The organism is Nocardia sp. NPDC058114, from assembly GCF_042884695.1.
In the GTDB taxonomy this organism is placed as follows: Bacteria; Actinomycetota; Actinomycetes; order Mycobacteriales; family Mycobacteriaceae; genus Nocardia.
Window position 1 is genome coordinate 1 of record NZ_JBHVTK010000018.1, and the last position, 57,671, is coordinate 57,671.

A 57,671-nucleotide genomic window follows, 5' to 3' on the forward strand; every position below is an offset into this window, starting at 1 on the left:
GGACTCGTGCCTTCGGCACTTTGTCCCGCCCCGTTTTTCGGGTGGCCGGGCCGCTACGCCCGCTGCGCGGGCGAGGGCCTCCTCGAGGTCGGCCCGTGGGGGTTGGGTTGTGCGGGTCGGGCTCGTACGGGGTGGACCCGTGCGAGGTCGGCCCGTATGGGGTTCGGTTGTGTTGGTGCTGGGTTCGTAGTGCGGTTTTCCCGAACTGGGTGTGAAGTCGGGCAATTCTCAGCGGGCCGCGAGTGATTCGCCGATGTAGTGCATTTCGTCGGGGGTGGTCACCATCGACACCGTCGCGCTGCCGGTGCTGGTTCGGACCGTGATCCGGTTCGGGGCGTACGGGTCCTGGATGAGGGTCACGTCGGGTGGCAGCGCGTCCGGATCACGTTCGGTGGTGCGGATTTCGACGAAGGTCGCACCGCCCAGGTGGGTGGTCGGCGCGATGCCGTCGAACACCAGGACGGTGGTGGTCGGATACGGCGCCGCGGGGACGGGTGGCGGGCCGGGGGGCGCCTGTGGGGTCGCGCCCGCGGCGCGTGGCGCGATCGACAGCAGCTGGGGGGTAGCCAGATTGGCGACCATCGACTGCCACGCCTGCGGGCGCGTGGTGTGCACGACGGCGTGCGCGCCGAGCGCGGTGGCCCGCAGGACCACCTGCTGAGCCAGGTCCAGGTTCCCGATCACGTCGACGTGGCGTGTGCCCGCGCCGATCAGCGGGACGGCGATGCCCTGGCCGCGTTCGTCGGCGCCGATCAGCTGGCCGCAGCCGGTCGTCGGCACGGCGATGTCGGTGAGTGCGGTGAGGGTGCCTCGGTAGCCGTCGCGGCCACCGAGGGCGTCGGCGGCGCCGATGGGCAAGGTGTCGAGCAGGATTCGCCGCTGGCTGCCGGGGAGCTCGCGCAGACCGGCGATCGGCGCCTTGTCGTAGGGCTCCACCGAATCGAAGCGGACCACGGCGTTGAGCACGACGGTCCCCGCCTTGTCGTCCGCCCGGCCGATCCGGCCCGCGCCGGGGTGCAGGCGCAGCGTGACTGTGGTCGACAACGTGGGCAGCGACCAGATCTCGGCCAGTCCGTTGGTGCCGATCATCGGTGCGGTGAGCTGGTAGTGGGTGAGGTGCCTGCCGTACTCGGATTCCAGGCCGTGCGCCGACTCGGTCAGCCGCAGCGGGTCGAAGCCGTAGGACAGTTCGCGCAGCGCGCTGTTCATCTCGGTCGCGGTGAGCACCGCGGCGTCGATGCCCTGGGTGGCCAGCCGATTCGCGACCCGGCGGGTGGCGATGATCATGGTGCGCAGCGCACCGGTCGCACCGCCGCCGCGCTTGTCCACCGCGGTCGCGTTGGCCACGGGGTCCAGGCGCAGCACGAGCCAGCAGGTGCGGTGCGCGATGGCGGGCAGCGGGCCGAGAATCCGGTTGTACAGCTGTGCGGCCGCGCCGGTGCCCGCGGTGCGCGCGCCGGTGGAGATCACATCGATGCTCACCAGGCCCACATCGAATTGCTCGAGGCAGCGCGCCACTTCGGTGAGCGGCAGCAGCTGGTCGGCACTGAGCGAGCCGCGACGCAGGAGAGTGAGGGTGTCCGGCGGCGGGTCGATCCGCAGCATGGTGAGCAGCAGGTCGCCGTCCCAGCGCACCCCGCAACCGCCGCCCTCCGGCAGCGGTACGTCGAACGCGGGCGCCCGATCGAGGGTGTCTGCGCGGCCGCGCAGGCGACGGGCCAACCAGTCGCCGATGCGGACCGCCGGGGGCCGTCGCCGGATCGGCACGAGCCCGATCAACAGCACGACCGCGGCGCCGCCGATCGCGCCGTAGACCGAATCCGTCGTCGCCAGCACGATCCAGGCCACGATCGCCGCGAGTATCGCGGTCGGCACACACGCACGCAGCGGGTACATCCGGAACAACCAGAATTCCGGGTCACGCAGGGTGTCGTAGACGTGTGCGCTGCCGGTTTGCCCGGCGTTCATACTGTTGTTCAAAGCCGTTGTCCCCGCTTGGCGTACGTCGAATCATGGTGAAGGACAAGTTCCGGATTTACGGTACCGTGTCCGACGAGATGGTGATCAACTCAGCAATGGAGTCCCTGTGCCGGCACAGCTGACAACCAAAGCCCAGGTCAACGGTTATCGCTTTCTGCTACGCAGGCTCGATCATGCCCTGGTCCGCCGTGACGTGCGCATGTTGCACGATCCGATGAAGTCGCAGAGCCGGTCGCTGATGGTCGGCGCGGTCCTCGGTCTGATCATCGTGGCAGGGGCGGCCATCCTCGGCTTTCTGAAACCACAGGGCGCGATCGGCGACGCGCTGATCGTCACCGGGAAGCAGAGCGGCGCCATGTATGTGGTCGTCGAGGCGAAAGAGGGCGAGAAGACCCTCCACCCGGTGCTCAATCTGGCCTCGGCCCGGCTCATCGCCGGCGACGCGCAAGCCCCGAAATCGGTGAAGGACGACAAGCTCGGTTCGATGCCACGTGGTCCGCTGCTCGGCATTCCCGGCGCCCCGGCGGCCATGCCGGGTTCCAAACAGGGGTCGAGCTCGAATTGGACGCTGTGCGAGACCACCCCGCTCTCGGCCGCGGGGAGCGCGTCCGGCGCGGGCGGCGGCCTCACCACCGCCATCGTCGGCAAGCTCGAGACCGGCGACCGGATCGGCGCGGTCGGCGCCGACGACGCCATGCTGATGCGCCACAGCGACAAGACCTTCCTCCTGTACAAGGGCGCGAGGGCCGAGGTCGACCCGACCAACTCGGTGCTCGCCAGGACGCTCGGGCTGACCGGTCAGCAGGTCCGTCCGATCGGTAGCGCGGTGCTCGGCGCGACCACCCAGGCCCCGCCGCTCGCCGTGCCGACCATCGAGCGCGCGGGCGAACCCGGCCCCGGCAAACTGTCGAATGTGCCGATCGGCGGGATCATCTCGGTGACCGGCGTGGAGGCCGCGGGCAAGGAGACGATGTACGTGGTGCTCGCCGACGGCGTGCAGCGCGTCTCGGAGTTCACCGCCGACCTGCTGCGCAACGCCGATTCGCGGGGTATGCGCGAGATCGCCGAGCTGGCGCCGGATGTACTCGACCGGATGCCGATGCTGCACACCTTGCCGATCGACGCCTTTCCCGAACACAAGCCCCGGATCCTGTCCGCCGAGGACGCCCCCGTGGCGTGCGTGAACTGGGCCAAGGACCCCGGTGAGGCGACCGCGCAGGGCAAGTCGGTGGACGGGCCGACCGAACGCGCCACGGTGACGTTGCTCGCCGGAACGAAACTGCCGCTGGCCGGATCGGCCAAGCCGGTGACTCTCGCGACCGCCGACGGTTCGGGCAACCGAATGGATGCCGTGTACCTGGCGCCGAGCACCGGCGAATTCGTGCAGGTCACCGGCGTGGAGCCGGGGAGCTTGCGGCGTGAATCGCTGTTCTATGTGGCCGACAACGGGATTCGCTACGGCATCCCCGACGCCGCGACCGCCGCGGTACTCGGCCTCGGGGACAAGCCGAAGCTCGCGCCGTGGTCGATCATCGGCCAGCTCGTCCCCGGCCCGACGCTGTCCGCGAAAGACGCACTGACCAGCTACGATTCGTTACCCTCGGCCAGTAAGTAGCCGAAAAGAGCGGGGCCTGGCGCGCATTCGCACCGGGCCCCTTCGGCGTTCAGCCCAGGTTCGGGATCTGTCCGATATTGAGGGTGGCGACGATCCCGGCGAGCGCGGTCCGCATGTCCGGCTCCTCGATGCGCATCAGCACGTCGTCGTCGACCTCGGCCAGGTCGAGCCCGTCGGTATTGGCCAGCCGGAACTCGCGTTCCTCTTCCGCCGACTCGATCACATTGCGGATGAAGCGACCGTTGCCTGCCAGGTCCACACCGCGGCGCGGTTGCCCGCTCTGGTCGGTGCTCTCCAGGTTGTACAGGTAGTCGCAGGTCTCGATCAGGGTGGCCAGCGACTCCGGCGAGAGTTGGGAATCCCGGCTGCCGGCCACGATTTCGCCGATCTGCCCGAGTTCGGCGGCCGTGTAGGAGGGGAACTGCAGACGCTTGGCGAAACGCGAGGCCAAGCCGTCGTTGGCGGCGAGCAACCGGTCGATCTCGCCGTCGTACCCGGCGATGATCACCACGAGCCGATCGCGGTCGTTCTCCATGCGCGCCAGCAGCGTGTCCACGGCCTCGCGACCGAACGCGTCACCGCCCGAAAGTCCGGTCTGGATCAGCGTGTAGGCCTCGTCGATGAACAGCACGCCGTCCATCGCGCTGTCGATCAGCTTCTCGGACTTGATCGCCGTGCCGCCGAGGTTCTGGCTCACGAAGTCGACACGCTTGGCCTCGACCACCTTGTCGGTCTTCAACAGCCCGACACCGCAATAGATCTTGGCGACCACTCGCGCGATCGTGGTCTTACCGGTACCGGGCGGGCCGGTGAAGGCCAGGTGCTGGCCACGGGACTGACTCGACAGGCCCTTGCCCGCACGGATCTTGGCCAGCTGCGCCGAGGACTGCAGCTTGGCCACCTGGTTCTTCACCGAGGCCAGTCCGACCTGCTTGTCGAGCTGTGCGCGGGCCTCGGCGAGCACGGTCTTCGCCCGGTCCTCCGCGGCGGCTTCGTTCATCGAGGCCAGCGTCGGCGCCGAGCCGGAATCCCACTTGTCGGTGCGCGCGTCGATCACCTCGCGGCTGGTGACCACGATCCGGAAGGTGCGGTCGCGCATGGCGGTCGTGTTGGCGGCGAAATCGGGCAGTTGCGAGTAGACCTGCTCGAACAGCTTCTGGGCCTCGGCCTCGTTGCCCGATTCCCGCAGGCACAGGCCACGGTTGTACATGGCGGTGAACTTGGCCGACGGAATCGGGCCCGCCTCGGCCTGTTCCATCCGCCGGATCGCCTCGCCGAACAATCCCAGCTGCGCGCACGCGGTGCCCACCATCACATTCGCACCGGTGGCCAGATAGGGGTCTTTCCAGCTTTCCGAGCCGGCCAGCACGGTCATCACGTCCGACCAGCGCTGCGTGTTGTAGTGCAGGATGCCGCGGATGTAGGAGCTGATCCGATCGTCGATCTGCTTGTCGGGGTCGTCGGCGCGACCGCCGCGCAACCTCGCCAGTTCGTCGAGCACCTGCTCGGCTTGGTCGTAGTCGGTGTCGGCGATCAGCTGCGATGCCCAGGCCAGCCAGATCTCGGTGAGCCCGGCCAGCGGGTAGTCGATGTAGAGCCCGGGCAGGAACCGGCCGGCCATGGCGCGCGGGGCGAGGCCGATCCTGCGCTGCTCGCGACCGAGTGAATCAAGGCTGGTCCGGTGCAGATTGAACAGCACCTCCTTGGTCACCTCGCCGGCGGCCGCGCGGCCCAGCCACGCGTCGCACATCGACGAATCCCATTCCGTCGCGCGCTGGAAGGCCAGCTTCGCGTACTCCTCGTCGCGCGCGGACTCCTGACCGTCGATGGACAGACCGAGCGAGAGGACGCCCGCGTCGAAGGCGCGCTGAGCCTGGCGAATGTCTGGCATGTGGTGTCGGACCCCGAAATCTTCCTCTGATGGACAGCTGGTGTTCAATCCGGCGGTAGGACTTCGATCGCGCCGGTTTGCCCTGTCCGTTAGATTAGGTAACGCTGCCGTGTGGTCGCAACGGAAGTAGTCAGCTACGACTGAGAGTTCATCACTGGTGTCGACGTTGTTAGGCAATGAGCCCGAACTATGCCGAGTTTCAGTGATCGGGGGTGATACGCAGCTCGACATAGGTCTGCCCGCCACGGTGCCGATCGCCGGATTCATCGGTGATCTGGTGGCGCTGATCCGTTCGCGGGATCCGCGCCTGCCCGACGGCGACGAGGACTCCGCTCCGATCCGCGCCCAGCACTGGACGCTGGCGCGACTGGGGCAGGACCCCCTCGCGCCGAGCCGCACGCTCACCGAGGCCGAGGTCTACGACGGTGAGCTGCTGGTGCTGAGCCCGGTGACCCGCAGGGAGTCGCCCGCGCTGTTCGACGACGTCATCGACGCCGTATCCCGGCTCACCGCAGGCGAGTTCCGCGGTTGGTCCGGATCGGCGGCCCGCTGGGCCGGGCTTGTACTGGCGACTGTTTCGATCATCGCCGCGCTCGCGCTGCTGATCGTCTCGCGCACCCACACCGATCCGCTCGCCCCGGCGTTCGCGCTGCTCGGCACCGGGATCGCCGCGTCGGCGGCGGCCGGAATCGCCGCGCGGAAATTCACGGATTCGATTACCGCGAACTGGCTTTCGCTGGACGCGCTGCTGCTGTTGTTCGGCGGTGGTGCGCTGGTGGTGCCGGGCGTGCTCGGTGCGGGCAGCCTGTTGCTCGGCAGCGTGATGCTCCTGGTCGCCGCGGTGATCGGGTATCGGGTCACCGGAATCGGAGCCGGATTGTTCGCCGCCGCGATCACGCTCAGCGTGTTCGGCGCGGTGTCGGGTGTGATCTACCTGATCTGGCATCCGGGGCTGGCCAAGCTGTTCGCCGGTGTGCTCGTGGCGGCGGTGATGCTGCTGTCGTCGGTGCCACGGCTGGCCGCGGTGACGGCACGGCTGCCTATTCCGCCGGTGCCCACGGCGGGCGGGGCGATCGATCCCGCCGATCACGAACAGCGCCCCACCATCGAGGGCGTCGGCGCGGTCGGCGCGATCGCGCTGCCTTCGGCGGCCGGGCTCGGCGAACGTGCCCGGGTCGCGAATCAGATCCAGACCGGCCTCGTCGTCGCCTGCGCGCTCGCCGCGCTGATCGGTGCCGTGGGCGCGGCCGACCCGTTCGGCTCGTTCCACTCCGGCGGCGTCGCGCTCGCGGCGGTCGCGGGGATCGTGCTGTGTCTGCGCGGTCGCTCCTACGCGGACCTGGTGCAGGCCGCCACGCTGATCATCGCGGGCGCGCTCACTCTGTTCGCGTTGCTCACGGGCCTCGGCCTCGGCCACGAATCGCTCGAATTCGTCGCGGTGGCACTGCTGTTGGCGACCGCGGGCGCTGTGATCGGGTTCGGCGTCATCGGACCCCATGTCGAAGTGACACCGGTGACGCGGCGGATGATCGAGATCTTCGAGTACCTGTTGATCATCACGATGATCCCGCTCGCGCTGTGGGTGATGGATGTGTACTCGACCGCCCGCAACATATGACCGGCGCAGCCATGCGGCGCGCGCTGCTGCGGCTCACCTGTGCGGCGACCGTGCTCGGTACGGTCGCCGGATTCCCGGCGCCCGCGGGCGCCATCGCTCCGCCGCGCATCGATCCGGGCGCGCTCGACGCCGCGCTGGCGCTGAGTGGTAGGCCGGCTCCACTCGAGGCGACCGAACAGCGCGAACTGTGTGCCGAACCGGTGCTGCGCGGCAACGCCCCGGTCGAACCGCCGATGTCGCAGCAGGTCCTCGATCTGCCCTCGGCCTGGCAGTTCAGCCGGGGGGCCGGGCAGAAGGTGGCCGTGATCGATACCGGCGTCAACCGGCATCCGCGCCTGCCCGCGCTGCAAGCGGGCGGCGACTACGTGAGCGATACCGACGGCACCGTCGACTGCGACGGCCACGGCACACTGGTGGCGGGCATCATCGCCGCCCGGCCCTCACCCGACGACGCGTTCGTCGGGGTCGCCCCGGACGCGGAGATCCTGGCCATCCGCCAGCTCAGCCTCGCCTACGACCGCAAGGACCGGGCGGGTTCGGTCAAGGAGGACGGTGCGCTGCGCAGCGACGGCTACGGCAGTGTGCTCACCCTCGCCGGTGCGGTCGTGCGCGCGGTGGACATGGGGGCCACCGTGATCAACATCTCCGAAGTGGCTTGCACCGCAGCCGGTTCCAATACCGCCGACGGCGCGCTCGGCGCCGCCGTGAAGTACGCCTACGACCGCAACGTGGTGGTCGTGGCGGCGGCGGGCAATGTGGAGCAGGGCGGGCCGTGCCAGAACCAGAACGAGGGGTCCGGCTGGAGTTCGGTGACCACTGTCCCGTCCCCGGCGTGGTTCACCCCGTACGTGCTGTCGGTCGGTTCGGTCGACGCCGACGGCCAGCCCTCGGCGCTGTCGCTGCGCGGGCCGTGGGTCGGGGCCGCCGCGATCGGCCGCAACATCGTGTCGCTGGACAGCAAGCCCGGTGGCACCGGGCTGGTCGACGGCGTGCAGACGATGGAGGGTGTACAGCCGGTCGACGGAACCAGTTTCGCCGCACCGTATGTCGCGGGGTTGGCCGCGCTGATCCGGTCGCGCTTTCCGGACTTGTCCGCGCAGCAGGTGATCGAACGGATCACCCGCACCGCGCACGCACCGGGGCGCGGCCGTGACGACGCCATCGGCGCCGGTCTGATCGACCCGCTCGCGGCGCTCACCGCACCGTTGTCCGCCGAGCCGCCCAGCAGGGGCGCCGACATCGGCCATCCGATCGCCGAACCCTACGTGGCGCCGGAACCGGATTCCCGCCCGCGCCAGGTCGCGATCGCCGGATCGCTGTTGCTGTTGGCCGCCTTGGGAATCGGCGCCGCGTTCGGGTTCCCGTTCCGCCGCCGCGGTGTTGACCTCAATCAGGAATTCGAGGAGTAGAGGGTTCGATGGCAACCGAAGGTTTCGTCCGTCGCCCCCGGATCGCGCCGCCGCGCGCACCGGGTGGTGAAGTAGCGCTCACCCCGCCGCCGGAGATCCAGCGCGCCATCCCGTCGCCGCTGATGATGAAGCTGATGCCCGTCATCATGGTGGTGGCGGTGGTCGGCATGATCGCGATGATGGTCACGATGGGCCGCAATCTGCTGGCCAATCCGATGATGATGATGTTCCCGATGATGATGCTCATGTCGATGGTCGGCATGATGGCGGGCATGCGCGGCGGTGGTCCCAAGCGCGCCGTCGAGCTCAACGAGGAACGCAAGGACTACTTCCGGTATCTCGACCAGGTGCGCAAGGACGTGCGCACCACCGGCACCAAACAGCTCGAGACGCTCGGCTGGAGTCATCCCGAACCCGCCGATCTGCCCTCGCTGATCGGTAGCAGGCGGATGTGGGAGCGCCGCCCCAACGACCCCGACTTCGGGCATGTGCGGGTCGGCGTCGGCAGCCACCGCCTCGCCACCAAGCTGGCCAGGCCCGAAACCGGCCCGCTCGAAGACCTCGAACCAGTGTCCACGGTGGCGCTGCGCCGTTTCGTCCGCACGCATTCGGTGGTGCACGAACTGCCGACCGCGGTCTCGCTGCGGGCCTTCCCCGCCATCAATATCGGTGGCGACCTCGACGAGGGCCGCGAGCTGGTGCGGGCCATGCTGATGGAACTGACCACCTTCCACGGGCCGGACAATCTCGTCGTCGCCATCGTCTGCGCCGATCCCGATACGCACTGGGCCTGGGCGAAATGGCTTCCGCACGTGCAGCATCCGTCGGTGCGCGACGGACTGGGCTCGGCGCGGATGATGTACACCTCGCTGGGCGAGCTCGAATCGGCGTTGCAGACCGAGCTGATGGAACGCGGCCGGTTCATGCGCAATCCGCAGCCCACCCAGGGCCGGTTGCACCTGGTGGTGGTGATCGATGACGGCTACATCAGCGGCAACGAGCGCACCATCAGCGAATCCGGCCTCGACTCGGTGACCGTGCTCGACCTGACCGCGCCGGAGAACGGACTCGCGGCGCGCCGCGGCCTGCAACTGGTCGTCGCCGACGGCGCGGTGTCGGCGCGCAGTGCCGCCGGGGTGGAACGGTTCGCCACGGCCGACGAGGTCAGCTCGGCCGAGGCGGCGGCCTTCGCGCGCTCACTCGCCCGCTACCGGCTCGCGACGGCCGCGCAGATCGTCAGCCTGGGGGAGGGCACCACCAGCGACCCCGGCCTGATGGCCCTGCTGCGCATTCCCGACGCCGCCCAGATCGACCCGGCCAGGGTGTGGCGACCGCGAACCGCGCGGGAACGCCTGCGGGTGCCGATCGGCATCACCCCGGACGGCACGCCGGTCGAGATCGACATCAAGGAGTCGGCCGAGAACGGCATGGGCCCGCACGGCCTGTGCATCGGCGCCACCGGCTCGGGCAAGTCGGAGTTCCTTCGTACGCTGGTACTTTCGCTGGTCACCACGCATTCGCCGGATGCCCTCAACCTCGTGCTCGTCGACTTCAAGGGTGGCGCGACGTTCCTCGGCCTCGACTCGCTGCCGCACGTCGCGGCCGTGATCACCAATCTCGAGGACGAGCTCTCGCTGGTCGACCGCATGAAGGACGCGCTCGCCGGTGAGATGAACCGCCGCCAGGAACTGCTGCGCTCGGCGGGCAACTACGCCAACGTCACCGACTACGAGAAGGCAAGGGCGGCAGGCGTTCCGCTCGATCCGCTACCCGCGCTGTTCGTGGTGGTCGACGAGTTCTCCGAATTGCTCTCGCAGAAACCGGATTTCGCCGAACTGTTCGTGATGATCGGCCGTCTCGGTCGCTCGCTGCACGTGCATCTGCTGCTGGCCTCGCAGCGCCTGGAGGAGAACAAGCTGCGCGGCCTGGAATCGCACCTGTCCTACCGGATCGGTCTGCGCACCTTCTCGGCCAACGAATCGCGCGCGGTACTCGGCATCACCGACGCCTACCACCTGCCCAGCGTGCCCGGCGCGGGCTACCTGAAAAGCGATGCCTCCGAACCGCTTCGGTTCAACGCCAGTTACGTCTCGGGTTCCTATGTCGCGCCGGTCGGCACGGTCATCGACGACGACGGCGCGCCGGTCGGCGGGCAACGGCCCGTGGTGTTCACCGCGGCCCCCGTCGAAGCCGCCGAGCTCGAGCCGGAACACGACGAGACCGACCCGATCCTGCGCGGCCGGCCGGAACTCCCACCACCGCCCCCGCCCGGTGGTCAGAGCGCCGAGGAGGGTATCCCGGATTCGTTGCTCGACGTGGTGGTCAAGCGGCTGACCGGGCACGGCAGGCCCGCCCACGAAGTGTGGCTGCCACCGCTGGAGGAATCGCCGACCGCCGACATGTTGCTGCCCGACCCCGACTGGCGATCGCCGGTGAACCGGCACGGTCAGCTGTGGATGCCGATCGGTGTCATCGACAAGCCCTACGAGCAGCGCCGCGACGTGCTCACCATCAATCTCGCGGGCGCACAGGGCAATGTCGCGGTGGTCGGTGGCCCGCAGTCGGGCAAGTCGACCACCTTGCGCACGATCATCCTGGCCGCGGCCGCCACGCACACGCCCGAGCAGGTGCAGTTCTACTGCCTCGACTTCGGTGGCGGCAGCATGGCCGGTCTGGTCGGGATCCCGCACGTCGGTTCGGTTGCCGGTCGTCTCGACGGCGATCGGGTCCGGCGCACCATCGCCGAGCTCACCACCCTCATGCGGCAGCGCGAGGAACGATTCGCCGAGCTCGGCATCGAATCCATGGCCGAGTTCCGCCGGCGCAAGTTCTCCGCGCTCGAGGCGCGACAGATCAACGGGACCACCGCCGCACCGGGCGACCTGCTCGCCGCCGACCAGTTCGGTGACGTGTTCCTGGTGATCGACGGCTGGGGCGCCATCCGCGAGGAATTCGACATCCTCGAACCGCTGATCAATGCCATTGCCACCCAGGGTCTTTCCTTCGGCGTCCACCTGATGATCGGCGCCTCGCGCTGGGCCGAGATCCGGCCGGTGGTCAAGGACCAGGTCGGTACCAGGCTGGAGCTGCGCCTGGGCGACCCCGGTGACTCGGAGATGAATCGCCGCACCGCGCACCAGGTTCCGGTCGGCAGGCCGGGCCGGGGTCTCACCCGCGAACAGTTGCACATGCTGATCGCGTTGCCCCGCCTGGATTCGGACTCCGATCCGTCCACGGTCGCCGACGGTGTCACCAGGGCGCGCGAAGAGCTCATCGCGCTGTATCCGGGCCGCCGTGCCCCGCAGGTGCGCATGCTGCCGCTGAGCTTCCCGCGCGACGAGGTCGTCGCCACCGCCAAGGGACAGGGCGTGAAGCTCGACCGCAGCAAGGTCGTCGTCGGTCTCGGCGAGTCCGAATTGCAGCCGCTGGTACTGGATTTCGGTCTCGAACCGCACTTCATGGCCTTCGCGGACGTGGAATGCGGCAAGACCACGCTGCTGCGCAACATCGTGATGAGCATCGCCGAACAGTCCGACGCGTCCGAGGCGCGGGTCATCCTGATCGACTACCGGCGCACCATGCTCGGTGTGCTCGAGGGCGATCAGCTGGCCGGATACTCGACCTCGTCACAGACCTGTGGGCCGATGATCGCCGAGGTCGCGGGATACCTGGCCAAGCGAATTCCCGGTTCCGACATCACCCAGCAGCAACTGCGCGAACGCAGCTGGTGGTCGGGCCCGGAGATCTATGTCGTCGTCGACGACTACGACATGGTGGTCACCGGATCGGTCAACCCCTTCGCCCCGCTGCTCGAATACCTGCCGCAGGCACGCGATATCGGCCTGCACCTGGTCGTCACCCGGCGCATCGGTGGCGCGTCGCGGGCGCTGTACGACCCGGTGCTCGGCGCGATGAAGAACCTGTCGGTGCAGACGCTGATCATGAGCGGTTCCCGGGACGAGGGAAAGCTGATCGGCGATGTCCGCCCGAGCAAGATGCCGCCCGGCCGAGGCACGCTGGTCTCCCGCAGCCAGGGCATCGAACTCGTGCACATCGCCGACCTGCCACCGCTGTAACCCCGCACTCAGCCGGGGAAGCGATCCATCAGCGGCAGTGCCGGGACGGAACGCCGGTGCGCCGGGCGGCGGACCGGTGAACCGCACCAGCTGTCGGTGCGGCGTTCGAACAGCGCGCAGGACGGGCCCCTCGCCAGTGGGTCGGCGATGCGGGCCAGGGTGAAGCCGGCGCGGCGGTAGTAGTCGTGGAGGTGGCGGTTGGCGGTCCAGGCATCGAGGCGGACCCAGTCCCGGTGCTTCTGGTCGGCCAGCCGGGCGGCGTGGGCGAGCATCCGGTGCCCCACCTGCAGACCCGCGAACCGCAGGTCGACGATCATGAAGTGCACGATCACCGACTCGGCCAGCTCCCACGTCGACCACAGGCCGGGATCGGCTCGCTGGTTGACCGTGATCGTCCCGGCGGGCTCACTGTCGACCTCCGCGATCCACGTCTCACCGCGATCCAGCGCCCGCCCGACCGCCCCGGCGAAGATCTCGATCGGTCGACCGCGTCCCGCCACCGTCCACTGATCCGACCCGCGTGCCGTCAGCCACGACGTGCGCTGCACGCGCAGGCGGCAGATCAGCGGCAGGTCGCCCAGGGTGGCCGGGCGCAGGCGCACCGCCGTCATGGCAGCGCGACGGCCAACCCGGGTGCGATGCCCAATGTGCGGGCGATGACGTCGGTGCCCGTGTTGTCGCCGAGCTGATAGGCCAGCTGGTTGCGGCCAGCCAGGGAACGGTGGCGGGTGGCGCGCGTGACGCGTTCGTGGTTGGCGCCGATGCGCAGATGGTCGAGCAGGACGGTGCCGGTGGCGACGCCGAGCACTGCCGCTTCTTCGGCGGTGGCGGCGCGCGCCAGCACGGTGTCGCGGTGGGCGGTCTCGCCGTAGCCGCGATCGGCCAGACGGCGGGTGGTGCCCTCGGGGATGTCGTGTGGCGAGTCGATGCCCGCGGCTTCGGCGAGGTCGCGGGGGTAGAAACTCACCTCCCACGACCACGGTTCGTTGTCCAGGTACTGCACCACCGTGCGCGCGAGCACCCAGGAATCGGCGGCGACACCGAGCCAGCGCGCGACTTCGGTGTTCGCGGGTTCCATCCTGGTGCTGAATTGCTTGGACGGTTCCCGGTTGGCCGCGCGCGCGATCTCCTCGAAGATGTCGTGTGCCGACCTGGGCCGATCGCGCCGGATGTGGTCGGTGACCACCGACTCCAGGACCTCCTGGTTGCGCACGATGGTGCCGCGGGAAGTTGCTGTGTAGACGAGATTTTCGGCGACGAGCACCTGAATCGCGTTGCGCGAGGTGGTGATCGAGACCTGCATCTGATCGGCGAGCTCGGAGTGGCTGGGTAACCGGTCGCCCGGTTTCCATGTGCCCGCGTGGATCTCCTCACGGAGGAGGTTCGCGATCCGGAGATAGGTCGGACCGTCCGCCATCATGCTCCTCGGTAGGTCGTGCAGGTAACGAAGTGTACTCGTATCGGTTACCTACGGCCGAGTAATGCTTGACAGAAAGCTTGCGAGGTTTATTGTAATGAACGTCCTGATCCGGTGCTCTGCGGCGATGACGGCGAGGCAACGTGGCTGGTTCGGAGAGTTCTACAGTTGTAATGGCTTTCCCCGACACAGTGCGGAGTGTCGATACCGCCGGGCTCCCGGCAGCTACCGGTCTGTTACCCCTCTCCGACATTCTCGTCCGGGCGTGTCGCGGACATCGGGTGGTCGGGGGACCGCTGCTGTGGTTCGCGCGTGATCTGGCCGTGCTGCACGAGAAACGGATCGTCGGGCGCGGGGGGCGAGTCGACACCGACCCGGTGGTCCTGCGCGAAATCGACTGCCGGCGTAGTGAACTGGTGCTGGCGATCGACGACTGGGTTTTGCGGGCCATCCCGCAGCACCGCCTCGGCGCCACGCTGCACACGGAGACCGTCGGCTCGGTCATCGACCGCATGGCCGAGGCTTCCGTGCGAGCGCACCACGCACTGATGACGCTGGCGGCCAACGACGAAATGCTGCACTGCGCGTGGCACCACCTGGCCGAACTGGCCGACGCCTACGACGATCTGGTGCGTGACGTACTGGCCGGGCGCAGGCGGCTGCCCGAGTGGTGAGCTGGCACCTCGACCGCACACCACGCCCCGCGGGGCGTGGTGTGCGGTGCGTGTCAGCCGAGTCGGTGGTGGTGGACGCCGAACTCGTCGGCCACCGTCGCCGCCAGTTCCACGTACGCGCGCTTGGTGGTCTTGTGCAAGCGGTGCAGGTCGATCTCGGCGCCCTCGGAGAGGTGCTCGTCGAACGGGATGATGTGAACGGCGCGGCAGCGGGACAGGAAGTACTCGCGCAGCTGCTGGACACCGACGTTCGGTGAGCCCTCGCGCGGGAGGTTGATCACGACCACCGCGTTGCGGACCAGATGGTCGTGGCCGTGCAGGGACAGCCAGTCCAGGGTCGCGGCGGCGCTGCGGGCGCCGTCGATGGCGGCCGAGGAGATGAGCACGAGCGAATGGGCGAGGTCGAGGACGCCGCTCATCGCCGAGTGCATCAGACCGGTGCCGCAGTCGGTGAGGATGATGTTGTAGAAGCGCTGCAGGATGCGGGCCACGGCCCGGTATTCCTCGTCGTTGAACGCCTCCGACGCAGCCGGATCACGCTCGCTGGCAAGGACTTCCAGGCGACTCGAGCCCTGGGAGGTGTGCCTGCGGACATCGGAGTAGCGCTGGATCGCCGGGTCGAGCAGCAGGTCGCGCACGGTCGAGCGGGTCTGGATGGCGACGCGCTGCGACAGGGTGCCGAAGTCGGGGTTGGCGTCGACGGCGATCACTCGGTCGCCGCGGATCGAGGCGAAGATCGAGCCGAGACCGGTGGTGGTGGTGGTCTTGCCGACGCCGCCCTTCAGCGAGAGGACCGCGATGCGGTAGTCGCCGCGCACAGGCTGGCGGATACGGGCCACGAGTTCCTGCAGACGCAGCTCCTCGGCGGACATCCCCGGGTTGATCGCACCGCCGGACACGTGATGCACGGCCTTGCGCCAACCACTGCCGGGAGCCTTCTTGGCGCGCTTGACCGGGACGTCGTCGAGCGAGGGCTGGTAGCCCTGTGGCTGTGCGCCCCAACCCGGTTGGCCGTAGGGCTGCTGGTGGCCCTGCTGGTAGTTGCCCGGCTGCTGGTACTGCTGCGGCGCGTTCGGCTGCTGGTACTGCTGTGCCGGTGTGCCGTCGGGCTGGTACTGCGGGCCGGGCCCGTTGGGCTGGTTGTACTGCTGCGCGGGCGTGCCGTCGGGCTGGTACTGCTGACCGAGGCCTTGCGGCTGCTGGTACTGCTGTGCCGACGTGCCGTCGGGCTGGTACTGCGGAACGGGCGTGCCGTCGGACTGGTACTGCGGGGCCGGACCGTTCGGCGGGAACTGTTGCTGCGCCCCCTGATTCGGCTGCTGATAGTGCGGAGCGGGGGAGCCGTCCGGCCGATACTGCTGCACGGGGGCGCCGTCGGGCTGCTGCGCGGGTGCGGCATCGGGCCGATACTGCGGTGCCGCGCCGTCGGGCCGCTGGGCGACGCCGTCGGGACCGTACGTGGGCAGACCGTCGGGCTGCTGGTGCTGGGCCGGGGTGCCGTCGGGGCGGGGATACGGCGACGCGGTGTCGGCCGCCTGCACGAATTCACCCGAGCGATACCCGGTCTGCGCGGCGCGTGCTTGTTCCGCGGGGTTCGTGCCACCCTGCCGATTCGCCTGCCCGTGCTCACCCGGCGCACTGCCTTGTAGCCGTGGATCATCGGACCGGTACACCTCGGTCCGCCCATCCGGCGCATGCGTCGGCGCGACCGGTGTCGGGTCACCGGGGACCGAGTTGTACTGCGTCGCGGGGTAAGCCGACGGCGGCACGCGCTCGCCCGATGCGTACGGCGACCGCTGCTCGGTAGCCGGCGGCTGTTGCGGAGCTACGGACTCGGCGGAGCTGTACGGCGACCCGTGTTGTGACGCGACCGCGTCCTCGTCGGGCGCGGACCGCCCGTCGGCCGAGTGGCGCGCACCGGTTGTCGGCGATTCGGTGGCCTCCGCAGCGGTTGTCGCTGGGGATGGTTCGGCCACCTCGGCCGCTGCGCGACGAGGCGGTGTGGCCTGCTCGGCTTCCTGGAACGACGACGGCGGGCGTGGTTCCACATCGGCGGACTGCGCGACCTCGCTGGGCGCGGGTGTCGACGGTGTTTCTGTGGCGTGTTGTTCGACCGCGTCCCGTGCGGTGACCGGCGATGGCGCATGGTCTGCCTGCCCGACCGCCTGGTCGGCGCCGATCGGCTGCGGTTCGGCGGCGACCAGGCTGGGTTCGGCGGTGGTCGGCTGCGGTTCGGCGGTGGTCGGCCGGGGTTCGGTGGTGGTGGTCGGCTGCGGCGGGACGGTCAGGCGCGGTGGGGCCTGGGTCGGACGCGCGGGCGGGTCCGGCAGCGGAGGGGGCGGGGGAAGGTCGGGGCGCTGCTGGTTCGGGCCGAGCGGGGTGAAGCCGGTCGACGGTGGCGCGGGCGTCCGGGTCGGGAGCGCGTTCGCGGCGTGGTCCACGGCCTCGCTGGTCGGCGCGGGTATTGCCGGGCCCGTGTGTGTGGGCACGCTGGTGGGCGACGGCGGGAGCGGAGGGGGTGTGCCGGTGGATGTCGGCGCGTGATCTGCCGGTGGCTGACTTGCCGACCACGGAGCCGCTGTCGACGCCTGACCGCCTGCCCACGGCGCCGGATCCGCGGCCGAGGGCCCCGGAATCGACGACGGACCGTTGGTGTCCGATCGCGGTGCCGGATCCGCCGATGACAACGGCGCGTTGACCGGGGGAGTCAGCGGGTTCGGGGCGGCCTGCCACCCGGCGTTCGGCTGTGGCCACCCGGCGTTCGGCTGTGCGGGCGCGGCCTGCTGGTATTGCGACGCGTCGCGGCCGGTCTGGGGTGCGGGCTGCTCGTAGGTGGGCTGCGGACGCGGTTGCTCGTCGCGGCGGGGCTGCTGGTGGGACGGGCCGGGGATCAGCGGGTCGGCGGGCTGCTGCGGGGTGGACCAGCCGGAACCGGAATGGTGGGTCGGCTCGGCGGGGCGGCGCTGGTCGACAGCCTCGCCCGGACGCGGGGTGGCTGCCTCTTCCTCGGATTCGCGATCCTTGCGGCGGCGCCTGCCCTTTTCCTTGCGCGGCGCGTCGTCACCGCGCCCGCCCATGAAGCGGCGGCGTTTGGGTGCGTCGTCGATCTCGTCGTCCTGGGGCAGGTTCTCGACCGGAGCCTCGTAACCGACCTGTGTGACGTCGCTCTCCGACAGCCACGGCGGCAGCATGGGGAGGCTGTCGTTGTTGCGGCTCACCGGCACGCCTCGCTCACCAGGGTCCCCCGATCTGATCGACCCACTTCTCCGACGCCGGTGAGTTTACGCGACAACCCCCACGGCGTGGTGGCCGCCCGGTGGCTAGACACCGTGCTCAGGGCGGCGCGCGCGCAGGCCTCCCGATTGTGCGGCACGGTGCCCGGTCAGGGTGTACGGTTCGGGGCACTTTTGCCTCTGGCCGCCCGGCCCGGTAAGCTTGAGCGGCGGTGCACCTATGCGCCGACTGTTCGCATGCATGTCGACGGGCTCTTGGTCGACGCTACACACGCGGACGGCCATCAAACTCAGGTTGAGCGTAACCGGGATCGCGGAGGATATGGCGAAGAAAGACGGGGCCATCGAGGTCGAGGGTCGAGTTGTCGAGCCGCTGCCCAATGCGATGTTCCGGATCGAGCTCGAGAACGGTCACAAGGTTCTCGCGCACATCAGCGGAAAGATGCGGCAGCACTACATTCGTATCCTTCCGGAAGACCGCGTGGTCGTCGAGCTGTCGCCGTACGACCTCTCACGCGGCCGGATTGTCTACCGCTACAAGTGATGCCTGACGGCGTCGCGAGCCTCACCGGCGCGCGGCGTCGCACAGCGTCCCGGCAACGGGACGCACACCAGACTTCCCCGGTCCTCTGGCTGGGGAAAAACTGTGTTCACACCACCTGTGTGGACCAATACAAGATTGGACTGACGTGAAGGTTAATCCGAGCGTCAAGAAGATCTGCGAGAAGTGCAAGGTGATCCGCCGTCATGGTCGGGTCATGGTGATCTGCGACAACCTGCGCCACAAGCAGCGTCAGGGCTGATACAGCCTCACCACCGGGCACCGATCGTCTGATCGGACTGACCGAAAGAAGCACTCCCAGTTCCAGCACGCACGCACTTGTGCGCGCCATCCACCGGCACGGAGGCCGGTGCCCCCACCTTTGTGAAGACGGGGGGACGGACGGGGAGCAGACCTCCGCAACCATTAAGGAACCTGCCACATGGCACGTCTGATGGGCGTTGATCTCCCGCGCGAAAAGCGCATGGAGATCGCGCTGACCTACATTTTCGGAATCGGGCGCACCCGCGCCACCCAGATCCTGGCCGAGACGGGCGTCAGCCCCGACCTGCGCTCCAAGGACCTGAACGACGACGACCTGGCGAAGCTCCGCGAGTACATCGAGGCTTCGGACTACAAGGTCGAAGGTGACCTGCGCCGCGAGGTTCAGGCCGATATTCGTCGCAAGATCGAGATCGGCTGCTACCAGGGCATCCGCCACCGTCGTGGCCTGCCCGTTCGTGGTCAGCGCACCAAGACCAACGCGCGTACGCGCAAGGGTCCGAAGAAGACCGTCGCCGGCAAGAAGAAGTAGGGATAGCGTATGCCTCCGAAGAGCCGGGCCGCTGGCCCGAAGAAGACTCAGAAGTCGCGTCGCCGGGATAAGAAGAACATCCCGCACGGCCACGCGCACATCAAGAGCACGTTCAACAACACCATCGTCTCGATCACCGACCCCGAGGGCAATGTCATCTCGTGGGCGTCGTCGGGTCACGTCGGTTTCAAGGGTTCGCGTAAGAGCACCCCGTTCGCCGCGCAGCTCGCTGCCGAGAACGCTGCCCGCAAGGCGCAGGAGAACGGCGTCAAGAAGGTCGACGTGTTCGTGAAGGGCCCGGGTTCGGGCCGCGAGACCGCGATCCGTTCGCTGCAGGCCGCCGGCCTGGAGGTCGGCTCGATCTCCGATGTCACTCCTCAGCCGCACAACGGCTGCCGTCCGCCCAAGCGGCGTCGCGTCTAATAGCGGGAAAGGAAAAAGCTCAAAATGGCACGTTATACAGGCCCCATCACCCGCAAGTCGCGTCGTCTGCGCGTCGACCTCGTCGGAGGCGACCAGGCGTTCGAGCGTCGTCCTTACCCGCCCGGCCAGCACGGCCGCGCGCGGATCAAGGAATCCGAGTACCTCATGCAGCTGCAGGAGAAGCAGAAGGCTCGCTTCTCGTACGGCGTCATGGAGAAGCAGTTCCGTCGTTACTACGAAGAGGCCAACCGCCTCAAGGGTAAGACCGGCGACAACCTGCTCCGTCTGCTCGAGTCGCGTCTGGACAACGTCGTGTACCGCGCCGGTCTGGCCCGTACCCGTCGTCAGGCCCGTCAGCTGGTCAGCCACGGTCACTTCATCGTCAACGGTGTCAAGGTGAACGTCCCCAGCTACCAGGTCTCCCAGTACGACATCATCGATGTCAAGGAGAAGTCGCTCCCGACGCTGCCGTTCCAGGTGGCTCGCGAGACCGTCGGCGACCGTCCGGTTCCCGGTTGGCTGCAGGTCGTCCCCGGCCGCCTGCGCATCCTGGTGCACCAGCTGCCCGAGCGCGCGCAGATCGATGTGCCGCTGCAGGAACAGCTCATCGTCGAGTACTACTCGAAGTAATCGCTTAACGGTGGGGGTCGCTACGCGGCGACCCCCGCAATCACTGACGAGGCATCAAATAGCGGATGCCCTGAACAGGAAGTAGATCCTCATGCTGATTTCCCAGCGTCCGACACTGACCGAAGAGGTTGTGGCGGAGAACCGCTCGAAGTTCACCATCGAACCCCTCGAGCCGGGCTTCGGTTACACCCTCGGCAACTCGCTGCGTCGTACCCTGCTGTCCTCCATCCCGGGGGCCGCGGTCACGAGCATCCGCATCGACGGCGTCCTGCACGAGTTCACCACCGTCCCCGGCGTGAAGGAAGATGTCACCGACATCATCCTGAACCTCAAGGGCCTGGTCGTGTCCTCCGAAGAGGACGAGCCGGTCACCATGTACGTGCGTAAGCAGGGCCCGGGCACCGTCACCGCCGGTGACATCGTTCCGCCTGCCGGCGTCATCGTGCACAACCCGGACATGCACATCGCCACCCTGAACGACAAGGGCAAGCTCGAGATCGAGCTCGTCGTCGAGCGGGGCCGCGGTTACGTGCCCGCCGTGCAGAACAAGGCGACCGGCGCGGAAATCGGCCGGATCCCGGTGGATTCGATCTACTCCCCGGTGCTCAAGGTGACCTACAAGGTCGAGGCCACCCGTGTCGAGCAGCGCACCGACTTCGACCGTCTCATCCTCGACGTGGAGACCAAGAACTCCATCACGGCTCGGGACGCGCTGGCTTCGGCCGGTAAGACCCTGGTCGAGCTCTTCGGCCTGGCCCGTGAGCTCAACGTCGAAGCCGAGGGCATCGAGATCGGCCCCAGCCCGGCCGAGGCAGACCACATCGCCTCGTTCGGTCTGCCGATCGAGGACCTGGACCTCACCGTCCGGTCCTACAACTGCCTCAAGCGCGAGGGTGTGCACACGGTGGGCGAGCTCGTTGCCCGCACCGAGTCGGACCTGCTCGACATCCGCAACTTCGGCCAGAAGTCCATCGACGAGGTGAAGGTCAAGCTGCACACGCTGGGCCTCTCGCTCAAGGACAGCCCGGCGTCGTTCGACCCGTCCTCCGTGGTGGGTTACGACGCGAGCACCGGAACGTGGAGCGACAGCGGCACGTTCAGTGATACCGACGGCGGCGAGCAGGACTACGCCGAAACCGAACAGCTTTAATACGCCCAGGAGAAACCCACAATGCCCAAGCCCAAGAAGGGCCGCCGGTTCGGCGGCTCGGCGTCGCACCAGAAGGCGATCTTCGCCAACCTGGCCACGGCGCTTTTCGAGCACGGTCGGATCACGACCACCGAGGCCAAGGCCAAGGCGGTGCGTCCCTACGCCGAGAAGATCATCACCAAGGCGAAGGGCGGCAGCCTTGCCGACCGTCGTGAGGTCATGAAGGACATCCGCAACAAGGACGTCGTGCACGTCCTGTTCGCGGACATCGGCCCCTCGTTCGAGGGTCGCGAGGGTGGCTACACCCGTATCACCAAGGCGCTGCCGCGCAAGGGTGACAACGCGCCGATGGCCATCATCGAACTCGTCCGCGAGAAGACCGTGACCAACGAGGCCGATCGGGCCCGTCGCGTCGCCGCTTCGCAGAAGACCGAAGAGGCCCCGGCCGCTGAGGTCGAGGAGACCGTCGCCGACGAGACCGTGGCTGACGCCCCGGCCGCCGACGAGGCCACCGAGGACAAGAAGGACGCCTGATTCTCAGGAGTTCTGCCGAGCCCGTCACCCTTCGTGGGTGGCGGGCTCGGTTCTTTTCCGCGTGCGAATTCAGGAGGATGGCATGACTCGGGTGCGGCTCGGGATCAGTTATGACGGCACCGATTTCACCGGCTGGGCACGGCAGCCGGGGTTGCGCACCGTGCAGGGCGTGCTGGAGGAGTCGCTGTCGAAGGTATTGCGTGAGCCGCTGCAGCTGACGGTCGCCGGCCGCACGGACGCGGGCGTGCACGCCGAGGGACAGGTCGCGCACTTCGACACCGAGTCCGAGTTCGACGCCGACAAGTTGCTGTACCGGATGGCCAAGTTCCTGCCCAAGGACGTGCGGATCACCGAAATCCGTACCGCTGTGCCCGAGTTCGACGCCCGCTTCTCCGCGATGCGCCGCCACTACGCCTACCGGCTCACCACCGCCCCCTACGGCGCCCAGCCGTTGCAGGCACGCGGGGTGGTGCCGTGCAAGCCCGGCGTAGAACTCGAGGCCATGCGCGCCGCTTCACGAAACCTGTTGGGCCTGCACAACTTCGCCGCCTTCTGCCGACGTCGCGAGGGCGCGACCACCATCCGCGAACTCCAGCGCTTCGACTGGGAACGTGACGGCGACCTGCTCACCGCCTACGTGAGCGCCGATGCCTTCTGCTGGTCGATGGTCCGCAGCCTCGTCGGCGCCGTCCTCGCGGTCGGCGAGGGCCGCCGCGCCCCCGAATGGACTACGTCCCTGCTCGCCGAGACGGCACGTTCCAGCTCGGTGACGGTAGCTCCCGCCCACGGTTTGAGCCTCATCGCCGTCGACTATCCGGCCGACGCCGACCTCGCCGCGCGTAATGCCCAAACCCGGGAATCCAGAACTGTGCCGGTGGCAGAGGGCGGTTGCTGCGGCGATTAATAGCCGTATCCGTTCACCGAATTCTGTGACACCTGAACTGTCGAGTGGCGATCCGATATTTGTTCGAGACTTTCCCTAGTCGAAGAAAGTAAGAAAATTTTCTTGTCTCGGCCGCCGAGTTGTGGTGGCGGCGCTCACGTTATCGGTGTGGTAATCGGGGGCGATGCTAGATTTCCCAGACGATGGATACTTCCTCGGTCACCGCATTCGGCGAGTGGCAGCGATCATGGCGGAGACACGAATGGCGTCAGCTGAATTCGGGGCGAGCGTGCGCCCTGTCGCGGTGGAATAGCGACGTCGGGCGATGACATCGTTCGAAGGATTTCCCGAGATCTGCTCGACCGCGGAGATCGCGCCGCCGGATGCTTTCGCGCACTGGGAACAGCTGGTCGCCGGCGCGATCACCGAGGTGTCGATCGCGCCCACTGTGTCGCGCGCGTTCGAGGGGCGGATCAGGTCGGCCGATTTCGGGGACATCTCTGTAGGCACCGTGGTGGCCGAGGGTCACGAATTGCGCCGCACGCGCAGGCATATCGCCAGGGCCGACGATTTCCACGTCATCGGTAGCGTGGTGCTCGCCGGCCACGCCCAGGTGGAGCACGCGGGCAACCGCGTCGAGCTGGCACCGGGCGCGATGATCTTCTACGACACCGAACAGCCGATTCGGTGGCGCTCGGAGGGCCTGATCGAGGATCTCACGGTCCGGGTGCCCCGGCAGCAGGTCGTCGACTACCTGGGTATCCGTGCTGATCTGCTGCCTGCCGGGATGGTGATCGGGGAAGGGGGCGTCGGGTTGATGCTCGCCAGATTCTTCCGCCAGGTCGCCCAGCTGCACAGCACCGATCCGGCGTCGGCGGCGGTGCTCGCGGGCAGCGGTATCGACCTCCTCGGTGCGGCGGCCACCATCGCGGCGGGCGAGCGGCCCGGCCGGGCGCAGATCGCGGCGGTGAACGGGCAGCAGGTGCTGGACTATCTGCGCGCCCATTTCACCGACCCCGAACTGACGATCGAACGGATCGCGGACGGCTGCCGGGTGTCGCGGCGCACGCTCTATCGGGTGGTCGCGGAATTCGAGGGCGGGCTCGGGGCGGTCCTGCGCGGAATGCGGTTGGAGCGGGCGCGGGTGTTGCTCGTGGCGAGCGACTTCCGTTCGATCGCCGCGGTGGCGACCGCATCGGGATTCGCCACCGAGCGGCAGTTCTATCGTGCGTTCCACGCGGCGACGGGTATGACGCCGGGTGAGTACCGAGTAGTAGCTCGTTCCGGCGCCGATATCGGCTGACGATTGCCGTCAAGCCGGGTTAGGTGATGTGCCTCACATGGATGTTTCATATTGAAAGACCCGGGTCGGTTATCCGCTGGAATCGACAGTGCTAGACGCATTTCCGATGTCGGCAAACCATCCCATTCGGAAACAACTGATGGAAATTGGACGGTTGATCTGGCAGGCTCGGCCACGGGCGAGCCCGACGATTGTGCGACGCCAACTGTTTGCTGTTCGACTCGGATAGGAAGCGAGGTGGTTGGCATGGAGATCGCGCAGACGCGCGCCGGAGCACGCGAATCGTTTGCCGAATGGGAGTCGCTGCTGTCGGAGAGTTACGTCCCGCTGATGGCGGATCCGAGCGGTGACGGCACCTTCCACGGCCGCATCGAGCGCAGCAGTCACCCCGGCTTCGATCTGTCGACGGTCCGCGCGAGCGGCCAGCGCATCCGCCGCACCCCGCGCGGAATCGCGAAGACCGACGGTGAATTCCTCCTGGTCTCCATCCTGACCGAAGGTTCCGGACTGCTGCACCAAGACGATCGAGTCGCCTTGGTCCGCCCCGGCGACATGGTCTTCTACGACACCTCGCGCCCATACCACTGGGACCTGGAGGGTCCGTGGGCGCAAGTCGTGGTCCAGACGCCACTCGAGGTCCTGCGTCAGCAGCTCGGCCCGGGTGGATCCCCGTTGCCGACCGCGGTGACGGTCACCGCCGACAGCGCGGGTGGGGCGGTCGCCGGCTTCTTTCGCGATCTGGCCCGCATCCAGCAGAGCGCTCCCGGCCATGCGACTGTCCTGGCCGACAACGGGGTCAAACTGCTCGCCTCCGCGGTCCGGCTGGCCTCGGGGGAGATCCCGTCGGGTCAGCCCGCGCAGGCGCTGTCCCGCGAGCAGGTGCTGTCCTTCATGCGGACCCGGTGCGCCGACCCTGGCCTGACCATCGACGACATCGCCCGTGCCTGTCTGGTGTCGCGTCGAACGCTGTACCGGCTCTTCGGTGATGTGGAAGACGGACTCAGCGCCGTGCTGCGGCGTATGCGGGTGGAATGCGCGCGCACCCTGCTCACCCGCGACCCCGGCCGCGCGACCGCGACGGTCGCGCTCGCGTCCGGCTTCGCCTCCGAGCGACACTTCTTCCGGGCCTTCCGGCTGGAGACGGGGATGACTCCCGGCGAATTCCGCATGCTCGCGTCGAGCGCGCTGTCTATCTGATACCGCTGTTCTCACGCGATATTCGGTAGACCTTCGGCGAAACTCATCGCAATCGGCGGATTGGCACAGACCGTCAGTCGGCTGGCACGGGATGACAGTTTGTGTGGCGCCATTCTGCGAGAGAGTGAATTGAACACTCTTCACTGGTTGAGCGACAAGGGGGCACGATGAGTCGGGTACGCGTGGCAGCGGTGCAAGCCGAGCCGAAGTGGTTGAATCTTTCTGCCGGAGTCGAACAGACAATCGAATACATCGCGTCGGCCGAACGCGGCGGCGCGCAAGTGATTGCTTTTCCGGAGACATTCCTGCCCGGATTCCCGTGGTGGATGTGGCTCAATTCGGTCGATTGGGGCGAGGAATTCCTGGCCAGGTATCTGGCCAACGCGCTGACCGCCGACGGCCCCGAACTGCGCGCCATCGCCTACGCCGCCCGGCGCACGGGCGTGCACGTCTCGATCGGCTTCGCCGAGCGGGCCGGGCACGAGGTCTTCATGTCCCAGGCGCTGATCGATGCCGACGGCACCATCGCTGTCGCTCGCAAGGCGGAACCCACCGGGCTCGAGCGCACTGTCTTCAATGCCGCACCCGGTGGGGGACCGCTGGTTCGTGACACCGTGCACGGCCGGATCGGCGTACTCGGCGGCGCCGATCATCTCCGTGCCGACCTGCGTGGACAGATGCACGATCAGCGCGAGCAGCTCCACATCGCCGCGTGGTCGGGCTTCACCGTGTACTACGGGGAGGGCAAGGAATGGGGGCCCGATCTCAATACCGCCGCCAGTGTTCGCTACGCGATGGACGGATCGACCCATGTCATCGCGCCCGTCGCGGTCGTGCCGGTGGCAGGCTGGGAGGTCGTCGACGCGCGGATGCCGGAGCGGCGCCTGCTGCGTGGCGGTGGCGGGGTCTCGCGGATCTTCGGGCCCGGCGGACTCGAACTCGCCGCACCGCTGGCCGAAGGTGACGAGGGACTGCTCTACGCCGATCTAGATCTCGGCCGCACCGTGCGCCCGGCCACCGCGGCCGCGCCCCGCGGTGAGCGCCTGCCGCTCCGGGTACCGAGCGGTCGGATCGTGCGGCGTGAGCCGGTGCGCGTCGGCCTCACGGGGGCCTGAGACGACGGCCGCGAACCACAGTGCGACGAAGCCGGAGGTCATCGCAGCGGCACCGAGACATCGGCGCCCGCTTCACGGGTCAGCCGGGCGTTCACCTTGGCCAGTGCGGGCGTCGGGACGAATCCGCCGGCCAGCAACGCCTCACCCTGCCGGAACCAGGGCGCCTGGGCGAGCAGGCCGCTCGGCGCGTAGCCGAAGTAGGTGCCGAGTTCCTCCAGGTCGGAGGGGGAGGTCATCTTCATCAAGGCGAGGTTGTCGCACTGAGAGATGATGCCGGGGTGCACCTTCGACGGCCGCTGTGTCGACAGCAGCAACCACAGGCCGAATTTGCGCCCCTCGGCGGCGATCTGGATCAACCGCTCGCGCACCGCGACGGCCACCGGCGATTCGAGTCGGGGTGAGGCGAGGTTGTGCGCTTCGTCGATCACCAGCAGAACCGGGCGGCGTTCCTCGCGTTTGGCCCACAGATCGTCGAGCAGCGACAAGGCGACGACGAGTTGCTGTGCGGGCGTGGAGAATCCGCCGAGATCCAGGACTGTCACATCGGGGCGATCGGCGACGATCTCGGTGACCGCCTGGTCGGCTCCCGCCCAGACCTCCCAGTCGAGCAGCCCCAGATTCTCCACGCGCATCGCGAGCCGGCGGCGAGCCGTGTTCTCGACGGCGCGCAGGTTGTCCAGGACATCGTGGATTTCGCCGGACATCGCCGACGCCAGATGGATCAGTTCGTTGAACTCCTCCCTGTCGGCCACCGGATCCAGCTGCAGCACAGCGGCCTTCGAGGTCAAGGGCATGTCGATGAACTTCGCCCGCAGGCGACCGGGTGGTTCGGATTTCGGTCGCAGGACGCGGATGTCGCGCTCGCGCAGGGCCTGCGCGGTGGGGCCGGTGGCGCCGGGGATCACCTCGCCGATGCGGACGAAATCGGAATTCGGGTCGAAGATGACGATCGGCAGCGCGGTGTACGCGATCAGCTGCTCGAGGACGACGCCGAGAGCGTAGGTCTTGCCGGAACCGCTCTGTCCACACCAGAACGTGTGCCGGTTGAAACGGGTGGGGAGCAGTCGAGCGGGGCCGCCGGGCGCCGACAGACTCACGCCGACCTCGAGCTCGGCGCCGGTGATGTGGTGGAGCGCGGTGACGGTGTCGCGATCGGCGGGGCCGATCTCCCCGCCGTCGAACGCGTGACTGGCTCTGGTGTCGATCCCGTCATCGGTGAGTTCGCCGATCAACCTGCCCCGCAACCCGACGGGCACGGTCGCCGTGCGCTCCTCGACCAGCCCGAGCTGCCTGCGCCCTGCGCAACTGACCACGATCAGGGATCCGGCGGGGAAGGGGCTGGCCGCGGCGTTCTCGACGACGAACGAGCGGCCGTCCTCGGAGCGCACGGACAGGACGGCGGATTCGGCAGACATGGACGTGTCCTCCCGGTGGCGCGTCGACGAGCATCCTGCTGGCAACCACCAGTAAACACGGCCCGGTCACGTCTTCCGGTACACCGCGCGCACGTGTGTCGGGTGCTGTCCGCGGCCCTCGTACCGGAGCGTGCTGAAAGAGGCTTGCGCAGAGAGATTTTACCTGGTCAAGACCGAATGTAAGTACATTTGCAATTGCATTCGAGGCGCGGAGCGGGGGTATTCTTCTGGGCGATGCCGCACGACGGCAGCATCTGATTCTCGTTTCCGGAGGTCGCCTGTGGCGAACGAAACGACGACGCTGGAGTTCTCGGCGCAGACACCGCGCAGTGCGGAGTTCGAGCAGTGGGAGGCGTTGATGACGAAGACGTATTTCCCACTCGCGCTCGATCCCACATTGGACGCGCCCACGTTCGGCAGGCTCACCAGCAGTGCCTTGCCCGGTGTCGCCGACTTCTCGCTGACCGCGCTCGCGGGTGGGAATCAGGAATTCCGGCGCACCAAGACGCATGTGGCGTGTGCCGACGAGGAATACCTGCTTGTCAGCATTCAGGTCGCCGGTCATGCCCGACTCACCCAAGACGGCCGCTCGGTGCTACTGAGGCCGGGCGAGATGACGTTCCTCGACACCGCGCGGCCCTCGCTCTGGCACGACAGCGTGTCCTACGAGCAGGTGCTCGTGCGAGTGCCCACGCGACTGCTCCGCCTGCAGCCGGGTCTCGCCGAGGTCCGCATACCGACCGCCACCGCGATTGCTCCGGACAGCCCGGCGGGTGTGGTGGCCACCTACTTTCGTGAGCTCGCCCGGGTCCGCGCGCAATCGCCCGCACAGGCCGACATCCTGGCCAGGAGTGCGCTCGACCTCCTCGGCTCGGCGGTGCTGCTCGCCGCGGGGAGCGAGCCTGTCGAGGCCCCTGCCGACGCGCTCAGTCGCGAACACGTCATGGTCTACCTCCGAAAGCGGTGCACCGACCCGGAATTGACCGTCGACGAGGTGGCCGCGGCCTGTCACATCTCGCGCCGCACGCTGTTCCGAATCTTCGACGGCACTGGCGACAGCCTCAGCACCACCCTGCGCAGATTGCGGATCATGCATGCGCGCAAGCTGCTGGCCCGCACGAGAAGCCATCCGCCCGCAGCGGTCGCTTACGCCTCGGGATTCGCCTCCGAACGGCACTTCTATCGGGTGTTCCAGCAGGAGACCGGGATGACGCCCGGTGAATATCGGCAGTCACACATCGGCTGATCAACGTGGCACTGATTGTCAGAGGCTTGGCGCGGGAGGACTGCCGGCACGATCGTTCTCGCAGCACACTGGATTTCGTTGGACCAGTGCGGTACGAGGAGCGATCACGATGTCGATTCGGATCAGGGCGGCAGCGGTGCAGGCCGAGCCCGCGTGGCTGCATCTGCCCGCGGGCGCAGACGATCGGCTTCATCGAGGATGCCGGGGCCGGTGGAGCACAGCTCGTCGTGGTGGCGATGGCTGAAGTCGGTCGACCGGGGGTCCGAGTTCCAGTGACGCCACTGGAACGTGAAGTCTTTGCCGACGGTGTGGCGCCGTCGGCGGTTTACCACACCGAACTGGGCCGGGTCGGCGTCCTGGGGGAGCCGACCATGTGTGCCCGGACCGGCGCGTGGACCTGTGGCGGGAGCAGGTCCACGTCGCCGCGTTCTCCGGATTCACCGTGTATCGCCAGGTCGGTGACGACATCGTGGTCGCGGCGAACAGTACGGCTCGCGGGCTCACTGGTGATTTCGTGAGCCGGTCAGGACCTGACCAACCGGGCGATGGCGTCGGTGGCCTCTTTGATCTTGGCTTCGGCCTCGGGTCCACCGGCGATCGCCGCGTCGACGACGCAGTGTGAGATGTGATCCTCGAGCAGCCCCATCGCGACGGCCTGTAGTGCCTTGGTCATGGCGGAGACCTGGGTGAGGATGTCGATGCAGTACTTTTCCTCTTCGACCATGCGCTGGAGGCCGCGCGACTGACCTTCGATGCGGCGCAGTCGCTTGAGGTAGTCGTCCTTGGCGGTGATGTAGCCGTGGCCTGCGTGGCCCGCGTGCTCGTCGCCGGTCGCGGTGTCGGGGGTGGGTGTTGTCACCGTGGTCTCCTCGCCTGCCTGGTAGCTCGCGTGGCGAACTAATACCCCCCTAGGGTACAGTTTCGCGGTCGAAATGTCAGATGACAGGTCCCCGGTGCTGCGCGCGGTCGGCCCGGGCGGAAGAATCGGCGCTATGAGTTCGCTTCCCCGGCCCGCACTCGCCGTCATCGGCGGCAGCGGTTTCTATGACTTCTTCGACCACGACGCGGTGCACGTCGAGGTCGACACACCGTATGGCGCGCCGAGTGCGCCGGTCGCGATCGGGGAGGTCGAGGGCCGCGCCGTCGCCTTCCTGCCCCGGCACGGCAAGCAGCACGAGTTCGCGCCGCACACCCTGCCCTACCAGGCGAACATGTGGGCGCTGCGTTCGCTCGGGGTGCGCCGGGTGTTCGCGCCGTGCGCGGTCGGCAGCCTGCGCGCCGATTGGGGTCCCGGCACCGTGGCGGTGCCGGATCAGCTCGTCGATCGGACCTCGGGTCGCCCGCAGACCTACTTCGACGGCGGCGGTGTCCACGTCTCCTTCGCCGATCCCTACTGCGATGATCTGCGCGCCGCCGCGGTGAAGTCCGCCGGTGACCTCCGGGTCGAGGATTCCGGCACGATGGTCGTCGTTCAGGGCCCGCGCTTCTCGACCCGCGCCGAGAGCCGCTGGTTCGCCGGGCAGGGCTGGGACCTGGTCAACATGACCGGTCATCCCGAGGCCGTTCTCGCTCGCGAACTCGAAATGTGCTACGCGGCAGTCGCTCTCGTCACCGACTTGGATGCCGGTCTGGAAGAGGGCGACGGTGTGCACGCCGTCGATGTGTTCGCCGAATTCAAGAAGAACCTCGGACCTTTCAAAGAGCTCATGCGACGTGCGGTCACCGCGGTCGACGACACCGGCACCTGCGAACGCTGCCGCGTGCACGCCGGGGTGTCGCTGCCCTTCGAACTGCCCTGATCACCCCGGCTGCGCGGTGACCTGCACCTGAGCGAGTAGGAAAGCAGGCGCCGCGCCGCCGCCGGGCAGCGGTGACACCTCGACGTCGACGGTGAGCCAGCCACCCGCCTCGGCGGCCAGCCGCAACCCGCTCAACCCGGCGCGCGTGGCCCCTGCCAGCACCTCGGCCCGCAGGGCGGCGATTCTGGGCCGGTCCTCGGGATGCGGGACGGTTCGCTCGTCGACTCCGCGCCATGTCAGCCCCGGCACCGGCTCGGTGACCCAGCGCACGGCGCGCACCTGGGCGGTGTCGACGATGACCAGGTACAGGCCCGGCTGGGACTCGCGCAGCAATTCCAGCGTCGCGGCCTCGAACGACTTGTGTTGCGGGGCGACACTGTCGGTGACATCGACGGACACGCCGCGCCACGCGAACCGCTGCTCGGCGTCGCCGTTGCGCGCGGCCACCAGCAGCGAACGCGGGCCGATCGTCGAATGCACGGTGGCAACGCCCGACCAGCGACTCCGAGGTTGCGAATGGTGCAGCGCGGCAACGAATTCCAGCGCGCGATCGAAACGCTCGACCCGCTCGAACGACTCGGCACCGCTGTATTCGACCGGGGCGGAACCGAAGTGAGATCCGAGCCCGGCAGGATGCATACGCACCACCCGGGCGTAGGCGTCGACCTGGAACGGGGCGACCCGAAGCTCGTCGGCCGGGACCTCCGGCCCCACCCACACCTTCACCGCATGCACGGACGAGTCCGGCCACAACACCGGCACGGCCCGAAACCGCAACTCCGACCAGGGATTGCGCGACCTGGGCAACACCTCCTCCACCGGCGCCCCGGTCTCGTGCGCGGCCGCGATCAACGGCTGCAACCGGGCCGGAACAGCCCGCTGATACGACGCCCACTCGCGCGGCGCGGTACCCGCGGTCAACATCGACCAATCCCGCGACGTCCCCAACGTCTCCACCAACTGCCAACGTCCGATAATCACGCGTGCGACCCCCTGCGCCCCATGAACGAAACCGACCGCCCTATCGTGCACGAGCCGGTCAGCGGCTCCGGTACCGGGGCATTTCGGGGTCGATAAGCTCGGCGGCATGAATGCACCGCTGCGGTTGGAGATCATCGTCGCCAGCACCCGGCCCGAACGATTCGCGCCCGTGGTGGCGGGCTGGCTGGTCACCGCGCTGGGGGAGCGGCCGGAATTCGAGGTGGGGGTGCTCGATCTGCGGGATCTGGCGTTGCCGGTGGACCTCACCGAGACGCCGGAGGTCGAGGCGTTCCGGGCCAGGTTGGCCGGTGCGGACGCGTTCGTCGCCGTCACCTCCGAGTACAACCACGGGTATCCGGCTTCGCTGAAGACCGCGCTCGACAGCGCCAAGCACGAGTGGCGGGCCAAGCCGATCGGGTTCGTGTCCTACGGCGGGTTGTCGGGTGGGTTGCGCGCGGTCGAGCAGTTGCGTCAGGTGGTCGCGGAACTGCACATGGTCTCGGTGCGCGAATCGGTGAGTTTCGCCCAGGCCAAACGCCGCTTCGACAAGGCAGGCATGACCGACGACGACGCCGCGATCGACGCATGCGACCGTATGTTGAACCAATTGGCCTGGTGGGGAACGACTTTGCGGGCAGCCCGCACGGTGGAACCCTATCCGGGCTGAGCCGGCGGTGACATCGCCCGCGTGGTGACGCGAGCTACGGCGAATCGATCAGGCCGACGCCATCGCACGCTGACCACGCGGCTGGCCGATGTAGGTCGACTCGCGCGGAATCGACACCAGCGTGAGGTTCACCCTGGTCGTTCCCGTACGCAGCACCACGCGGTTGCCGATCGCTCCCGGCTGGAAGATCTCCAGGTCGGGGCGAGAAGCGGGCCAGCCGTTCGGATCACCGGTGAGGTAGATCGTGGTGACACCGGCGTGCGGGGCGGGCGCGAGCACACCGTCCACCACCGTCGCGGTGAAACCCGCGTCGGACTGGTGTGTTTCGACGGCGATGGTCAGCCGCTCCGGATTGCCGACGGTGGTCACCAACTGCTCCCAGGCCTGCGCCCGGTCGGTGCGCACCAGCACCCGCTCGCCCACAGCGAGCGCGCGGAACACCAACTGCTGGGCCAGATACAGCTCACCGGCGACGTACACGGTGGAGATACCGGCGCCGACGATCCTGGTGGCGACGCCGTTGCCCTCGTCGTCGGAGCCCAGCAGCTGCCCGCACCCCGACGACGGAAGGTGCAGCGCGCCGATGACATCGATCGGGTACTCGATGGTCGGAATCGTGTCGTCGACACCGGGCACCGCGATCGGCAGGTGTGCCAGCAGCGCGTCGCGATGGCGTCCGCTCATCGACACCATGCCCTTGGACTTGGTCTTCTCGGGCAGCTCGCGCGCGGTCAATCGCCATGCGGCGCCGACACTCACGGATTCGGCGTCGCTACCGGGACGCAACCGCACAGCGACCGTCGTACCCCGCGACGGCGCGACCCACAGCTGGGCGAGCAGATCCGAACCCAGCTGCTTGGGATCCACCGCACTGCCGATGTTCACCGCGTTGCCGATCTCGGCGTACTTCCACCGCTGACTCAGCGTGCGCGGATCGAGACCCGCGGTGATCTGCTGTACGGCCTTGCGGATCTCGGGGGCGGTGAGGATGCGCGCGTTGCAGTCGGCGTCTTCGAGCGTGCGCATGATCCGCTGGGTGGCGATGGTGACCGAGCGGGAAGCGCCGTCGGTGCCCCCACCACGACGAGCCGTCGCATCCGGGCAGGCCACCGCGTCGAAGCTGATCGCGAGCCACACTGTGCGGTGCGCGGTCGCGGGCAGCGGGCCGAGCAGCGATTCGTAGATCGCGCCCGCGGGGGTGCCGGACCGGCTGCGGTGGCCGTGGCTGATGATGTCGATCCCGCTGAGCAGGATGTCGTGCTGGTTGAGGCACGCGGCCAGTTCGGGCAGCGGCAACAGGTGTGAGGCGTGCACGGCGGTGCGCGCGATACGGGTCAGCCCACCGCGCGGCGGCAGCACCTCGACGACGGTGACCACGCGGCTGCCGTCCCAGTACAGGCCGAGCGAGCGCCCGTCGGTGTCACGGAAGTCGACGGTGTCGCCGAGTGTGTAGTCGCGCTTGGCGGAATACCGGCGGATGGTCGAGATCCAATCGAGGATCGTGCGCTTGCCGATCGGGATCAGCGGCACCAGCGCCACCACGACGGCGATGGCGAGCGATATCAGCGCATCGATGCGGCAGATCAGCGCGACAACCCCCGCGATCAGGCCGAGGACCTGCGCAATGAGTAGGTGCGGCAGCGAAATCCGACCGAACAGCGGGCGCGGTCCCGCCCCGGTGAACTCAGCCATTCGTTCCTCCCCCAGGTACCCATTTGTCGATCGGCCGATGGCCGAATGCGAACAACTGCTGCCGGGAACTGTACTGTGTTGCCCGGACGAGAGCACTGTTCGGGGGAGGAACCATGCCTTCAAAACCCACAACGCGCTGGCAGGTCAGCGGATACCGCTTCCTGGTGCGGCGAATGGAGCACGCCCTGGTGCGCCGGGATGTGCGCATGCTGCACGACCCGATGCGCGCGCAGACCCGTGCCTACGTGGTCGGACTGGTGCTCGGCATCGTGGTCCTAGCAGGTTGTGGCGTGCTCGCGCTGCTGCGCCCGCAGGACAAGATCGGCGACAGCAAGATCCTGATCGCCAAGGAATCCGGCGGCGTCTACGTGGTCGTCGACAATGTGGTGCATCCCGCGCTGAACCTGGCCTCGGCCCGGTTGGCGGCCGGTGAGGCGTCCAAGGCGGCGATCGTCAAGGAGTCCGAGCTCGGGAAGAAGCCTCGCGGTCAGCTGATCGGTATTCCGGGCGCCCCGTCGTCGATCCTCTACGACAAGGGCGGCAAGGGCCGCACCTGGACGGTGTGCGATCAGCTCAAGTCCGACGGCACAGCGGATCTGACCACGTCGGTGCTGGCCGGCGACCCGAATCTCGGCGCCAAGGCATCGAAGGTGGATGCGGGCAAGGCCATGCTCGTGAAGGGCAAGGACGCCGTCTACCTGGTCTACGACGGCAAGCGTGCCCGCGTGAAGATGGACGATCCGGCCGTCACCCACGCGCTCGGGATCACCGGCGTGACTCCGCGTCCGATCAGCGAGGGCCTGCTCAACGCGATTCCCGAAGTGCTGCCCCTGATCACGCCGGTCATCGACAACCCCGGTGGCACACCGACTTACAACGTGAGCGGCCACAAGATCGGCGACGTGGTCCAGGTGTTCAACGAGCCCAACCAGAACTACGTGGTGCTCCAGAACGGACTGCAGGAGATTTCGGCGCTGACCGCCCAGATCATCCGCAACTTCTATCCGACCATGATGAACGGCACGACTATTCAGTCGACCGACCGCACCTACGCGACCATCGTCCAGACGTTGAAGGTGCAGGACTACCCGCGCGACCGGCCGACGCTGATCACCGCCAAGGACCAGCCGGTCAGCTGCATGTCGTGGAAGCCGATCGCGGGCGCCACCGACAACACCGACGCGACCGCACGCGCCGAGCTGACCTTGCTGACCGGCATCGATCTGCCGATCCCGGACAAGGCGAAGATGGTCGACCTCGCGCAGGCCGACGGCGCGGGCCCGAACGCGGACACCGTCTTCATTCCGCCGGCGTCCGGCGCCTACGTGCAGTCCACCGGCATCGAACCGAACAGCCGCCGCAAGGACAGCCTGTTCTACATCGCCGATACCGGCGTCCGCTTCGGCGTCAAGAACGCCGACGCGGTCAAGGCGCTCGGCCTGGAGGAAGTCAAGGCCGAACCGGCGCCGTGGCCGATCATCGGACTGCTCGCGGGTGGGCCGACGATGGGTCGGGAAGAGGCGATGGTCGCGCACGACGGTGTCGCGCCGGATCCGTCGCCCGCCAAAAAGCCTGTCGCCACGGTGAACTAGCCGGACGGGGTCGCCGACTTCGCGGAATCGGAGCGAAGTTCGGCGACCTCGGTCCGTAGGGCTCTGACCTCGTCGACCAGTTCGCGGAGCATGCTCTCGGCGCGGTCGGCGGCGTCGTCGACGGTCTTGAGTTGTTCGACGACCCAGCTGGTCATGGTGCCGATGGCGAAGGAGATCAGGCCGATGCCCAGCGTCATCAGCACCAGCGAGACCAGTCGGCCCTCGGTGGTCACCGGGTAGACGTCGCCGTAGCCGACCGTGGTCACCGAGACCGCCGACCACCACAGTGCGTCGCCGAAGGTCTCGATCTTGGAGTCGGGTGCGCCGTATTCGGCGTCGAAGAAGGCCAGACTCGACAGCAACAGGATCAGCAGGGAACTGGTGGCCACGAAGGTCACCAGGCGGGTGCGCGGGTGCGTCGCGCGGTTGAGAGCGTCGAGCAGCAGCAGCGAAGCACGGAGCAGCCGCAGCGGGCGAAACGGCGGCACGAGCACGACCAGCAGGTCGAGAGGATGCTTGCGGAGGAAGCGCAACCGGTCGCCCGAGAGCCGCAATCTGACCACGAAATCGACGAAGAACACCGCCCAGATCGCGATATCGGCCAGCACGAGACCGGTATCGAGGCGCGGTGACACATCGGTGTCGAGCACCCGCCACGCGTACATGACGACGAACACCACCGCGAGCGCCATCAACGGCAGATTGGTCGCGCGCTCCCACCGCTGCCTGCGGGTGAGTGGACGGTCGGTTGTTGACGAATTCATGCGGCTACCTGGGTCGACGGGCTCTGGCCCGCCGACCGTACCCTGCTCTTTGGTCGAGCAGGTCAGAGATCGTCGGCCGACATCCCGAATTTGCGCCGGATCGGGAACGACGCCAAGACGCCGAGGACCAGGATCAGGCCGATGGCGCCGGAACCGATCAGCGCCACGTTGCGCGCGGTGTTGTCCGCGGGCGGTGGCGGTGCGGGCACCGCGAGCTGCAGGCTGCGCGCCGGGCTGGCCTGCTTCGGCGGAAGTTCCCTCGGCACTTCGTTGGTCAGCGCCGCGACGGGATCCACTGCGCCGTAACCGATGTACGGATTCCAGCCCTCTGCCGGTGCGTGGGCCGTGGCCTGCAACCGCTGGATGACCTGCTTGGCGGTCAGGTCCGGGAACCTGTCGCGCACCAGTGCGGCGACGCCTGCGACGTACGGCGAAGCGAAACTTGTTCCGCTGTAGGCCATGTACTTGCCCTGGTTGTCGTACTTGCCGTCGGAGATGCCGGCGGTCCTGGCATCGAGGGACGTAATGCCTTCTCCCGGTGCGGCAATGCCGACCCACGGACCGGGCACGGTGAACGACGACGGTGCGCCGTTGGCGCCGATGGAGCCGACCGAGAGCACATATTCGTCGTACCAGGCGGGATTCACATAGGTGCGGATCGTGCTCCACAGATCCTGTGCGGGCTTGAGCGGGTCCGGCCCGGGATTGCCCGACTTGCAGGCGTTGTCGGAGTTACCCGCCGAGCTGACGATCACCACGTCCTTCTCCAGCGCCGCGTACCGCACGGCCGCGCCGAGCGCGCCGAACGCCGCTTCGTTGGCCGGGGAACCGCTGTTGCAGGCGACGAGCGAGATGTTGATCACGCGGGCGCCGAAGTCGGCCGCCCGCCGGATCGCGCTCGCGAGTGAGGAGACCTTGCCGTAGCCCTCGGGGAAATCGTCGGGCCCCTTGTTCCGGCCCGCGCCCTCGGACTGATAGAGGGAGCTGGTCTGGCGAATGCTGAGGATGCGGGCCTCGGGCGCGACACCGGAGAAACCCTGGTTGTCGATCTTGGTCGCACCGATGATCCCGGCGACAACGGTGCCGTGCACGTCGCAGTCCTCGGTCCCGTTGCCGCCCGCGGCCACGTAGTCACCGCCCGCCCACAGATCGGGCAGGCGGGGATGGGGCTCCACGCCGGTGTCGATCACCGCGACGAGTTGTCCTGCGCCACGCGAGAATTCCCACGCCCGCTCCAGATCGAGGGAACGCTGGCTGGGAGGAATCACCGCCGTCGCGGTACTCGCCTGGGTGCGGAAGCACAGTCCGTTGGTACCGCTGCCGCGCTCGGTCTTGTCCGGCGGCGCGGCGGGATCTCCCGCGGGCAGCAGTCCGGGGTCGATGGCCGGCGGCCGGTCCGCGTGCGCTGTGCCGTAGAGACCGAATCCGGCGTTCAGACCGACGACCAGAGCAACGGCCGTCAGTCGAAAGCCGAGCCTCACAGCCCGCGAACCAGCGAGTAGAGATCGGCGACCCAGAACACCAGCGGCAGCACCGCGGCGACGAACGCGTACTCGAGCAGTTCGACGGCCCGGCGCATCGGCGGCGTCGCGGACTGGTTCGGCACGATCAGGCCCATCACCAGCGCCGAGATCAGAATCACCAGCGCGGCACCGAAAACGACCAGCGGCTGGCGCATTTCGAGCGCGACGCCGACCAGCATTATCAGCACGATCGACGAGCCACCCGCGATCAGCACGATGGCCTGCTCGGCGCCCGCGTAGGTGCGGCTGCGGAACATCAGTACCACCGCGCACACCAGCGCGAGCGAGATGCCGGGCCAGTAGGGATCTTCGGAGCCCGCGTCGGTCGCCAGCAGCGCGCCGGCGACGGTGACCAGCGTGGTCGCGCTGACCAGGCCGGCGAGGTAGTTGCGGGCCCGTTCCGACCGCGCCCGCAGGGCGTCGAGAGTCGGCAGGGCGCGGTGGTCGTCCGGATCGTCCTCGGTCGGATCGATCGGGGTGCCGGGGGAGGGGACCGGCGGCAACGGCAATTTGGCCAGCAGCATCGAAACACGCGGCGCGAGTGAGAGTCCGGCCAGACCGAGCGCGGCGACGACCGCGCCGATCGCCTTGACCGGCTGATCGGCGAGCAGCCCCACCAAGGCCGCGGGCACGCCGAACACCGAGACGGTCGCCGCGCCGATGAACAGCGCGAGGCCGATGCCGGTGACGCGCCAGGCGAGTACCGCGATGGAACCGAGCAGCGCGAATCCGAGCAGCAGATGCGCCGCCCCGTAGTGATCGGGCACCAGCAGCATGCCGCCGGTGAACGCGGTCGGCAGCGCGCAGCCGGCGAGCACGAGCGCGGCCGAGGCGTCGCGGTACATGCGGCTCAGCACCGTGCCCGCCACCACGCAGAGGATCGCGACGAACAATGCGAGCGACCCGGAAACCCAGAACGGCAACGCATCCGGCGCGGCCAGCAGGCCGAAGCAGCCGACCAGCATGGTGAGCGCGGCGAGCACCGAACCGGTGACGCGGGCGGTCTTCGGCGTCCAGCTGCGGTAGTGCTCGGCGTCGGCGACCGCGACGTTGTACATGATGTCGTCGAACAGGGGCGTCGGCGCCGCGTGGGAGGCGCTCTCCAGCATCAGCAGTTCGCCGTCGCGTACGCCTTGTTCGCCGAGGCTCAGCGAGTTCGAGAACGGGGGGTGGCCGATGCGGGCGAGCACCCATTCGGCGGGTTCGTAGCGTTCGCCGTCGTTGTCGAAATCATTCGAGCGGCTGTGCTGCGCGACCATGTCGACCACGCTGGGGATGACGAGGGCGACCGGCACATCCACCGGAATAGCCATGTCTACCTGCGTGTGCTTGGCCAGGATGGTTACTCGGGCAAGGTCCGGCGCGCGCACGATGCCGCGCGCGGAGTCCTCTTCCACATGATCGAGTCGCGCGTGCGTCAAAACTCCCCCAGTTCCGTCTCTACCTCGTGTTTCCGCTCGACCGCTCACACGGTCGACAGTTTGCGGAACCCACCGTTCGGACAGCAGAATGCCTGACGAACCATACGACATGTCGGCCGCGACCTCTACACTGAGCCCGTCGCGACGACAGATGAGCGAGTAGTCAAGCAGGGGGAGTCTTCGACCATGAGCACCGTCAGGTTCCAGCGCCGTGCCCGGCGCGAGATGCCGCGTACACCCGGCGGCGAGGTCACGCTGCAGCCGCCGCCGGAGATCCCGCGGATCACCCCGGGCAACCTGCTCGCGAAGCTGATGCCCGTCGTCATGGTCGTCGGCATGGTCGGCATGATGGCGCTGATGTTCACCCAGGGCAGCGGCATGCTGTCCAACCCGATGTCGATGATGTTCCCGATGATGATGATCATGTCGATGGTCACCATGTTCGGACAGGGTGGTGGCAAGGGCGCCAAGGCCGCTGAGGCCAACGAGGACCGCAAGGACTATCTGCGCTACCTCGATCAGGTCCGTAAAGACGTCGACGAGACCGCCAAGCAGCAGCGCGCCGCCGTCGAGTGGAGCCACCCCGAGCCCGGCCTGATCTGGATGCTCGCGGGCACCAGCCGGATGTGGGAGCGCCGCTCCGGCGACAAGGATTTCTGCCACGCGCGCATCGGTCTCGGCGGCCAGCGTCTGGCGACCAGGCTGGTAGCCCCCGAAACCGGCCCCGTCGAAGAGCTGGAGCCCATCGCCGCGGTGTCGCTGCGCCGTTTCGTGCGCGCGCATTCCACGGTTCCCGATCTGCCCACCGCCATCGCGGTGAAGGGCTTCGGCACCGTCGCCCTCGACGGCGACCGCGCCCAAGCGCGCGACATGACGCGCGCGATGTTGTTGCAGCTGTGCATGTTCCAGGCGCCCGACCAGGTGCTCGTGGCCGTGGTCTGTGGCCCGGACACCGCCCGCGAGTGGGAGTGGACCAAGTGGCTCCCGCACACCCAGCACCCCGATTCCCAGGACGGCATCGGCACCCAGCGCATGTTCTACGGCTCCATCCGCGAGGCGATGAGCGGCCTGCATCCGCTGCTCGGCAACCGGGTCCGCTACTCGCGTAACCAGCCGAACAACCCGAACATGGTGCACGTGGTGATCGTCGTCGACGGTGGCCTGCTCGAGGCCGAGGACGACCAGCTGCGTGAGTCCGGGTACGAGGGCGTCACCATCATCGACCTGTGCAATTACGCACCGCGCCTTGCCGTTTCGCGCGGCATCAAGATGGTCGTCGAAGACGGCGAGTGCCTCGGCCGCGGCGCCACCGGCAACCAGGAACGCTTCGCCACCATCGACCGGGTCAGCGCCGAGCAGGCCCAGCAGCTGGCCCGCAGGCTCGCGCCCTACCGCGCGGCCACCCAGCGCAGCAGCGATGTCGAGACCGACGAGACCGAGACGATCTCCACCTGGTCGCAGCTGATGAACCTGGGCGATATCGGCAACTTCAACCCGGCCAGCGCCTGGCGTCCCCGCTACGGCCGCGAGCGTCTGCGCGTGCCGTTCGGCATCGGCGCCGACGGTGCACCGGTGGAGCTCGACATCAAGGAAGCCGCCGAGAACGGCATGGGCCCGCACGGCCTGTGCATCGGCGCGACCGGTTCCGGTAAGTCGGAATTCCTGCGCACCCTGGTGCTCAGCCTGCTCGCCACCCACTCGCCCGACCAGCTCAACCTGGTCCTCGTCGACTTCAAGGGTGGTGCGACGTTCCTCGGCCTGGACGGCGTTCCGCACGTCGCCGCGGTGATCACCAACCTCGAGGACGAAGCCGACCTCGTCGACCGTATGAAGGACGCGCTGGCGGGCGAGATGAACCGCCGCCAGGAAGTCCTGCGCCAGGCCGGTAACTTCGCCAACGTCTCCGAATACGAGAAGGCCCGCGCCGCCGGTGCCGACCTCGACCCGCTGCCCGCACTGTTCGTCGTGCTCGACGAGTTCTCCGAACTGCTCACCCAGCACCCCGACTTCGCCGAACTGTTCGTGATGATCGGCCGCCTGGGCCGCTCGCTGCAGGTCCACCTCCTGCTCGCCTCGCAGCGTCTGGAAGAGGGCAAGCTCAAGGGCCTGGAATCGCACCTGTCCTACCGCATCGGCCTGAAGACCTTCTCCGCCAACGAGTCCCGCCAGGTCCTCGGCGTCCCCGACGCCTACAACCTGCCGAGCACCCCCGGTGGCGGTTACCTGAAGTCCGACTCGGGTGAGATCCAGCGCTTCCAGGCCTCGTACGTGTCGGGTCCCTATGTCGGTGGCGGTTCGGCCCGCGAGGTCACCAGCGCCGGCATCGTCGGCGGCGAGATCGACGTCAACGCCCGGCCTTTCGCGGCGACCCACGTCGGCTTCCGCGCCGCCGATCGGGTTCCGCTGCCGGTGGAAGCCGAGTTCGAGCCGGAGCCGGTCGGCGACGACAACGAGCAGATGTCGAACCTGAACATGCTGGTCTCGCGCATCTCGGGCCACGGCCGACCTGCCCACGAGATCTGGTTGCCGCCGCTCGAGGAAGCGCCGACCATGGATCAGCTCGTGCCGCGCTCGATCCTCACCGGCGAATTCGCCGCGATCGCCACCCTGCGTGCCCCCATGGGCATCGTCGACCGCCCCTACGATCAGCGCCGCGACCCGTTCGTGGTCGACCTGTCCGGTTCGCGAGGCAATGTCGCGATCGTCGGCGGTCCGCAGTCGGGTAAGTCGACCGCCCTGCGTTCGATGATCATGGCGATGGCGTTGACCCACACCGCCGAGCAGGTGCAGTTCTACTGCCTCGACTTCGGTGGTGGCACGTTGACCAGCCTGCAGGGTCTGCCGCACGTCGGTTCGGTGGCAAGCCGCCTCGACGAGGACCAGGTCCGGCGCACCGTCGCCGAGATGACCACGATCGTTCGCACCCGTGAGGCGAAGTTCCGTCAGCTCGGCATCGAGTCGATGGTCGAGTTCCGTCGTCTGCGTTCGATGGACCCGGCGTCGAGCCCGGCTGCCCAGGGCGCGCACGAGGATCCGTTCGGTGACGTGTTCCTGGTGATCGATGGCTACGGCTCGATCCGCCAGGACTTCGACGCGCTCGAGCAGGTCATCATGAACCTTGCGGTGCAGGGTCTTTCGTATGGCGTGCACGTGGTGATCGCGCTCGCCCGCTGGGCGGAAGCCCGCCCCGCGCTCAAGGACCAGATCGGCACCCGCATCGAGCTGCGCCTCGGCGATCCGATGGATTCCGACCTCGGCCGCAAGTTCGCGTCGCTGGTTCCGCAGGGTCGTCCCGGCCGCGGTATGACCGCCGAGTGCCTGCACATGCTCACCGCGCTGCCGCGGATCGACGGCTCCGCCGATCCGTCCAATCTGGGCCAAGCGGTGTCGTCCGCGGTCGAGACGATCGCCCGGATGACGCCGGGCCGTCCCGCGCCGCAGGTCCGCATGCTGCCCGATCAGCTGCCCCGCGAACAGCTGCTGTACCTGGCGGGCAACTGGCCCTCGCGGGTCGATCCGGCGACCAAGTGCCTGCGAATCCCGATCGGTATCAACGAGGCCGAGCTCGCTCCGGTCTACATCGATTTCGCGGAAAGCCCGCACTTCATCATCATCGGCGACTCCGAGTCCGGTAAGACCACGCTGTTGCGCTCGATCATCGAGGGCATCGCCGCGTCGAACACCCCGAATGAGGCACGGTTCATCGTCGGCGACTACCGCCGCTCGATGCTGGGCATCATCCCCGAGGGTTACCAGGCCGGATACGGTTCCACCGCACCGCAATTCACCCAGAACATGGCCGACCTCGCGGCGTATGTCGCCAAGCGAACCCCCGGTCCCGAGGTGACGCCACAGCAGTTGCGTGAGCGTTCGTGGTGGACCGGTCCCGAGCTGTATGTGCTCGTCGACGACTACGACCTGGTGGCCACCTCGTCGGGCAACCCGGTCTCGGCACTCGTCGAGCATCTGCCGCACGCTCGCGACCTCGGCTTCCACCTGATCATCGCTCGCCGCTCCGGCGGAGCCAGCCGCGCCATGTACGAGGCGACGCTGGCCCGGATGAAGGACCTCGGTTCGGCCGCACTGGTGATGAGCTGCAGCAAAGACGAAGGCGTCATGGTCGGTACCACGCGTCCCGGCCCTAAACCCGCCGGGCGTGGCACCTTCGTCACGCGTAACACCGAGGGCCTGGTCCAGACCGCCTGGATGCCGCAACCGGAATGACCGTCGTCGAGCTCGTTGTCAGCGAAGCCAAAGTGTGGGCGCGTGGCGCCACCACCCACTGGGATGTCGCGCCGTCGGTTGTCTTGGGCAGCAACGGTTCCGATCTCGTCGTCGGTGAGCCGCTGACCCCGCCCACCCAGGCGGTGTCGGTGGTGCAGTACCTGGCCGGCGGTGTACTCGCGCTGCCACCTCGGATGCCGACGGTGGGCCAAGCCCTGTCCGCGCTGCTCGCGGCGATCATGGACACTCTGCGGGTGACGCCGCTGTGTGGGCAGATCGTCGTCGTGCATCCCACCTCGTGGGGGCAACCCGAACTCGATCTGTTCGGCACCGCCGCACAACAATTCACCCACGAGGTGACGTTCGAGGCCTGTGCACTGCGGGCCTCGGCCGTCGATGTCACCGCCAGTCGTAGCCGCCGCACCGCGATCATCGAGTTCGGCATGCTGTCGACCTCGGCTTCGTCGGTCACCTACGACACGTACGGCACCCACGTCGAGGCGGTCGAGGTCGAACCGAACCTGGCGGCCTCGGAACTCGCCGACGAGGAAGGCTTCGGCCGGCTCACGGCACTTCTCGGCCGGCTGCTCGCCGATCGCCCCGCCGACGTCGTCCAGGTGTTCGGTGCCACCGATCCGGCGGTACTGGCCTCGGTCACCGCAGCAGTCGAAAGTGCGTGCGGCGCAGGCGTTCCTGTCAGTCCGCTCACCGGAACAGACCTGGCGCGACCTACTCAGAAGACCCCCGCCTACACGCCGAACATCCCGCCCGCGGCCGAGTGGATGCAGCCCCTGCGTGAACGTGCCGCGGCGACCAACCCGGTCGATCGCCGCCCGCTCTACATCGGCGCCGCGGCTCTCGCCGCTGTCGTCGCAGCGGCAGCGATCGGTGGGTTCTTCCTGTTCGGATCCGGCGACCAACAGGCCACGGCCGCCGTCGCGACCACCTCGGCCCCCGTGGTGACGAGCGCAGCACCCCAGCCCACATCGGCGAAGCCGAAGCCGAAACCCACCACCGAGACGGTCGGCCGAGTCGTCATCGAGATCCCTGCGGGCTGGCACCGCACCACGGCCACCGAGGCCCGCGCCGACCTCGTCCCCGACGAGGCGGCCCGCCACCGCATCACCATCACCCAGAAGCCGGTCACCCCCGGTGCCGGCTACGACGAGGTCGCCGCCGACCTCAGCGCCCAAATCGCCAAAAAGCCCGCAGGCACCGTCACCCCGGTGCGCCGAGACGTAGTCTTCGCCGGCCGCCCCGGACTCTCCTACGAAGAGCGTCCCGCCGACGGGTCAACGGTTCGCTGGCAGGTCCTCGTCGAACGCGGAGTCCAGGTCAGCATCGGCTGCCAGTACGCCGAAAATGGTTGGGCCGGTGTGATGTCCGCCTGCGAGCAGGTCGTCGGAGGCGTCCACGTCGGGCCATGAGCCGCATCCTCTTCGCTGCGCTCCTGGCGTCCTGCACGCTGGCATGTACCCCGGCCGACCTGTCGACCTCCAGCACGCCCTCGTGCCCGACGGACGTTCCTTCGGCTACCACGGCCAACACCGCCGGCTTCACCATCCACGCCCCCAACTCCCGGGCTGGTCGACCCAGCCGGTCGAAGGTGGTGGTCTCGTCCTCCACCGTTTCGAGACCATCGAAGGCGCCGACCCACCCTTCGGCATGGCCACGGTCACCGTCACCACCTTCAGCCCCGCGAATACCGCCGACGCCGCGAGCAACACTCTTCAGATCCTGCGCCCCCACGAATCCGACTGGCACCGAACACGTTCCGAAGAGGTGCGGATCTGCGGCACCCCCGCCCACCTCACCGCCGGAACCACCGCCAACTCCCACCACGACTATCTGGAGTTCGCCTACCCGGTGGGCGACAAGTTCTACCCCATCCAAATAACCACCCAAACCCCCATCACCAACGTCCCCCGCTACCGCTCGGATCTGGACACGATCCTCAGCGGTGTGCGGATCAGCGGGTAGTAGTCATCTCACGACCAGGTAGCCCGGCCTGCTCGTGAGACAAGTCAGGCCCCGGCTGAGCCGGGGCCTGACTGGCATGGTGCTGGATCAGAACAGACCCGCGAGAGCGGTGTCGGTGCCCTGCAGATCCGAGTTGCCCTGGGCGACAAGCGTACCGGCGCCCTCGAGGGTCGTGTTCAGCTGCTGAACATGGGTGTTCCACTGGGTCTGCAGCTCGGTGAACGAGTCGTTCGCGTCACCCTTCCAGTTGTTGGTCACGAAGTCGGTGACCGTCTTGTGGAAGTCTTCCAGCAGGTTCATGACGTTGCGCGCTTCGGTAACGATCGCCTGGGCGCCGGCCTCGACTTCGCCGAAATTCGCGGAAATCCGAGTGGGGTCGTTGGCAGCCATCTGAGCTCCTATTCTGAGAGTTTGGTTCGAGGGTGAGTCAGAGCGCGGGCAGGTCGAGGCTGGAGACCTGAGCCTTCACCTGCTGGGCGAAGTCGGTGTCCTGCTCTTCGTACTGGGAACCGGCCTTGACCAGCTTCTCGGAGGTTTCGAGCAGCTTGTCGTTGAGCTTGTCGGCCTGGAAGTAGTAGCGCTCCATGAAGGAGTCGAACGCGGTGCGCGCTCCACCGCTCCACGTGGCGGTGGTCTGGTCTTCCTTGGCCTTGAGAGTGCGGATCGCCGTCATCAGGTCGAGGTGCCTCTGCTTGATGTCCTTCGCGAACTCGCCGATTTTCTCGTTGCTCGCGTCGAGCTGTCCTGCCATGTTGGCTTCCTTTCGGGTTCGATCCTGGCTGCTGCGGTCTGGGATCGTTTTCCCAGTTCATATACTTGGACGCTGCCCGACCTCGATCGGTTCCATCCAATTGCCAGAAAGTTTGGTTTCAGTGCAGACTCCGGTCGCGCGCACCTGCATGGTGCGGCGTTCGACCTGGTCAGCGGCCGGTTCCCGGTCGTACAAGCCGACGCGGACCGATCCCAGTAGCCAGCCCCTGCCCCCCTCCTCCCCCTGTGCTGACCGTTCGACGGTAAGTGGGCTGGCTCGCATCACCATACCGAAACGACAGGGATGACGCGATCACTCCATACATGTGCACTACTGACTGTTGGCGAGCACGGCGTACTGGGCTGCTGCGCGCTGTTGGGAGTCCTGCGGCTGAGTGCTCCACACCGTGCCGATGTAGTTGCGGTAGCGGACAACACAGAGGAAGTACTTAACCTTCGACCCTGGCTTGGGTTCGTCGGCACACTTCGAGTCAGGGACACCGGTCGGCGTCAGCGCAGGGTCCGGCTTGGCGGCAAGACCGGACCACAGGGCTTTCGCCGAGTCTTCGTCCTTACTGCGATAGATGATGGCCCCGTCGAGTAGCTGGCTCGAGCCGGTACCGAAACCTTGCGCAATCCCCTTGGTGTTGAAGCTGTAGGTTTGTCCGGAGTAGGCCTGACCCATCGTCACAAATTCGACGTTGCCGGCGGCGTACAGTTTCTTGGCAGCTTCGCGGTCGGTCTGCAAATGCAAGAAGCCCTGAACGGTGTTGGTGGCCAACCCTCCCAGCGCCGGAACTCCGAGCTTGTCCGGGTTCAGTACGCGACGCTTCATGTCTTCCGGATCGAGTTCAGTGCGCATGACCTCCTCGGGTGACAGCGGCGGGAGCGAGTCCAGCATGGGAAGTTGGGCGGTGTAGGTCTTCTCCACCAATGAGGTGAGCAGCGGCAGATCGGCGCTTGCCGTCGAAACGAAAACGCTCACCGTATAGTTGCCGTGCGCGGCGGTCGACCCGATTGTCGGCGTCCCAGGGCGCCAATGTGCGTACGCGGCAGGGTATTTGCCGATCGGAACCCGCTTGTTTTCCTCCGGATTGATCTCGAAGTCAACCGCTTCGAACTCGCGCGCGGCGGTATCCGCTGCATCGGTGCTCGGAAATTGGAGGACGGTAACGGTGAGCAAAGTTGCAGAGGCCGGAGACTTTTCGAAGGCTACGACCTCGGTATCGCTGCTGCCGGAGATGAATCCGAACTGCATCTTGTGCCGCTCGGCGACTCCACGGCTCGGTTCCGCCATGGATTGGGCGACATCCTCGGGCTTCAGAACTTCCTGGACGCCTGTCCCGTAGCGCAGCTTTGGATCGACGTCGTTGCCGATCACAACGTGATCGCTGAGGCGGGTGATGGCCAAGCTCTTTCCGCTTCGGACCGAGTGCGAGAATTTGTAGTACGAGTCGAGTGGCTCAGTAGGGTATTTTCCCACTTCGAGTTTACGGACATCGATTTCGCCTGCCGTCGAATCTCCCGTCACGGTCTGCCCGCACCCACTGACCGCAAGGACCGTCAGGGCGATCGCGACTTTTCTGATGCCTCTGATTTTCATCGCTATGTCTCCAAGTCCTCTTCTGGATCCCTACTTGGCCTTGGCGGCGAGCATGGCGTACTGGGCAGAGATTCGCTGCTGGGCATCGATCAGCTGGTTGGAGCGCGCTTCGATGACGTAGCGGCCGTAAGCGACGGTGCAGTGAAATCTCATTGTGAGGGAGTCTTTGACCTTCAGTTCGTTACACTGGGCTGCGGGTAAGCCTTTTGGTGAGCCTGCTGACCGTAGTTTCTTGTTCAGTGCACTGTGCTCATCGCTGAGGAGCTCTGCGCCCTTCTCGTCTTTGGTCTGATAGAGCTCGGTGGCATTGATGCCGAGCCATTCCACGCCAGCTGTTTCGAAGAGCTTCCTGTCGCTCTCCGGTGTGGTGGTGATGTGCAACGCGCCTTGTTGGTTGTAGATACCAGGGGGGTTCTTCTGTGATTCTTCGCCTTGGCGAGCAAGCGAATGTCCGAGAAGTTGATCGTGGTCGAGTTCCACGTCGGTCAATTTGCCGACAGCTGTTGGATCAAATTTGTCTACACGAGGCTGAATGGTCGACCAGTTCTTCGTTGCCATAGAAGTCATTGCACCGAGGTCGGTCGTCCCGACTTCGATTTTTGCGTAGTCTTTGATAGTGGTATATACGACGAGCTGCTTGTATGCCTTGAAGGTGAACAGTTCTTGTCGATCCGGCTGCCAGAATGCATGTTCATCGGCAAATCCGGGGATCTGAACAGCGACTCGACCTTCTTTTTTCGCACGTTGACTGCGTGCCAGCGCATCTGCCGCGGCGGATGCCGATGCCTCGCTGTCAAAAATCATCGCCGCGTTCGAAAGGGTCTCGGCGATGAGAATGTCGTCGTGTGATTGTGCCCAGCTGTAGAATCCGCCGACAAATCCGGGCGCGTCTTCCGCGAAGGTGTCACCGACCGTGTATATGCGCTCGATGAACCCGTAGACAGAGTTCGAATCCATCCCGGATTGATATTTGAATCTGCTGTCGACTTCGAATGGAGTGGGCAGATAGTTACCGAGGCGTTGGCCTTCGGTCAGACGAGCTCGGTCGATATTCTGTTTACCGATCGTGCGTGGAGCCGTCGCATAGCTTCCGATGTCGAGTGCCGAAATGTCGACAGGCGCAGGCTGTTCGACCTCAGGTGCCTCGTCCGAACTACATCCGGAAATTCCGAATGTAATCAGAGCAAGGCTCGCTGCCACAAATGTCGATGGTGCCCGCATTGATCCCCTCCAGTGGTCTATACGCAGGTGGAGGACATGCCAATCAGAGCTTGATCCCCCGGCGACGAGCGTGTTGGTCCCTAGCCGACCGTCAGCATCGCACGCGTCAACATAGCATCTCGAGCGGAGGGGAGACGACCCAGATCGTCGAGGCCTGGTTCACTTGATCCTGTTGCGCAGCACCGGCACCAGCTTCTGGATCAGCACTTGCTCGGAGTTCTCCGACCAGTTACGGATGGCGGATATGGTCGCTGGATCATCGACGGGGATGACGGTTGCCCTGGATCGCGCGAGATCGTCGGGCAGGCCCGAAAGCCCGCCACCACCAGCCTTTTCGTCGCTACGAACGGCAAGAATGTAGGTATTGTCGTCGGCTTTGACCCGATCGAATACGCCATCCATCGGGCGGGGCGACACTTCGTCGGCGCGCTTTGTGTACTCGAGGTTGTAGACGAAGCCGAGGTCCTGCAGAAACGTCGTCTGTGGAGTGGTGCCGAGATATATTGCCATTTCGCGGTTCGAGAGTACGTCGACCATAGTGATCGTTTTGCCGGCGAAGCCGGGGTTTTCAACGCGTGCTTTTTCCCGCGGAGTTTGCGCCGCAGACGGCGCGGCAGCGGACGTGGGCGAGGTTCCCGGGCTACCGCCCGAGTCGCTGGTCGCCCAGATGCCGACTCCGGCCGCCAACGCGACGACAACCGCCGCTGCCGCACCGATGAGCGCGAACCGCCTGCTCTTCGGGCGCTCGGGCTGAGCCGGTGGGGTCTGGTAGATGCCCGACGGCGCGGAATACGACGTGCGGGGATCGGTGTTCGGTCGCGGATCGGGCACCTGGATCGGGTACGTCGGCGAAGTGTTGTGGCCCGTCGGATTGAATCCGGGGACGAGCGCGTTCGATGCGGCATCGGTGAATTCGCGGCAGGTGGCGAAACGTTCGGCGGGGTTTTTGGCCATCGCGCGGGCGAAGACGTGGTCGATGGCGTGGGGGAGGCCGGGGCGGACTCGGGTTGCCTGGGGTGGGGGCTCGTGGAGGTGGCCCATCATGACCATGGCGGGTTGGGCTGCGGGATAAGGGTTTTGGCCGGTCAGGAGTTTGTAGAAGGCGCAGGCGAGGCTGTAGATGTCGGCGCGGTGGTCGAGGACGGCGCCGCTGAGTTGTTCCGGCGGGGCGTAGGCGATGGTGGCGAGGAAGCTGCCGGTCTGGGTGAGTTCGGTGGCGTCGTCGGTGGACTTCGCGACACCGAAGTCGGTGAGCAGGACGCGTTCCTCTTCGCCGTCGCTGCTCGACAGCAGGAAGTTGGCGGGCTTGACGTCGCGGTGCAGCAGGCCGCGGCGGTGGGCGTAGTCCAGGCCCTTGCCCACCTCGCTGGTGATGCGAAGGGCGCGCAGCGGGGTCATGGAGTGCGGGTCGCGGGCCAGTTCGGCAGCGGCGTCGGTGCCGTCCACGTACTGCATGGCGATCCACAGCTGGCCGTGCTCTTCACCGCGGTTGTAGACCGAGACGATGTTGTTGTGGTCGAGGCCGGCGGCGAGATTGGCCTCGCGCTCGAAGCGGGCACGGAACTCGGGGTCGCGGCTGAGTTCGGCGCTGAGCACCTTCAGGGCGTCCATCCGCGGCAGGCTGGGATGTTTGGCCAGGTAAACCGTGCCCATGCCGCCGGCACCGAGTACCCGCTGCACGCGGTACCCGCCGACGATGGTGCCGTGGCTCATCACCATCTTTTACGATCTCCTGACTCAATGCCGCACACTGCCGCTTTCCCGGCTGGAGCATATAGGACTCCGTAGGGGTCGGCCGGTGTGGGATTATCGGCTGTTGGCGAATAGTGCATATTGCGCGGCCGCACGTTGATGGGCATCCAAAAGCTGGTTGCCGCTGACTATTCCGACGTATTCGTTGTAGGCGAGGATGCAGCTGAAGCGTTTCGCCGCGCCGGTGCGTTTGTTCTCCACGCAGGCGGTGTCGGGGAGGTTGGGTGGGTTGGCGGCTTCGGTTTCTACCTGCCAGAGGAACATCTTCTCGGTGACCGCGCGGCGGGCGGTCTGCTCGTCGGGAGTGCGCACGGCGATCGAGCCCCAGGACAGGGCCACCTGCTGGGCGCTCATCTTGGTGAGCTGCTCGTCGATGTAGTGGCGATCGGTGGGGAGCTGGTCGCCCGCGTAGTGCAGGATGCCGTGTTTGCCGGTGACCACGTAGTAGCCCGAGCCCTCGGGGTTGGCCAGCTGGTCGGGGTTGAGGGTGCGCATCAGCAGGTGGTCGGGGTCCCACGGCAGCGTCATGACCTCTTCGTCGGTGAGCGGCGTGGTTTCGGCGAGTGCCGCGATCTGCTCGGTGAGGGCGTTCGCGGCGAGGGTGGTGAGCGCTTGCTGGTCGGGGGTAGGCACCGAGAGCAGGAAGGCGATCACGTACGGGCCGTGGGGGAGCACGGTGCGCAGGAAGGGTGAGTCGGGACGCCAATGCGACAGGGCCGCAGGGTGTCCGGGGATGGCAACGGGTTGGTTGCGGCCTTCCTTCATGGCGAAGTCGGTGTCGTAGAACTCTTTCGCGGCGGCGGTCGCGCGGTCCGCGTCGGGGAACTGCAGGACCATGGTGGTGGCGGTGAGTCTGTTGTCGGCCTTCTTCGTCGGCCAGTCACCGTAGGTTTCGACCCGCGAATCCTTGGCGGCGCCATTGGATTCGAAGCCGTAGAGCATCTTGTACTTCTTGGCGATCGCCGACATCGCCGGCTCGTCGCCGAGCGCGGAGGGCATCACGCCGGCGGAGACGGTGGTCGCGCGTTTGCCGTAGGTCATCTGGGCGTCGACGTCGCGGGAGTTGATCACATAGTCGGCGATCCGCATCGCCGCTACCTCGTACATCTCGTAGAACGGCGGGACCGGGTCGTCGTCGTGGGCGTTGACCGGCTCGGTCGGGTACGAGCCGACGTCGAGGCTGCGAACATCCATCTCGGCCGGCAGCGCCTGCCCGGACAGGGTGGAGCCGCACGCGGTCAGGACGGTGGCCAGCGCGGCGGCCAGCACGGCGGATCGGATTGTCATTTCGCGTTCACCAACAATGCGTACTGGGCCGAGATCCGCTGCTGGGCGTCGAGGAGCTGGTTCGACCAGACGTAGGCGGCGTAGCGGTCGTAGGACACCGCGCAATAGAAGCGGATCGCGATCCGTTGTTTCCTGCCGATGTATTCCTTGCACTGGGCGCTCGGCAGGTTCTTCGGTGCGGCGGAGGCGGTGAATTTGCGGGTGACGCCGCCGAGCTCGTCGCGGACACCCTGGGCGCCGGCGATGTCGCGGGCGCGGTAGACCTCGGCGCCGTCGTTGGCGTAGAGGTCGATGCCGTAGTCGTCGATCATCTTCGCGGCGCTCACCGGGTCGGAGAGGAAGTGGCGGGCGGTGCGGCCCGCGTAGACGCCGGGTGGGTTGATCCAGGAATCCTCGCGGGGGCGGGGCGCGGTGCGGCCGAGCATCCCGTCGCGATCGCGCTGCAGGGTCATCAGTTCGGTGCTGGGGGTGGGGGTGAATTTCGCGACGGCGGGGACGATGGTGTCGAGGCTCTTGCGGGTGAGGTCGAGCAGCGCTTGCTTGTCGACCTTCTCCAGCCAGATCTTCAGGTAGTCGTAGAACCAGGTGTAGATCACCAGATGACCGGTGGCGAACCAGGACCCGATCGACTGCTGATCGGGCTGCCAGTGCGCGATCGCCGCGGGATAACCGGGAATCTCGATGCGCTGGTTGTTCGGGGCGTAGCCGAAATCGAGTTTCTCCAGCTCGGCCGCGGCGGTGGTGGCCTTCTGCGCGTCGGGGAAGATCATCACCGCGTTCACCATGTCCAGGCCCATGTTGCTGGGCTTCGTCTCCGCCGAGCTCACGAATCCGCCGATGAAATCGGGGGCGACCTCGGCGAACCGGTCGACGGCCATGATCTTGCCGAGCGCGGCTTCGGCGTCGAGGAACACCGACGCGATCGACGGATTGGTGTGGATGAATCGTGGATCGATATCGGCGGGCGTCGGTACGAAGTCGCCGAGGCGTTCGGCCTCGATGAAGCGGCCCTGGTCCAGGTTCGCGACCGTCCCGACCTGGCGGGGCTGGGTCGGATAGTTGCCGACGTCGAGAGTGGCGAGGTCCACCGGGGCGTCGGTGGCGGCGATCTCGTCGGGACCACCGCAGGCCGTGACGACAGTGGTCAACAGTGCGGTCGCCAGGACACAGACGACTTTGGTGGCTCGCAACTCATTTCCTCCCCGAAACGATCGTCGGCGAGATCCTACGTCACCGCAATCGAGGAGTGGGGCCGAGCGAACTCACAAGCTGTTGGCCAGCAGGGCGTACTGGGCGGTGATTTTCTGGCGGACCTCGGGCTCACCGTCGGCGCTGACCATGGCCAGATAGCGCTTGTAGGCGACATAGCAGCGGTAGACGTAGTCGTCTTCTTTGTTGCCGTTGTCGTTGAGTTTCAGGCAGGTCGCGGTGGGGACGTCGGCGGGGGCGGTGATCGGGTCGTAGTGGCCCGCCGAATCGATCAGGCCCTGCATGAGCGATTGCGCGGCGGACTGGTCGCGTACCCGCGTGACGGAGCCGCCCTCGACCACCGCGTGGGCTTCCACTCCTGTTGCGTCGACCAGGTTCTGGCGGGTGGTGAGGTTGGCTGCCTTGTTGACGAGATGCTCAGGAGCATAGGAGGCGAACGAGTACTGGCCGGGGCGCATGGCGGCGCGGTCGTCGACGACCGCACGGGCCAGGAGTCCGGCGGGGTCTACCGGGAGGTCGGAGATCTTCTCGGTGGGCGTGGGGTCGAACTTCGCGAGCTGGGCGAGTTCGGCGGCGAGATTCTTGTCGACCCAGGAAGTGAGGTCGGTCGCGTCGGCCCGTGGCCGCTGGATGAACAGCGAGATCACGAACTCTTCGTGGGCGAGGAAGGCGCCGATGGTGGGCACGCCGGGGCGCCAATGCAGGTAGGCGTCAGGGTATTCGGTGGAGGCGAGTTTGCGGTTGTCGGGGGAGACGGCCAGGTCGACGTCCTCGAGTTCCCGCGCGGCGAGGGTGGCGGCCGCCGCGGTGGGGAAGCGGAACAGCGCTGTGGTCAGCGCGGTCGCGTCGGGACCGGGACGGGTCTGGCCGTCGGGATCTGCCTTGTCGGCGCCGAGCGCGACATAGCCGGTGACGAACTTGCGGTTCTCCAGAACAGGTTTGGAGACGTTGGCGACGAAATCCAGCGCGCGTTCGATATCGGGGACGATCACGCCGCCGCGTCCGTGCGAGAGCGACGGATCGATCCGCACCGCGGGCACCACGGCGGCCGACATCCGCGCACCCTCGACGATCGCGCCTCTGTCGCCCGCGGTGTCGGTGTAGCCGTGCCGGTCGGTGGCGAAGGTCCCGGTCTCCAGGCCGCGCACATCGGGCTCACCGGCGACGGCTGTGCCGTTGACGGCACAGCCGGACAGGACGATCAGAGCCCCACCCCAGGCGAGCGCGATGCGAATTCTGGTCGAATCGATCATCAGGTTCCCCTCGATGTTCCTCCCGCGACACCTATGAAGTTACCGGACCTACCCCGCCCAGGGGGACCTGATCGGGGTGCTTGCCATAGTCTGGATGACATGGCGACCCCCCTGCTGTGCAGTTCCGGTGGAGGCCGATACCTGTGAGGGATCGGCAGGTCGAAGTGGTGCTCGGAAGTCACGCGGTCGCACGGGTCGCGGGCGCGGTGATCGTGGTCGCGCATCGCGGACAGGGCAAGCTCACGCCCGGCGATACCGCGGCGATCGCGCTGGAATCGCTGGCGGAGTTGGTGCGTGACGCGCACGAGCAGGCGCCGTCGGGGCCGGGTTCGGTGGTGGCGCGCGAGGCGACGCGGTGGCTCATGAAGTACGCCGAGCAGATCTCGCCGGGCGTGCCGATCGATTTCGGGGTGCTCTCGGCCGCCGACAACGGTGGCGTGGCGATCTTCCTGCACGGTTCGGTGACGGCGGTGCTCGCCGACGACCACGGCCCGGAGTACTACCGCGGTAGTGACGCGGCGTTCACCGTCGACCGGGTCGCCTCCGAGCCCGCGAAGGCGGTCGCGCTGTTCGTCGACGACGCCAAGGGCCGCATCCCGGATCTGCCGCCGGAGCGCGGAATCGGTTGGCTGGTCGAGGGAATCGCGCAGGCAGGCGGGGCCGTGATGTGGTCCAACGATGTGCGCAGCCGGGTGCGCACCGCGGAACCGGTGGGCCGGACTCGCAGGCCGCCACCGCCTACCGCGCGTATCGATCGGGAACCACGTGCGGCGCAACCGGATTCACGACCCTCCGAGCAGCCCGCGACGGGGATGCAGCCGGCGACCTCGATGCTGGACGCTGTCACCGGCACCGCGCACGGCACGGTCGACACCCCCGTCGCCGACCCGCACAACGCCGAAACCCGGCTCTCCGGAACCAATCCCGCGCCCGAACCCGACCCCGACCTGCAGCGCAGGCTCGAAGCCACCGCCAAGTCGACGGTGCTGGCGGTGAAGGTGATGGGATTCAAGTGCGCGCGTGCGCATCCCAGCGATCCGCGCTCGGCGTTCTGCACGGTGTGCGGCATGCCGGTCGATCAGACCCAAGCGCTCGCCGAGGTGGTCCGCCCGCCGCTCGGCATGCTCGTGCTCGACGACGGCATGACCTATCTGATGGCCGCCGACGCGGTGATCGGGCGTGACCCGGAGAACTCCGACGCCGCCCAGCGCGGACTCATCCCGCTGCGCATCGACGACACCTCCGGCGGCATGTCGCGCGCGCATGCCGAAGTGCACCTGGTGAATTGGGACGTGCAGCTCATCGATCGCGGTTCCACCAACGGCACCCGCAGCCGGCACCCCGGCTACCGCGACTGGGTCCGCCTCACCCCGAATCAGCCGATGGTGCTCGTCCCCGGCACCGAGGTGATGATCGGCAACCGGGTGCTGCGCTACGAACCGGCCGCACCACCGCCCTTCGGCTGACAGCCCTCCACCGATCGCATTCCCGGCCCCGCACATCCCGACCCCGAGGAGGGATCCGCCGCGCAGCGGCGGGTTCGCGGCCGTCCCGTCGATCAGGCGCCGTTGCGTAGGCGACGAAGGAGCAAGCAACGGTGCCTGATCGACGGGACCGGCGGGGCCGCGAACTCGAGCGCGCCAGCGCTCCAACAACTCAGCTGTAGCGCGACAGGCAGGTGGTTTCGCCGTTGAGGACGCCCGCACGGAAGGCGTCGACGCGGGAGAACCCGCTGGGCACCGTGTTGCCCTCGGCGTCGCTGGCGGCCAGTCCGTCGGTGAGCAGGCCCGAGACCGCTTCGTCGAGATCGCCCGCCGACAGCTGGATGTCGCCCTGGGTGACCGGACGGCCGGGCTGGGCGAGTTTGCCGGTGACGACCCCGGACAGGCAGGCCGCGCGCAGTCCGGTCTTCGCGCCGGTCAGCTGCTGGCCGTGGCTGCGCTGCACGGCCAGGGTGTAGCGGGAGATGAAGACGACGTAGCCGTTGTAGTCGCCGCTGACCTTCACCGGCAGCGGGCCGTCGTCGTCGGTGTCGCTGGCCCCGCGTTCGGCCAGTCCGGGCACATCGGTGGCGATGGTGTTCTTGGCGGGGCAGTAGGTGACCGGTTCGGTGACCGCGCCGTCCTTGCAGTCGATGCGCGAGCCCGCGTAGTCGTAGGTCGGCGCGTCCTTCACCGGCAGGATGGCCTGGAGCGCCTTGCTCAGCTCGACGAGATTTTCCTTGGAGACGGGGTATTCGCCGCGCCCGCTGTCGCCGGAGAAACTCTGCGGCAGAGAGCCGCGGCGCGAGTCGATCTCGTCCTCGTCGATGCCCTTGCAGCCGCGCGGCCCGTCGGTGAACCCGATCTGGACCGCGGTGACGCGCTCGAAGGCCGAACCGTGCACGCTCTCCGGGTCGTCGGGATCGGAGTCGCGAATCGAAACAGTCGCGGCCAGAACGGAATTCAGGCCGTCGGAGGTGTTGATCGTGAAGTGCTTCGACTTGCCTTCCGCGACATGGCGCATGAACGCGCCCGCGAAGCAGTCGGCCTGCTGCTCCTTCACCAGGACCGGCGTCTTCTTGGTGACCATCTTGGCCATGCTCTGGATGGCGTGGCCGTATTCGTGAGCCAGCACCATCACCACCGACATCGTGCCGAAGGTCTCGCTCATGGTGGGCAGCAGCATCTCGCGGTCCCAGCCGATCGAGTTGTCGCTGCGGCAGTAGGCGGCATTGACCAGGTGGTAGGTGGTCTCCTTGCAGAATTCGACCGCCTGGCTGCGGGCCGCCCTGGCCTTCCAGGAGATCA

At 67.4% G+C, this 57,671-nt stretch carries 45 protein-coding genes (1 of these 45 running past the window's edge); 24 read left to right on the plus strand and 21 right to left on the minus strand.

Annotation, left to right across the window (positions count from 1 at the left end; all coding sequences use genetic code 11):
- Positions 1–228 precede the first annotated feature (228 nt).
- The gene (eccE, locus tag ACFVVI_RS34210) at positions 229–1,968 is read right to left on the minus strand and encodes a type VII secretion protein EccE (RefSeq protein ID WP_387448975.1); all 1,740 of its coding nucleotides are present in this window, start codon (positions 1,966–1,968) and stop codon (positions 229–231) included.
- 118 nt (positions 1,969–2,086) lie between these two features.
- Here eccE (ACFVVI_RS34210) and eccB (ACFVVI_RS34215) point away from each other — a divergent pair, with 118 nt between their 5' ends.
- Positions 2,087–3,595 carry a type VII secretion protein EccB gene (gene eccB / locus ACFVVI_RS34215; RefSeq protein ID WP_378993623.1) on the plus strand — a complete coding sequence of 503 codons (1,509 nt, stop codon included), beginning with the start codon at positions 2,087–2,089 and terminating at the stop codon, positions 3,593–3,595.
- 49 nt (positions 3,596–3,644) lie between these two features.
- Here eccB (ACFVVI_RS34215) and eccA read toward each other — a convergent pair whose 3' ends face one another.
- Complete coding sequence (gene eccA, locus ACFVVI_RS34220; protein ID WP_378993622.1) at positions 3,645–5,486, minus strand: type VII secretion AAA-ATPase EccA; 1,842 nt, start codon at positions 5,484–5,486, stop codon at positions 3,645–3,647.
- A gap of 157 nt (positions 5,487–5,643) precedes the next feature.
- Between eccA and eccD (ACFVVI_RS34225) the strand changes: the two genes are divergently transcribed.
- Genes eccD (ACFVVI_RS34225) through eccCa (ACFVVI_RS34235) form a run of 3 tightly spaced genes read left to right on the plus strand, consistent with a single transcriptional unit; the run spans position 5,644 to position 12,589 of the window.
- Positions 5,644–7,104 (plus strand): type VII secretion integral membrane protein EccD, encoded by a 1,461-nt coding sequence (eccD, locus tag ACFVVI_RS34225; RefSeq protein ID WP_378993621.1) that lies wholly within the window; start codon positions 5,644–5,646, stop codon positions 7,102–7,104.
- The gene (gene mycP / locus ACFVVI_RS34230; RefSeq protein ID WP_378993620.1) at positions 7,101–8,513 is read left to right on the plus strand and encodes a type VII secretion-associated serine protease mycosin; all 1,413 of its coding nucleotides are present in this window, start codon (positions 7,101–7,103) and stop codon (positions 8,511–8,513) included. Before eccD (ACFVVI_RS34225) ends, mycP (ACFVVI_RS34230) begins: the two co-directional genes overlap by 4 nt.
- Before the next feature lie 8 nt (positions 8,514–8,521).
- Positions 8,522–12,589: a type VII secretion protein EccCa gene (eccCa, locus tag ACFVVI_RS34235; RefSeq protein WP_387448981.1), complete on the plus strand. Its 4,068-nt coding sequence runs from the start codon at positions 8,522–8,524 to the stop codon at positions 12,587–12,589.
- An 8-nt stretch (positions 12,590–12,597) separates the two neighbouring features.
- On the opposite strand, the gene ACFVVI_RS34240 is transcribed toward eccCa (ACFVVI_RS34235), so the two are convergent.
- Together ACFVVI_RS34240 and ACFVVI_RS34245 are read right to left on the minus strand one after the other, a co-directional pair.
- On the minus strand, positions 12,598–13,200 hold the full coding sequence (locus ACFVVI_RS34240; RefSeq protein ID WP_387448984.1) for a GNAT family N-acetyltransferase: 603 nt from the start codon (positions 13,198–13,200) through the stop codon (positions 12,598–12,600).
- On the minus strand, positions 13,197–14,006 hold the full coding sequence (locus ACFVVI_RS34245) for a GntR family transcriptional regulator (RefSeq protein ID WP_378993617.1): 810 nt from the start codon (positions 14,004–14,006) through the stop codon (positions 13,197–13,199). The genes ACFVVI_RS34240 and ACFVVI_RS34245 overlap by 4 nt, the downstream gene beginning before the upstream one ends.
- Before the next feature lie 281 nt (positions 14,007–14,287).
- Here ACFVVI_RS34245 and ACFVVI_RS34250 point away from each other — a divergent pair, with 281 nt between their 5' ends.
- The gene (locus ACFVVI_RS34250) at positions 14,288–14,680 is read left to right on the plus strand and encodes a DUF4254 domain-containing protein (RefSeq protein WP_379314823.1); all 393 of its coding nucleotides are present in this window, start codon (positions 14,288–14,290) and stop codon (positions 14,678–14,680) included.
- A gap of 53 nt (positions 14,681–14,733) precedes the next feature.
- Here the strand turns inward: ACFVVI_RS34250 and ACFVVI_RS34255 are convergent, their stop codons facing one another.
- Complete coding sequence (locus tag ACFVVI_RS34255; RefSeq protein WP_387448989.1) at positions 14,734–17,898, minus strand: AAA family ATPase; 3,165 nt, start codon at positions 17,896–17,898, stop codon at positions 14,734–14,736.
- Positions 17,899–18,235: 337 nt separating this feature from the next.
- Here ACFVVI_RS34255 and infA point away from each other — a divergent pair, with 337 nt between their 5' ends.
- From infA to ACFVVI_RS34310, 11 genes are all read left to right on the plus strand, one after another.
- Complete coding sequence (gene infA, locus ACFVVI_RS34260; protein WP_003418601.1) at positions 18,236–18,457, plus strand: translation initiation factor IF-1; 222 nt, start codon at positions 18,236–18,238, stop codon at positions 18,455–18,457.
- A gap of 145 nt (positions 18,458–18,602) precedes the next feature.
- The gene (gene rpmJ / locus ACFVVI_RS34265) at positions 18,603–18,716 is read left to right on the plus strand and encodes a 50S ribosomal protein L36 (RefSeq protein WP_056818299.1); all 114 of its coding nucleotides are present in this window, start codon (positions 18,603–18,605) and stop codon (positions 18,714–18,716) included.
- A 180-nt stretch (positions 18,717–18,896) separates the two neighbouring features.
- Positions 18,897–19,268: a 30S ribosomal protein S13 gene (gene rpsM, locus ACFVVI_RS34270; protein WP_067448181.1), complete on the plus strand. Its 372-nt coding sequence runs from the start codon at positions 18,897–18,899 to the stop codon at positions 19,266–19,268.
- Positions 19,269–19,277: 9 nt separating this feature from the next.
- A complete protein-coding gene (gene rpsK, locus ACFVVI_RS34275) occupies positions 19,278–19,691 on the plus strand; it encodes a 30S ribosomal protein S11 (protein ID WP_019045110.1) in 414 nt (137 codons plus the stop codon).
- A 24-nt stretch (positions 19,692–19,715) separates the two neighbouring features.
- A complete protein-coding gene (gene rpsD, locus ACFVVI_RS34280; RefSeq protein WP_301904992.1) occupies positions 19,716–20,321 on the plus strand; it encodes a 30S ribosomal protein S4 in 606 nt (201 codons plus the stop codon).
- Between the two features lie 91 nt (positions 20,322–20,412).
- Positions 20,413–21,471, plus strand: coding sequence for a DNA-directed RNA polymerase subunit alpha (locus ACFVVI_RS34285; protein ID WP_056818293.1), 1,059 nt, complete (start codon positions 20,413–20,415; stop codon positions 21,469–21,471).
- 21 nt (positions 21,472–21,492) lie between these two features.
- On the plus strand, positions 21,493–22,005 hold the full coding sequence (gene rplQ / locus ACFVVI_RS34290) for a 50S ribosomal protein L17 (RefSeq protein ID WP_378661942.1): 513 nt from the start codon (positions 21,493–21,495) through the stop codon (positions 22,003–22,005).
- Positions 22,006–22,096: 91 nt separating this feature from the next.
- Positions 22,097–22,909, plus strand: a complete 813-nt coding sequence (gene truA, locus ACFVVI_RS34295) for a tRNA pseudouridine(38-40) synthase TruA (RefSeq protein WP_387449068.1) — start codon at positions 22,097–22,099, stop codon at positions 22,907–22,909.
- A gap of 304 nt (positions 22,910–23,213) precedes the next feature.
- Positions 23,214–24,191 carry a helix-turn-helix domain-containing protein gene (locus ACFVVI_RS34300; RefSeq protein WP_387448995.1) on the plus strand — a complete coding sequence of 326 codons (978 nt, stop codon included), beginning with the start codon at positions 23,214–23,216 and terminating at the stop codon, positions 24,189–24,191.
- Positions 24,192–24,437: 246 nt separating this feature from the next.
- Positions 24,438–25,388, plus strand: coding sequence for a helix-turn-helix domain-containing protein (locus ACFVVI_RS34305; RefSeq protein ID WP_387448998.1), 951 nt, complete (start codon positions 24,438–24,440; stop codon positions 25,386–25,388).
- A 167-nt stretch (positions 25,389–25,555) separates the two neighbouring features.
- Positions 25,556–26,503: a nitrilase-related carbon-nitrogen hydrolase gene (locus ACFVVI_RS34310; protein WP_387449001.1), complete on the plus strand. Its 948-nt coding sequence runs from the start codon at positions 25,556–25,558 to the stop codon at positions 26,501–26,503.
- Between the two features lie 38 nt (positions 26,504–26,541).
- Here ACFVVI_RS34310 and ACFVVI_RS34315 read toward each other — a convergent pair whose 3' ends face one another.
- Entirely contained in the window at positions 26,542–27,918 is a 1,377-nt protein-coding gene (locus tag ACFVVI_RS34315) for an ATP-binding protein (protein WP_378993610.1), read from the minus strand.
- Between the two features lie 280 nt (positions 27,919–28,198).
- On the opposite strand from ACFVVI_RS34315, the gene ACFVVI_RS34320 reads away from it, so the two are divergent.
- Positions 28,199–29,164, plus strand: coding sequence for a helix-turn-helix domain-containing protein (locus tag ACFVVI_RS34320; protein WP_378993609.1), 966 nt, complete (start codon positions 28,199–28,201; stop codon positions 29,162–29,164).
- A 523-nt stretch (positions 29,165–29,687) separates the two neighbouring features.
- On the opposite strand, the gene ACFVVI_RS34325 is transcribed toward ACFVVI_RS34320, so the two are convergent.
- The gene (locus ACFVVI_RS34325; RefSeq protein WP_378993608.1) at positions 29,688–30,023 is read right to left on the minus strand and encodes a metal-sensitive transcriptional regulator; all 336 of its coding nucleotides are present in this window, start codon (positions 30,021–30,023) and stop codon (positions 29,688–29,690) included.
- A 133-nt stretch (positions 30,024–30,156) separates the two neighbouring features.
- On the opposite strand from ACFVVI_RS34325, the gene ACFVVI_RS34330 reads away from it, so the two are divergent.
- On the plus strand, positions 30,157–30,963 hold the full coding sequence (locus tag ACFVVI_RS34330; protein ID WP_378993607.1) for an S-methyl-5'-thioadenosine phosphorylase: 807 nt from the start codon (positions 30,157–30,159) through the stop codon (positions 30,961–30,963).
- On the opposite strand, the gene ACFVVI_RS34335 is transcribed toward ACFVVI_RS34330, so the two are convergent.
- On the minus strand, positions 30,964–31,995 hold the full coding sequence (locus tag ACFVVI_RS34335) for a GAF domain-containing protein (protein ID WP_387449006.1): 1,032 nt from the start codon (positions 31,993–31,995) through the stop codon (positions 30,964–30,966). It abuts the gene before it with no gap.
- Positions 31,996–32,050: 55 nt separating this feature from the next.
- Here ACFVVI_RS34335 and ACFVVI_RS34340 point away from each other — a divergent pair, with 55 nt between their 5' ends.
- The gene (locus tag ACFVVI_RS34340; RefSeq protein ID WP_387449009.1) at positions 32,051–32,611 is read left to right on the plus strand and encodes an NADPH-dependent FMN reductase; all 561 of its coding nucleotides are present in this window, start codon (positions 32,051–32,053) and stop codon (positions 32,609–32,611) included.
- A 48-nt stretch (positions 32,612–32,659) separates the two neighbouring features.
- Here ACFVVI_RS34340 and eccE (ACFVVI_RS34345) read toward each other — a convergent pair whose 3' ends face one another.
- Positions 32,660–34,303: a type VII secretion protein EccE gene (gene eccE, locus ACFVVI_RS34345; protein ID WP_387449012.1), complete on the minus strand. Its 1,644-nt coding sequence runs from the start codon at positions 34,301–34,303 to the stop codon at positions 32,660–32,662.
- A gap of 113 nt (positions 34,304–34,416) precedes the next feature.
- Between eccE (ACFVVI_RS34345) and eccB (ACFVVI_RS34350) the strand changes: the two genes are divergently transcribed.
- Positions 34,417–35,895: a type VII secretion protein EccB gene (eccB, locus tag ACFVVI_RS34350; RefSeq protein WP_378993603.1), complete on the plus strand. Its 1,479-nt coding sequence runs from the start codon at positions 34,417–34,419 to the stop codon at positions 35,893–35,895.
- Here eccB (ACFVVI_RS34350) and ACFVVI_RS34355 read toward each other — a convergent pair.
- The 3 genes from ACFVVI_RS34355 to eccD (ACFVVI_RS34365) all read right to left on the minus strand — a co-directional run bounded on the left by ACFVVI_RS34355 (position 35,892) and on the right by eccD (ACFVVI_RS34365) (position 39,603).
- Entirely contained in the window at positions 35,892–36,659 is a 768-nt protein-coding gene (locus ACFVVI_RS34355) for a potassium channel family protein (RefSeq protein ID WP_378993602.1), read from the minus strand. The genes eccB (ACFVVI_RS34350) and ACFVVI_RS34355 overlap by 4 nt on opposite strands.
- A gap of 62 nt (positions 36,660–36,721) precedes the next feature.
- On the minus strand, positions 36,722–38,140 hold the full coding sequence (mycP, locus tag ACFVVI_RS34360; protein ID WP_378993601.1) for a type VII secretion-associated serine protease mycosin: 1,419 nt from the start codon (positions 38,138–38,140) through the stop codon (positions 36,722–36,724).
- On the minus strand, positions 38,137–39,603 hold the full coding sequence (gene eccD, locus ACFVVI_RS34365) for a type VII secretion integral membrane protein EccD (RefSeq protein ID WP_378993600.1): 1,467 nt from the start codon (positions 39,601–39,603) through the stop codon (positions 38,137–38,139). Before eccD (ACFVVI_RS34365) ends, mycP (ACFVVI_RS34360) begins: the two co-directional genes overlap by 4 nt.
- A 186-nt stretch (positions 39,604–39,789) precedes the next feature.
- On the opposite strand from eccD (ACFVVI_RS34365), the gene eccCa (ACFVVI_RS34370) reads away from it, so the two are divergent.
- The 3 genes from eccCa (ACFVVI_RS34370) to ACFVVI_RS34380 all read left to right on the plus strand — a co-directional run bounded on the left by eccCa (ACFVVI_RS34370) (position 39,790) and on the right by ACFVVI_RS34380 (position 45,807).
- Positions 39,790–43,827, plus strand: coding sequence for a type VII secretion protein EccCa (gene eccCa / locus ACFVVI_RS34370; protein ID WP_378993599.1), 4,038 nt, complete (start codon positions 39,790–39,792; stop codon positions 43,825–43,827).
- Positions 43,824–45,254 carry a type VII secretion-associated protein gene (locus ACFVVI_RS34375; RefSeq protein ID WP_387449018.1) on the plus strand — a complete coding sequence of 477 codons (1,431 nt, stop codon included), beginning with the start codon at positions 43,824–43,826 and terminating at the stop codon, positions 45,252–45,254. The genes eccCa (ACFVVI_RS34370) and ACFVVI_RS34375 overlap by 4 nt, the downstream gene beginning before the upstream one ends.
- A gap of 82 nt (positions 45,255–45,336) precedes the next feature.
- Entirely contained in the window at positions 45,337–45,807 is a 471-nt protein-coding gene (locus ACFVVI_RS34380) for a hypothetical protein (RefSeq protein ID WP_387449021.1), read from the plus strand.
- Between the two features lie 87 nt (positions 45,808–45,894).
- Here the strand turns inward: ACFVVI_RS34380 and ACFVVI_RS34385 are convergent, their stop codons facing one another.
- From ACFVVI_RS34385 to ACFVVI_RS34420, 8 genes are all read right to left on the minus strand, one after another.
- Complete coding sequence (locus ACFVVI_RS34385) at positions 45,895–46,197, minus strand: WXG100 family type VII secretion target (protein ID WP_378868833.1); 303 nt, start codon at positions 46,195–46,197, stop codon at positions 45,895–45,897.
- Between the two features lie 37 nt (positions 46,198–46,234).
- Positions 46,235–46,558: a WXG100 family type VII secretion target gene (locus tag ACFVVI_RS34390; RefSeq protein WP_056818263.1), complete on the minus strand. Its 324-nt coding sequence runs from the start codon at positions 46,556–46,558 to the stop codon at positions 46,235–46,237.
- A gap of 330 nt (positions 46,559–46,888) precedes the next feature.
- Positions 46,889–48,160 (minus strand): hypothetical protein, encoded by a 1,272-nt coding sequence (locus ACFVVI_RS34395; RefSeq protein WP_387449024.1) that lies wholly within the window; start codon positions 48,158–48,160, stop codon positions 46,889–46,891.
- A 30-nt stretch (positions 48,161–48,190) separates the two neighbouring features.
- Positions 48,191–49,360: a hypothetical protein gene (locus ACFVVI_RS34400; RefSeq protein WP_387449027.1), complete on the minus strand. Its 1,170-nt coding sequence runs from the start codon at positions 49,358–49,360 to the stop codon at positions 48,191–48,193.
- 180 nt (positions 49,361–49,540) lie between these two features.
- The gene (locus tag ACFVVI_RS34405; RefSeq protein ID WP_387449030.1) at positions 49,541–51,094 is read right to left on the minus strand and encodes a serine/threonine-protein kinase; all 1,554 of its coding nucleotides are present in this window, start codon (positions 51,092–51,094) and stop codon (positions 49,541–49,543) included.
- Between the two features lie 93 nt (positions 51,095–51,187).
- Entirely contained in the window at positions 51,188–52,420 is a 1,233-nt protein-coding gene (locus ACFVVI_RS34410) for a hypothetical protein (protein WP_387449032.1), read from the minus strand.
- Complete coding sequence (locus ACFVVI_RS34415) at positions 52,417–53,610, minus strand: hypothetical protein (protein ID WP_378993591.1); 1,194 nt, start codon at positions 53,608–53,610, stop codon at positions 52,417–52,419. The genes ACFVVI_RS34410 and ACFVVI_RS34415 overlap by 4 nt, the downstream gene beginning before the upstream one ends.
- A 72-nt stretch (positions 53,611–53,682) precedes the next feature.
- Positions 53,683–54,882: a hypothetical protein gene (locus ACFVVI_RS34420; RefSeq protein ID WP_387449035.1), complete on the minus strand. Its 1,200-nt coding sequence runs from the start codon at positions 54,880–54,882 to the stop codon at positions 53,683–53,685.
- A 143-nt stretch (positions 54,883–55,025) separates the two neighbouring features.
- Between ACFVVI_RS34420 and ACFVVI_RS34425 the strand changes: the two genes are divergently transcribed.
- Entirely contained in the window at positions 55,026–56,348 is a 1,323-nt protein-coding gene (locus ACFVVI_RS34425) for an FHA domain-containing protein (RefSeq protein WP_387449038.1), read from the plus strand.
- A 190-nt stretch (positions 56,349–56,538) separates the two neighbouring features.
- On the opposite strand, the gene ACFVVI_RS34430 is transcribed toward ACFVVI_RS34425, so the two are convergent.
- On the minus strand, positions 56,539–57,671 hold the 3' portion of the coding sequence (locus ACFVVI_RS34430; protein ID WP_378993588.1) for a metallopeptidase. It continues 313 nt past the right edge of the window; 1,133 of the gene's 1,446 nt are visible here — the last part of the coding sequence; its start codon lies off the right edge, out of view; the stop codon is at positions 56,539–56,541.

Excerpts from the sequence above, each read along its gene's own strand:
- eccE (WP_387448975.1), bottom strand. The coding sequence starts at position 1,968 with ATGAACGCCGGGCAAACCGGCAGCGCACACGTCTACGACACCCTGCGT.
- eccA (WP_378993622.1), bottom strand. The coding sequence starts at position 5,486 with ATGCCAGACATTCGCCAGGCTCAGCGCGCCTTCGACGCGGGCGTCCTC.
- mycP (WP_378993620.1), top strand. The coding sequence starts at position 7,101 with ATGACCGGCGCAGCCATGCGGCGCGCGCTGCTGCGGCTCACCTGTGCG.
- eccCa (WP_387448981.1), top strand. The coding sequence starts at position 8,522 with ATGGCAACCGAAGGTTTCGTCCGTCGCCCCCGGATCGCGCCGCCGCGC.
- ACFVVI_RS34240 (WP_387448984.1), bottom strand. The coding sequence starts at position 13,200 with ATGACGGCGGTGCGCCTGCGCCCGGCCACCCTGGGCGACCTGCCGCTG.
- ACFVVI_RS34245 (WP_378993617.1), bottom strand. The coding sequence starts at position 14,006 with ATGGCGGACGGTCCGACCTATCTCCGGATCGCGAACCTCCTCCGTGAG.
- infA (WP_003418601.1), top strand. The coding sequence starts at position 18,236 with ATGGCGAAGAAAGACGGGGCCATCGAGGTCGAGGGTCGAGTTGTCGAG.
- rpsM (WP_067448181.1), top strand. The coding sequence starts at position 18,897 with ATGGCACGTCTGATGGGCGTTGATCTCCCGCGCGAAAAGCGCATGGAG.
- rpsK (WP_019045110.1), top strand. The coding sequence starts at position 19,278 with ATGCCTCCGAAGAGCCGGGCCGCTGGCCCGAAGAAGACTCAGAAGTCG.
- rpsD (WP_301904992.1), top strand. The coding sequence starts at position 19,716 with ATGGCACGTTATACAGGCCCCATCACCCGCAAGTCGCGTCGTCTGCGC.
- ACFVVI_RS34285 (WP_056818293.1), top strand. The coding sequence starts at position 20,413 with ATGCTGATTTCCCAGCGTCCGACACTGACCGAAGAGGTTGTGGCGGAG.
- rplQ (WP_378661942.1), top strand. The coding sequence starts at position 21,493 with ATGCCCAAGCCCAAGAAGGGCCGCCGGTTCGGCGGCTCGGCGTCGCAC.
- ACFVVI_RS34300 (WP_387448995.1), top strand. The coding sequence starts at position 23,214 with ATGACATCGTTCGAAGGATTTCCCGAGATCTGCTCGACCGCGGAGATC.
- ACFVVI_RS34305 (WP_387448998.1), top strand. The coding sequence starts at position 24,438 with ATGGAGATCGCGCAGACGCGCGCCGGAGCACGCGAATCGTTTGCCGAA.
- ACFVVI_RS34310 (WP_387449001.1), top strand. The coding sequence starts at position 25,556 with ATGAGTCGGGTACGCGTGGCAGCGGTGCAAGCCGAGCCGAAGTGGTTG.
- ACFVVI_RS34315 (WP_378993610.1), bottom strand. The coding sequence starts at position 27,918 with ATGTCTGCCGAATCCGCCGTCCTGTCCGTGCGCTCCGAGGACGGCCGC.
- ACFVVI_RS34330 (WP_378993607.1), top strand. The coding sequence starts at position 30,157 with ATGAGTTCGCTTCCCCGGCCCGCACTCGCCGTCATCGGCGGCAGCGGT.
- ACFVVI_RS34340 (WP_387449009.1), top strand. The coding sequence starts at position 32,051 with ATGAATGCACCGCTGCGGTTGGAGATCATCGTCGCCAGCACCCGGCCC.
- eccE (WP_387449012.1), bottom strand. The coding sequence starts at position 34,303 with ATGGCTGAGTTCACCGGGGCGGGACCGCGCCCGCTGTTCGGTCGGATT.
- eccB (WP_378993603.1), top strand. The coding sequence starts at position 34,417 with ATGCCTTCAAAACCCACAACGCGCTGGCAGGTCAGCGGATACCGCTTC.
- ACFVVI_RS34355 (WP_378993602.1), bottom strand. The coding sequence starts at position 36,659 with ATGAATTCGTCAACAACCGACCGTCCACTCACCCGCAGGCAGCGGTGG.
- eccCa (WP_378993599.1), top strand. The coding sequence starts at position 39,790 with ATGAGCACCGTCAGGTTCCAGCGCCGTGCCCGGCGCGAGATGCCGCGT.
- ACFVVI_RS34375 (WP_387449018.1), top strand. The coding sequence starts at position 43,824 with ATGACCGTCGTCGAGCTCGTTGTCAGCGAAGCCAAAGTGTGGGCGCGT.
- ACFVVI_RS34385 (WP_378868833.1), bottom strand. The coding sequence starts at position 46,197 with ATGGCTGCCAACGACCCCACTCGGATTTCCGCGAATTTCGGCGAAGTC.
- ACFVVI_RS34390 (WP_056818263.1), bottom strand. The coding sequence starts at position 46,558 with ATGGCAGGACAGCTCGACGCGAGCAACGAGAAAATCGGCGAGTTCGCG.
- ACFVVI_RS34395 (WP_387449024.1), bottom strand. The coding sequence starts at position 48,160 with ATGAAAATCAGAGGCATCAGAAAAGTCGCGATCGCCCTGACGGTCCTT.
- ACFVVI_RS34405 (WP_387449030.1), bottom strand. The coding sequence starts at position 51,094 with ATGAGCCACGGCACCATCGTCGGCGGGTACCGCGTGCAGCGGGTACTC.
- ACFVVI_RS34410 (WP_387449032.1), bottom strand. The coding sequence starts at position 52,420 with ATGACAATCCGATCCGCCGTGCTGGCCGCCGCGCTGGCCACCGTCCTG.
- ACFVVI_RS34420 (WP_387449035.1), bottom strand. The coding sequence starts at position 54,882 with ATGATCGATTCGACCAGAATTCGCATCGCGCTCGCCTGGGGTGGGGCT.